Genomic DNA, 57,671 nt, shown 5'->3' on the forward strand with positions numbered 1-57,671 from the left:
AATTCTTCTGTATAGTTTTGAAAGAGCAATCTTTCAACTGAATATCTGGTGGCGATGCCTGAATGGATCCACCTGTTCCCATTCCGAACACAGTAGTTAAGCATTCAGAGGCCGAAAGTACTTGCCTGGAGACGGGCTGGGAGGATAGGAAGCTGCCAGTTAAGCGAAGGATACCTAGTAATGGGTATCCTCTTTGTTTTATGCTAACTTAAATAGCTATATTTACCTCCACCGCTTGCGGGGGAGGTGGCAGCCGAAGGCTGACGGAAGGGGGAAAGCAAGGCTACTCTTTTGCCCCTTCCACCACCTTCGGTGGTCCCCCTCCCCCGTTTCACGGTGGAGGTCATTTTTCAAGGAAGGTTACTTCGACAATGTCAAGCCATACCCATGCCCCTCACTTACTGGCGAGTGAAAATTTTAGTGTCAGGTGATTGCCGAGTTGCAGGCTGAGGGAAGCAGTAACCTCACTTACTGGCGAGAGAAAAAAATCCATGTCAAAGCATTGACAGGTAGGGGCAAACCCTCTATAATAATTACCTGTGAGTGACGTACTACCTGATTCAGTTTAGATCTACCAGCTTTCCTAGATGCTCACATGGTTCACTAGCTCAGTTGGTAGAGCACCTGACTTTTAATCAGGTTGTCCCGGGTTCGACCCCCGGGTGAGCCACCAAATATGGCCCGGTAGTTTAGTTGGTTAGAACGCCGCCCTGTCACGGCGGAGGTCAGGGGTTCAAGTCCCCTTCGGGTCGCCATTATGCCTCGGTAGCTCAGTTGGTAGAGCAGGGGACTGAAAATCCCCGTGTCAGTGGTTCGATTCCGCTCTGAGGCACCACTTTTTAAAGATAATCCGCTTAGGCGGATTTTTTTTATTATGAAAACCCAAGAATTCAAGTCCGAAGGACGCAGATTGATTGGCTGTTTTCGTTTAAGGGCGGAGCGACACGAAGTTAGTCCCTTTAGGGATGCAAAACTTTGTTTTGCACGAAGTTTGTATGTGTATTTATTTAGGAAAGCAGAGGTAAGGCAAGAGTGGAAGCATTGTTATCTTCTTTTGGGGTGGTGTTCCTGGCCGAGATGGGGGATAAGACCCAGCTTTTGGTGATGGCCTTTGCGGCTAAGTATCACTGGCGACCTGTACTTGGGGGAATGTTTTTGGGCATACTGGCTGTTCATTCCCTGGCGGTGGCAGCTGGGAATGTGGTGGGCAGTTACCTGAGCCCGGAGCTGATGCAGGGGGTGGCAGGAGCAGCTTTCCTCTTATTTGGCTTCTGGACTCTGCGGGCTGAGGATGAGGATGAAGAAGCTCACGACTCTGTGCACAGCCCCCTATGGACCGTGGCAGCAGCTTTCTTTGTGGGGGAGATGGGGGACAAGACCCAGTTTGCCGCTATGACCATGGCGGCGGCCTATCCCAGCTGGCAGATGGTACTTCTGGGGGCTGTGCTGGGCATGGTGCTGGCTGATCTCATGGGGGTTATCTGTGGGGCTATTCTCCATAAGAAGCTTCCTGCCAAGAAGTTGCAGATTCTGTCTGGCGGCATCTTCCTTTTCTTTGGTGCAGCAACCCTGTTTCAGTTAGCATGGACAACCTTTTGAAATTTTAATCGAATTTTAATTTACTTTTTTGAAAAAATGCACGATAATATAAATGTAAGGAGAATGTTATCTTAATCAACTATTTGAAATGGGGTTGAAAAGGATGAAGAAGTTCAGGCATATCTTTGGCATGATGAGTATGATGGCGCTGATGCTGGTGATGTTGACAGCTTCGGCTTTTGCTGCAACTAACTGGGATAGTGCTGTAGTGACGGCAGAGGGGACTGGCGTAGCTCCTGCCAATGCCTACAACTCTGTACAAGCCCGCATGCTGGCCCGCAGGGCAGCTATCGTGGATGCTTATCGCCAGTTGGCTGAGCAAATCAAAGGCGTCAATGTGGATGCTGATACCACGGTGGAAAACATGATGGTCACCAGCGATGTGGTACGCACTCATGTGAGTGCCCTGGTGCAGGGTGCCCGCATTGTGGAGGAGAAGACTCTGTCTGAGGGCGGCTACAGCGTAACCCTGCAGGTTCCTATGTTTGGCGTTTCCAACTCACTGGCCAGCGCAGTGATCGAGCGTCCCCAGGCGAAGGTGGCCTTCCCCGATGTGGTGGGGGGGGTAGAGCCTTCTGTGCCCCGTCCTGCCACTGACTATGGTTATCCTTCCCTGCCGTCCACGACTGCACCTTCTACCCAGCCCATTTATGGCCAAGGCAGTTCTGCTTCTGCCGCTCCTTCCGGCCGCGCCATTGGCGGCTATACGGGGCTGATTGTTGACTGCCGTGGTTTGGGGCTGAAGCCCGTCATGAGCCCGGTGATCAAGAACGCTGAGGGCACTCCCATCTATGGTTACAAGAATCTCGATTATGATAAGGTCATTTCCAATGGCATGGCTGGCTATACTACTGATATTGCCAGGGCTTCCCGTGCTGGCAGCAATCCGTTGGTTGTGCGTGCAGTGAGCCTTGATAACCACAATGGCAATCCTGTCCTTTCCGTGGCAGATGCCAATCGCGTTCTCATTGAGAACGGTGCCACCGGCTTCCTTGATACTGCCAGCGTTGTCTTCCTGCGCTGAGTTTATTTCACTAAATATGAGAGCATCCTGCGGGGTGCTCTTTTTGTGTTGAGGATAATTTTCTCTCAGGTCTTGCGAAGTTGACTGACGTTTAGTACAATATTGATACAACAAGAGAGAATAAGAACTCCCTTACTTCTAAATGAGCGATTAGAAACTATAGAACAGGAGCGTGCAAGCATGTTTTTGGAAGAACGTCAGGAAATCATACTGCAGATGCTGGCTCAGGATGGCAAGGTCCGGGTCAGGGAACTCAGCGAGAAATTCAAGGTCACTGAGGATTGTATCCGCAAAGACCTTGGCTCCCTTGAGAAGCAGGGCAAGCTGAAGCGCACCTACGGCGGCGCTGTGCGTCTGCGCGAGAACAGCCACATGGTGGAGGTGAGCAAGCACCGCCACACAGATGTAGAGGCCAAGCAGCGCATTGCCCAGGCGGCTGTGCGTCTGATTCATGAGCATGATATGGTGTTCCTGGACATTTCCACCAGCAATCTGGCTATTGCAGAGCTTCTGGTGAAGTCCGAGCGTGATATCACCGTGGTCACCAATATGATTGACATTCTGGTGGTACTGGCCCGCAATCCCAAGATTCGCGTGGTGTTCGCCGGCGGCAAGATCAACAAGAGCCGCGATGGCTTCTGGGGTGGCATGACTCTGGATTTCATCTCCCGCCTGAAGCCGGATATTGCCTTTGTGGGCGCCGTAGGGGTGGATGTGAAGGAGAACAGCGTTTCCACTTACGATATTGACGACGGCATCAACAAGGCCGCCATCATCCGTCACAGCAAGAAGGCTTATGTGGTGGCAGAGGCCCGCAAGCTCTCCACTGATGGCAATTACAACTACACCACCTTGGACACCCTCTCAGGCCTGATAACTGACTCTCTGCCGGATAAGGATATTCAGGAGGCTGCTGATTCCTATGGCGTGGAGATTATCCTGCCGTGAAAATACCAGCTTTCTTAAGCTGGAGGGAATTTCATAGCGTTACTATGAAGGGACTGAAGGTATTTTTCTTTTACCTGGCAGTCCTTTCCCTTTTTCGGCTTATCTTTATGGCAGGGCTTCATGAATATTTGGGAGAAGACTCAGGAATCAGTGATATTTATGTGGCTCTTTTGCGTGGCACAAGGCTCAGCATGCAGACGGCAGGGGGGCTGACTTTGGTCAGTCTGGTGCCTGCTCTCGCTGCCCATTATCTCCTGCCCTTTTGGAAGAAGGCAGAGTGGGGGCTGTGGCTCTCTCTGAACGGCCTGTTGCTTACGGCCCTGTCCATTCTCTTTGTGGCGGTGTTCCCCTATTACCGCCTGTTCCACGCCAACTACAATCAGATGGTCTTCAACGGGGTCAATGATGATATAGAGGCCCTGTTCTGGACCTTCGTGCAGCAGTATAATCTGCCCGTGCGGCTGACAGGGGCGCTGCTGCTGGCCTATGCCCTCTACCGTGTCTTGAAGTGGCTGCTGGAGACCAGGGAAGAACTGATTCAGCCGCAAGGCTGGCCCCTGCCTCTGCGGTATCTTCTGCGGACGGCTTATTTGGGGCTGTTGTATTTGGTGAGTCTCTTGGGCATCTTTGGCGGCAGCCTGGGGTGGCAGACGGCAGTGGACTGGGAAAACGCCGGTGTCACCAAGGATGAGTTTTTGAACGAAGCCATCCTGGACAGCCCTCAGGCCATCTATCGGGCTTATGAGTTGAATCGCAGGATGCTGGCCTGCAACGGACTGAACTTCACTACGGAGGATATCCGCCTGCTGGCGGCGTATATTTCGGGGCGGCCTGCAGATTCTGACAATCTGGACGACTATTTGCATAGAAAAGCTCAAGGCGCAACGGTGGCCAAACCACGGCAGGTGTTCGTCATTCTGTCCGAGAGCCTGGCCAACTGGCCCTTGCTGCCGGAGTATGACTATCTGCCCGTTGCCCCGGATTTGCGGGCTTTGATGAAGCAGGAGGACGCGGACTACTGCCCTGCTTTCCTGCCCAATGGTGCCAGCACCGTTTCGGCAGTGACGGGGGTGGTGACAGGCTTTGCTGATGCCAATCTCTACCTCACCACCATGCCAGAGTCTTTTGCTGATCCTTATCCCACGGCGGCGGCGCCTCAGATGGAGAAAATGGGCTACGAGACAAATTTCTGGTATGCAGGCCCTGCCACTTGGGAGAGAATTGGTGCCTTTACCAAGGCCCAGGGGTTCAGCCATTTTTACAGCCGGGGGGATTTCGGTGAAGTACCCGGCAGCGTTTGGGGCTGTGAGGACGAGTGCCTTTATGCCAAGGTGCTGGAGGGAGTGGCCAGCGACAAGCCCTCCTTCCATGTGATTCTCAACGCTTCCAACCATTCCCCTTACGATGTGGATGTGGAGGCCAAGGGCTTTCCCAAGGAAAAGGTGAGAGAGGCCCTGCCGGAGAATCTGAGTCAGGATGAGGAGCTTTTGCGGGAGCTGGGCCACTATTGGTACGCTCAGCGTGAATTGGCAAAGTTTGTCAAAGAGGTAAAAGAGAAATTCCCGGACAGCCTTTTCATCATCGTGGGTGACCACGGGGACAGATACAATCTGGAAAAACAGCCAAAGACATACGAGCGTTATGGGATTCCTTTCATTGTGGTGGGCAAAGGAATACACAAGGGCACCCTGTTGAAGGATTCCGCAGGCAGCCAGATAGACATCATGCCCACTATCTATGAATTGATTGCCCCAGGGGGCTTTGAGTATATGGCGTTAGGTTCAAGTCTCACTACCACCAATAACAGGGGAGTGAATTACGGCTTCTTCATAACCAGAAACGCCATCGGCAAAGCTGATACCGTGCCTTTGGTGCCAGAGCCGCTGGTGGATAGCCAGCCACAGATAGACGACCAGGCCATGCAGGATTACTGCAACGCCATCAGGGCGATATCTTGGTACAGGCCGAAATATGGGGCAATACTTGACGAGGAAAAATTAAAGGACAGATAAAAAATAGCTTTCGCACGTTTGGTAATGTGCGAAAGCTATTTTTTAGATTTCAAATATATCCTTGACAGGAATTTCCAAGTCACTATACAGGCTTATCTTCAAGCTCAGCTGTTGCTGGGCTTTTTCGTCTTCGTCCATGTAGCTCCATTCTTCCTCGGTGAAGTTGTGGTAGACGTTGTCGAGTTCGTACTTGCCGTCTTTGAGGAGGTATGTTTCGATTGACTCGTCTTTGGGGTTGATAATCCAGTATTCCCTAACACCGAATCTTTCGTAAGTCTGCTTTTTGATGGCGATGTCGCGCTTGCGGGTGCTGGTGGATAGGACTTCCACTACGAAGTCAGGGGCACCCTTGATACCGCGATGGGTAATTTTGTTTGGGTCGCAGACCACAATCAGATCGGGGATAAAGTAGTTGTCTTCATCGAAATCAACGCCGATTTCGGTGAACAGCTTGCAACGTTTGCCTTTGAGAAAGTTGAAGATGATAGCAGAAAGGTTTCTTTGTATGGCGATGTGTTTGGTATTGGCAGGACTCATATCATAGACAGTACCGTTTATGAGTTCGCTTTTCTGGTAATCCGCTAAGGCTCGCATTTTAGTCACCTCTTAACTTCTTTGAGTGAAACTGTCAGAATTATCCTTGCCTATATCATATCCTAATTGAATATATCCAGTCAAGGTGCCTGTATTGGCGGTGCGGGGGGCATATCGGTCATGTCCTCTGTCAGCTTTCTCTGTCCCAGCATGGTGGTGAGATTATCCCTGTTATAGGCGTAGCTGCGGCTGGCGAAGTCCTGGTAGGGTTCGTAGCGGTCGGAGGGGGCGTTCAGGAGGCCGCTGACGGTGTCGTAGAGCATGTCATTGGTGAAATATTCATTCTGGTGTTCCCTGAGGGCCTGGGTGCGGCCCGGCAGGGCCTGCTGGTAGGCGGGGGAGAGGTAGATGAACATGGGGATGCGCACCATGTCGAAGCTGAACACATCCGGGTTGTGGGAAATCTCCAGATTTTCCCCGTGGTCGGAGAAGTAGACCATGGCCTGCAGGTTCAGGTTCTTCTGGGCATAGGCGAAGACCTGGGAAAGGATGTGGTCAGTGTAGAGGATGCTGTTGGCATAGGACTCAGTGGAAGTCACGGTGGACTGACCTTCTGCGGTCTGGAATTTGCTGAAGGCAGAAGGATAGCGGTTGTTGTAGTAGATATGGCTGCCCATGACATGGAGCACCACGAAATTGTTCTTGGTGGGGTCCAGCTGGGAAAGGTACGGCAGCAGCGCCTCATCGTACTTGTCCGTGAAGGTGTAGGAGTCATCTGTCCATTCGGCATGGTCGGCAGTCTTGGCCACCAAAGTGATGGCGCTGTCGTACTGACCGTAGCGGCCCTGATTGCTGAACCACCAGGTTTCATAGCCAGCCTTTTTAGCTACGTCGATGATGGAAGCAGAATTGAAGAACTCCTTGCCGTTGTACTGGCTCTGCTCTGTGAGGGCCCGCTGCAATACGGGCACCGTCTGGGACCAGGAGGCGTAGACATTGCGGAAGAGCAGGAAATTGTCATTCTCTGCCATGGAGGAAAGCCAGGGGGTGTCTTCGTAGGGGAAGGCGGGGGTGTAGGCTTTCATATAGTTGCGGGAGGCAGATTCGCCGATGACGAAAATCACGGTGCCGGGGGCTTTGGCAGCCAGGGTCATGCTCTGGTCGATGGAAAGGCTGTTCAGCCTTTCGTCATGGCCCAGCCCGTATTCCTGGGTCTGCTTCACATAGGTGTCCACATCAAACCAGAGGCTGGCGATGGAGGATTGGGGCAGGTAGATGGACAGAACCCACATGGCACCGATCACCAAAAAGGCCAATGCCCCCATGCGGCCTGCGGTGGTATCATCCTCCAGTTCCCTTGCCAGCCGCAGATGGCATTTGTAGCAGAAGTAAAGAAAGGCAAAGAGGGCGGCGAGGATGGCGAGAGCCGGCAGCACGCCGATATTGGACTGGATATAGTCCAGGCTCTCATGGTAGTTGGTGAGATAGAGGGCCATCAGGGAAGCGGGGGACAGGCAGTGCCAGACTGTGCAGTAGTAGATATACTGAATCAGGGGCACCACGATGCCCACGAAATTCAGCAGGGACATGAAAACGGCAATGGTCTTGTGCCAGCCCAGCCGGAAAAGAGAACTCTCCAGGGAGGTCAGCAGGACAAAGAGGGCGGTGCCAATCAGGAAGTCGAAGCAGATCATGGACATATACCAGCCCTGATTGTAAGTCCAGGTGTAGAGCAGGGGGAAAGCCGAGCACCATAAGAGCCCTGTCAATAGATTGGGCAGGGCGGCTTTGGAGAACAGGGGAATGCGGCTGCCGTACTGCATCAGAATCAGGACGGCTATGACGGGAATCAGTATGGGCATAAAATATTGGGCGCCCATATCCTGGCCAATGTCGATGTAGAAGGCGATGAGGCAGAGGAAATAGGCTCCGGCGGCCAGGGACCAGCGGATGAAATTGTCCTGGCCGGTGGTGGTAATCTGCATAATATATCTTCCTTTTTGTAGAGTTATTTTCATAGGAAATAATCCAGATTTTATTGTACTGTAAAAGTGTGAGAAGTCAAGCCATAGAAGCTGATTCAGGCAGCTGGGGCAGGGATTTTTGGTAACATTGGGCATTGCTATCCGGGGCGTTCTCTGCTACAATATATTCCTGTTGAGATTTGTTAGAAACACAATATATAGTGAAAGGTAGGGAGACGGGACACGCATATAGTATGGGGCAGGGAGGCCCTGTGCTGATGGGGCGTGCCCTTCGCAGCAGCATGAACCTAAAGACAGTGACCAAGCGTTCCGGGCTTATCGTTGATTATGACAGGTCAAAGATTCGCAATGCCATTGCCGGTGCCAACAGGGATTCTGTCCAGCAGATGAGCGAAAAAGATATCGACGCTGTGACGGAGCAGGTAGAGCGCGTCGTAGCGGACCTCGATTCCATCGGTGTGGAGGAAATCCAGGACGTGGTGGAGCAGGAACTCATGAAGTTCGACTTCTATGAGGTAGCCAAGAAGTATATCACCTACCGCCAGAAGCATACTGAGCGCCGCAAGGCTCAGAAACACCTGATGGAAAGCTATCGGGATATTTTCTTTGCCGATGCGGTGGATTCTGATTTGAAGCGCGACAACGCCAACATCAATACCGACGCTTCCATGGGCATCATGCTGAAGCTGGGTGCCGAGGGTGCCAAGCACTTTGTGGACAACTATGTGCTGGATGAGGAGTTCCGCGAGGCAGACAAGGAGAACTGGATTCATATCCATGACAAGGACTTTTCCCTTATTACCTTCAACTGCTGCCAGATTGACCTGCTGAAGCTCTTCAAGGGGGGCTTCTCCACGGGTCACGGCTTCCTGCGTGAGCCCAACTCCATCCGTGCCTATGCAAGCCTTGCCTGCATTGCCATCCAGAGCAACCAGAACGATATGTTCGGCGGACAGAGCATCAACTGCTTTGACTTTGCCATGGCAGAGGGCGTGAAGAAGTCCTTCCGCAAGGCCCTGCTGGATGAGGCCTATCGTGCCCTGCGCTACCGTTGCGGTCTGGTGGGCAGGGAGACGGAGAAGGAGTTCAAGCGGCTGCTGAAGGAGAAGCTGGACTTTGAAGTTTGCTCTTATGAGGAGAGCCGGGAGGCCAATGCTGCCCATTACGATGCAGCTTTGAATGAGCTGGGGCGTGCTCTCAATGAGACTGTATCTGCCATGGTGAGCCTGCCTGCCGGGGAGCTTGATGTGGAAGTCATCTATCAGTTGTCCTGCGAGGATGTGGTGGAGGAGACCCATCAGGCCATGGAGGCGCTGATCCACAACTTCAACACCCTGCACAGCCGTGCTGGTGCCCAGGTGCCCTTCTCCTCTATCAACTACGGTATGGATACCACCCCTGAGGGCCGTCTGGTGACCCGGGAGGTGCTGAACGCCATCTGGGCGGGGCTGGGCAACGGGGAGACCCCGATTTTCCCCATTTCCGTGTTCCAGCTCAAGGCCGGGGTGAACTATAACCCCGATGACCGCAACTACGACCTCTTCATGAAGGCCTGCAAGGTCAGCGCCAAGCGCCTGTTCCCAAACTTCGTGAATCTTGACGCACCCTACAACCTCCAGTATTACAAGGAGGGGGACTATAACTCTTATGTGGCAACCATGGGCTGCCGCACCCGGGTCATGAGCAACGTCAATGGCCCGGAGGAGTCCGGCAGCCGCGGCAACTTTGCCTTTACCACCATCAACCTGCCCAAGATGGCGCTGGAAGCCAAGGGTGATATGGAGAAGTTCTGGGAGCTTCTGGACAAGTACATCCAGGTCAGCCATGATTACCTGCTGGCCCGCCTCAGCGTCATTCAGCAGAAGCATGTCTATAACTACCCCTTCCTCATGGGGCAGGGGGTCTGGATGGGCAGTGAGAACCTGCGCCCTGAGGACAGCATCAAGGAAGTGCTGAAGCACGCCTCCTATTCTATTGGCTTCTGCGGTCTGGCTGAGTGCCTGGTGGCCCTTACAGGCAACCACCACGGCGAAAGTGCCGCAGCTCAGGAACTGGGGCTGAAAATCGTGGGACACATCAGGGAGAAGACTGATGCGTACAGCAAGGCAGAGCACATGAACTGGACCTGCTTCGGTACCCCTGCCGAGTCCACTGCTGGACAGTTCCAGCGTTCCAACCGCAAGAACTATGGCGTCATCAAGGGAGTTACTGACAGGCCCTATATGACCAACTCCAGCCATGTGCCGGTGTACTATCCCATCAAGGCTATCGACAAGATCAAGATTGAGGCGCCCTACCATGCCCTGGAGAATGCAGGCCATATCGCCTACATTGAAATGGACGGCGACCCCACCAAGAATGTCAAGGCTTTCGAGGCTGTGGTGCGGGCCATGCACGACAATGATATGGGATATTTCTCTATCAACCACCCTGTTGACCGTGACCCTGTCTGCGGCTATACGGGGATTATTGAAAATGAGTGTCCCCATTGCCATCGCAAGGAAGTGGAGACAGGCAGCTTTACCATCAAGCGTATGAAAAAGTAAGAAAAAATACAGTAAACAACGCCTACGACATAGGCAGCGAGACCTGGAACCGGGTAAAGTGACATCAGAAGCACAGGCAGGTAACTGAACAGAGAACAAGCCGCCTTTCCAAAGAGGAGAGGCGGCTTTTGACATTTGTCCTTTCCTTGACACCAGCCGCCCATTTGCTACAATTGAAGCAAAGCGAATGTTCCACCGTGGCAGGAGGGAGTGAGGGACATGGCAGAAGAAATCAGGAAGCTGCCCATTGGGGTGCAGAGTTTTGAGGTTATGCGCCAGGAGCAGTTCCTGTATGTGGACAAGACCCGTTATATCTATGAGCTGGCCCATACCGGGCGGCAATATTTCCTCAGTCGTCCCCGGCGCTTTGGCAAGAGCTTGTTTCTTTCTACTTTGAAAGCATATTGGCAGGGCAGGAAGGAGCTCTTTGAAGGGCTGGAGATTGTAGAGCTGGAGAAGGACAGCGAGGGGGCTTTTGAGCCGTATCCTGTGTTCTACTTTGACTTCAACGGGCAGAATTATCAGGCGGCGGCTTTGGAAGATGTGCTGGATAAGATGCTTGGCCGTTGGGAAGAGCAATACGACTGCAAAGGGCAGGGGACGCTCAGCGGACGATTCGAGGATCTCTTGCTTGCCGCCAGGGAAAAGACCGGCAAGAAATGCGTGGTGCTGGTAGACGAATATGACAAGCCCTTATTAGAAGTTTTAGAGAACAACGAACTGGAGGAGCATAACAAGGCAGTCTTCAAAGGCTTCTTCGGCACATTGAAAAGCTATGATGAATATCTGCGGTTCGTCTTTATCACCGGTGTCACCAAGTTCAGCAAGGTCAGCATCTTCAGTGATTTGAACCAATTGAACGATATTTCCCTCAGCGCAGAGTATGCGGGCATCTGTGGCATTACTGAGGTGGAGATGGAGGAAAATTTTGCGCTGGAGATAGAGGGCATGGCGGGGAAACTGGGGATTGCCAGGGAAGAATGCCTGGTTGAGCTTAGGAAAATGTACGATGGCTACCGTTTCCACCCTGATGCCACAGGGGTATACAATCCCTTCAGCCTGCTCAAGGCTTTTTGGGGGAAGGAACTCGGGTACTACTGGTTCGGTACGGGCACCCCTACATTCCTTGTACGCAGGATGAGAGATATGCACTTCGATGTGCGGCAGCTTGAGACGGGGGCGATTCACGCCACCGTGGGTGCTCTCAGCGACTATCGGGCAGAGAACCCGGACATTGTACCGCTACTTTACCAGACCGGTTATCTTACCCTTTTTGGCTACGACGCCCGCAGAAGGCGCTATACATTGGGCTTTCCAAATGAGGAAGTCAAATACGGCTTCCTGGAAAGCCTGCTGCCTGTCTACACTCCGGCAGCTGTCCCGGGACGGGGGACGGATTTTTTTGCCTTGGATGACAGTCTGGAGGCGGGGGATGCCGAAAGAGTGGGAGAAATCCTCACAGCCCTTTTTGCCAGTATCCCCTACACCACAGATGATGCGCCTTTTGAGCACTATTTCCAGTCGGTGCTCTATATAGTCTTCACTCTCCTGGGCCAGCATACCCACTGCGAAGTCCACAGTAGCCGGGGGCGGGCGGACTGCATATTGGAGACGGATAGGTTTGTTTACATCTTTGAATTCAAAGTGGACAAGAGCGCCAAGGAGGCACTAGCGCAGATAGAGGAAAAGGGCTATGCCGCGCCCTACGGGGCAGACAAGCGGCAGCTTTTCAAGATTGGCGTGAACTTCGACTCGGAGAGCAGAAGCCTCTCGGAGTGGCTGGTGGGATAATGCTTGCATGGTAGGAAGGAGTGAGGGGCATGGCAGAAGAAATCAGGAAGCTGCCCATCGGGGTGCAGAGTTTTGAGAAAATGAGAGAGGGCGGTTTCATCTATGTGGACAAGACCCGCTATGTGCATGAGCTGGTCATGTATAGTGGCCAGTATTTCCTCAGCCGTCCCCGGCGCTTTGGCAAGAGTCTGTTTCTTTCCACTTTGAAAGCCTACTGGGAGGGCAGGAAGGAACTCTTTGAAGGGCTGGAGATTGCGGAACTGGAGAAGGGACAGGAGGGGGCCTTTGAGCCTTATCCTGTGTTCTACTTCGATTTCAACGGGCAGAATTATCAGGCTAGGGCTTTGGAGGATGTGCTTGATAGCATGTTGTCGGATTGGGAGAGGGTATATGGCTGCGAGAAAAAGGGGGCGCCTAGCGACAGGTTCAAGATTCTTCTGAAGGCCGCCAGGGAAAAGACCGGCAAGAAGTGCGTGGTGCTGGTGGATGAGTATGACAAGCCATTGCTTGAGGTGTTGGAAAATGATTCACTGGAGGAACACAACAAGGCAGTCTTCAAGGGCTTCTTCGGTACTTTGAAAACCTATGATGAATATCTCCAGTTTGTCTTTATCACTGGCGTCACCAAGTTCAGCAAGGTCAGCATCTTCAGCGATTTGAACCAGTTGAACGATATTTCCCTCAGCGAGAAGTATGCAGGCATCTGTGGCATAACGGAGGCTGAAATGGAAAATAATTTTATGCCGGAGATAGAAAGCATGTCAGGGAAGCTGAGTGTTTCTAAGGAAGAGTGTCTGGTCCGGCTCAGGAAAATGTATGACGGCTACCATTTCCACCCTGAGAAACAGGGGGTATACAATCCTTTCAGCCTGATTAAGGCTTTTTTCGAGAATGAATTGGGATTTTACTGGTTTGCCACGGGCACACCAACTTTTTTGGTGCGGCGACTGAAGAATATGCACTTTGATGTGCGGCAGCTGGCCGATCAGGAGCTCTATGCTGAGGCCTGTGACATCACTGATTATAGGGCGGATAATCCGGATATAGTACCCCTCCTGTATCAGACGGGATATCTCACCATTGTGGGGGCTGACAGCGCAGTAGGGCCATATATTTTGGGGTTCCCAAATGAAGAGGTGAAATTGGGCTTTTTGAAGAGCCTGTTCCCCGAATATGCGCCTGAGGCCGTCAGAGGCAGCGGCAAAGATGTCCTGGCCCTGCGCCGCCGTGTCCTGCAGGGGGATACAGAGGGCATGTGTGATGTCTTCACCGCTCTCTTTGCCAGCATTCCCTACACTACCAAAGACGCTCCTTTCGAGCATTATTTCCAGACGGTTGTCTATCTTGTCTTCACCCTGCTGGGCCAGTACGTCCACGCTGAAGTCCACAGCAGCAGGGGGCGGGCGGACTGTGTGCTGGAGACGGATAGGTTTGTTTACATCTTTGAATTCAAAGTGGACAAGAGCGCCAAGGAGGCACTAGCGCAGATAGAGGAAAAGGGCTATGCCGCGCCCTACGGGGCAGACAAGCGGCAGCTTTTCAAGATTGGCGTGAGTTTCGACTCGGCGAGCAGAAGCCTCTCGGAGTGGCTGGTGGGATGAGGTTGGCATTGAGTTTGGGCGAGGGCTGGAAACAGCCCTATTTTTTTTGCCTGCGGCAGGAAAAAAGCCTATTTTTGTCGAATTTTGGCAAGCATGGAAGAATTTCGTCTTTTAGCTCCGCTAAAACGGGATTTTCTGCTTTAGGAAAAGCTGGTATCTGTCGATAAACTGTTTAGGAATTGAATAGCTGAGGAAACTGTCCTCCCCCCGGAGACGCAACAAGATGGCGAAAGTCACTTGTCTCCGGGGGGGGGACAGTCGCATTTTAGAGGGTTGAAACGGGGGAATTATCTTATGGAAATCTTAAAAGGTTTTTCGTTTGATCTTCAGAGGTTTGCTGACGCGGTGGATTTGAGAGGAAATGTTAAAGTTATCGCAAGTGATGGTGAAGAGCATGAAAGGTCAATTACTCAACTAAACAGCGATTATACTATCGCCACTGACGGTACTTTAATCGTGAGTGGCAGTTGGGATAAATATAGAAACGGTAGAACGAAGGCAGGCGATATACCTGCTGTTTGGTATAGACGCGCAATTAACTTGACGCTAGTACAAGCGGTTACGCCGGGGATAATTATAGGTGGTTATCCTTCGCAAGTTACGGACAATGCAGATAGCCCTACGACTATCTTTATAAATAGCATTGAGACCACTCTTGAGAAGGGCTGCCAACTAAATATAAACGGAAGCAGCCAAGTAACTGGACTGACCAAGAATTTAACGCTTAAAACGGAGAGTGCTAATCTTGAATTTGCTACCAGTGGTGCGCTGGGAGGTAAGGTAGTCTATAACAGCGATGAGGTAGGGTTTGCTTCGGCATTTGCAGGAACTGTCAGTGTTTCTGACGGCAAATTCAACATTACAGGGTTGGCTGCTGAGGGTGAGTCAGTTACAATAAAACAAGGTGACTATACAGCGACGCTGACAGTCATTTCCGGTGGTTGCGTAAAGCGGACAAGCACTGAAACGAGTGAAGTAACCTACTGGAAAGCACTTGAGGAAACGGTATTTACTTATGAAGGTGGCAATAGTGGTGTTGGAGCGATGCCAATTAACACCAATGAGACAACCACTGGCACAAAGTATTTCAACGCTTTAGGTATCTCTTCAGAAAGTAAGTCGGAGGATACAGTAGCGACCCTCAACGCCGACAAAAATCCTAAGACCTTAGAAGTGACCGACAAGCTGACAGGTGGCGTTAATGCTACGGGCGATACGGTGACTGTTAAAGACAGTGGTACGGAGACTGTCTATACTCTGGCTGATGGCGTGACGGTGACAGCCAAGAGTGCCACCTTCACCACCACCGGCGGTACAGTTTCCGATGTGGATGGCACCCTGACGGTCACGGCAGGAACCCTTGCGACCACTGACGGAGATAGCAGTGCCGCCTATAACCTGACCAATAGTACAGGTGTCTCCTTCGGCGGCAATGGCTCTGACGGCAACGCCCTTGTCACTGCCCTGAAAACCGGCGGTGAAACGGGAGATACTGTCAAGGTCACCGGCCTGGCCACTGTCACCAGCAAAGATGGCAACGCCGAAATCACCGGCCTGGCTGCAGTGGGTGAGAAAGCCGTCATCACGGACGGCACAAGCAATCCTGTGCTTGGCACAGTAACCTATGAAGTTATTGCCAAGAAGGCGGATAACACCGCTGTTGTAAGGAAGACTGTGGGCACAGAAGTATCCTACTGGACTGTAACGGAAGATACGGCCATTACGGATAGTTCCTGCGGAACCGCCCTGGAGGCTGCTGCCATTGTAACGGCAGATTACAAAGCCACCACCGACTTCCTCGCCAACGGTCTGCCACTGTCCGACGCAGGCACCTACAAAGCCGCCACCCTCAAGGTAGAGGGAACGACCCGTACTTTGGAGGTGAAGTCTGCAATCACGGTAGGCGTAGTGGCTACGGGTGACACGGTAACCGTGAAAGATGGAGACACGACTACTGCCTATACTCTGGCAGATGACGTGACCCTGACCGCCAGCGGTGCCACCTTCACCACCACCGGCGGCACTGTTTCCGACGTGACAGGCACCCTGACGGTCACGGCAGGAACCCTTGCGACCAATGACGGAGATAACACCGCCGCCTATAACCTGACCAATAGTACAGGTGTCTCCTTCGGTGGCAATGGCTCTGACGGCACTGCCAATGTCACTGCCCTGAAAACCGGCGGTGAAACGGGAGATACTGTCAAGGTCACCGGCCTGGCCACTGTCACCAGCAAAGATGGCAACGCCGAAATCACCGGGCTGGATGCAGTGGGCGAGAAAGCAGTGATCAAAGACAATACGAATACTGCCGGCAACGCCACCATCACCTACGAGGTTGTCTGTGACGCCACTTCTGCGCCCGAAATCGGCAAAATCGTGGTCAGGAGGACTGACGGGAGCGGTGATACCAGCTACTATGAAGCAACTGCAGATACGGTGTTTACCGATGACTATGATGGTGAACTCTTTGCTGCTGTCCCCCTTGATACCCACAAGTATTCTGAAGACAAAGACTTCCTCTACAACGGTATCCCTGTCGCAAAGGGCACTGAGCACAAAGATGTGGCAGCTACCCTCACCAATGACGGCGGCAAGACCTTGCAGGTGAATAGTGATGTAGAAATGGGTGTAAATGCCAAAGGTGATACCGTAAACATCAAGGATGCGGGAACCAAGACGGCCTATACCCTCGATGACAACAGCCATATCACGGCATATGGTGCTTCCTACACAGCTACCGCAGGCGTGGTGTCCAAGGCTAAAGACACCCTGACCCTGACCACCAAGGATGACAGCCTGAAAGCAAAAGGCAATGCCAAGGTCGATGCCAGCGCTCTGACTGCCGCTGGCGCCACCGGCACCATCACCTATGAGGCAGATACAGCCCTCAAAGGAAACGAAGTCATTCTTGGCACGAATGGGCAGAGCATGAGCCTTACCGAGGAGCAGAACGCCACCGCCACCGTCTATGATGGCAGCAAAAAGACACTCAGCGGCGTGGACGGTGGGGCAGCAATCAGCACAGCCAGCCTGACTGCCAATGAACTTTCCTCCATCAGCACCGCTGCAGGCGGCACCTTCACACTCAACGGCATTGGCTTTGCCGCAAACGAAGCTGTGCAGTTGACCAACATAAGCGGCACAGAAAGTGGCACCCTGACCGTAGACAAGTCCATCACCACCAAGACGAAAGACAAGAATTACCAGGTGGAAGGCATCCTTTACAAGTCAGTCTCCGCAGAAGTGGAACTTGCCAAGGACAAGGCCACCCTGGACAAAGATGAGACTGTAACCGTAGATAACCATGACCAAGTCACCAATAAGGCCGATGTTCGCATGGAGGTATCCTCCGCAGGTGCGGTGAAACTTGCCAAAGGCATGGAATTCACCATGGGTGACACCACCTATACCGTAGACTCAGCTATTACCGAGGGCTATGTGGGCACCGAAGAAAAACCCATACCCAAAGAAGGCTATGTTGTCACCGTTACCACGAAGGATGGCGCAAAGCGCTATATCCTGTCAGAAGAAGAACTGTCAGCTGGTGTAAGCGTAACAGATAAACAGTCAGAGCAGGGCGAAGTGTGGGCTGATGCCGACGAGGACCTTCTCCTGCCCTCCATCCCCCTCACTGTCAACGCTTCAAGCGAGAGTGCCGCTTATAACAATGCAGGTTTTGTCACCACCAAGACTGAAGATACTGTGGCTACGGTGACGAAGAAGGACGATGGCACCTATACTGTAGCCGTGACGGGCAAAGTGCTGCTGGGAGTGGAGATAGACGGCGTAAAAGCCACCCTCACCGATAGCGGCAGCGGCACCGAATACAAAACCGGCAATGGCACCTTCCAGCTCAACGGCACCGGCACCCTGGAAAACGGCCTCCTCACCTTTGACAAGGCCAGAAGCTCCGTCACCATCAATGGCTATACCTACACCTTTGACAAAGTCAATGACAAAATCTCCCTCGACACCACCGGCAAGCTCACCGGCCTGACCGAGGGAGAGAAAGTCACAGTGACCAAGGGCAGCGATACCTTCACCTACGAAGTTTCCGGCGGAGTGCTACTGCTGACCAAGAATTCCTCTGGCACTATTTCTACCGAAACAAATCTGCTGGCAGAGGGAGAAAAAGACGGCTTCATCATCGGGGCAGGCAATATGTACGCCGATAACAGGGCCACGGAATCCGGCAAGGCACAGTCCGATACCGGCCTGGAAGTCAACACGGAAGGCGTGGGCAATGTCACCGACGGCCTGCTGATAGACAGGAACGGCCAGGCCACTCTGTCAGAGAGCAAGGCCATTGCCACCGTCACCATCAATCCCGATGACAGCCTGACATACACTGCCAAGGAGAACCGTGGCCAGAGCATCAAGGTCACCTCAGCCAGCAACAAAGAGTGGGACATCAAAGGCAGCAACAGGAAGGATGTCATCGAATACGCCGGGCGCGGCGATGCCGTCATATCCGCCGGAGAGGGCAATGACAGCATCAGCCTCACAGGCTCCGGGGAAGTCCTCCTGAAAGGCGTCAGCGGCAGGAACAGCATCATCCACACCGGCACCGGCGATGCCACCCTGCAGGGCGGCACCGGCAACGACACCATCACCTCCACCCATGCTGATGACACGATCACCGGTGGCGAGGGCAAGGACACCTTCATCCTCACCAACGTGGAAACCCACGTCTCCGACTTCACCTACGGCCAGGACAAGGCCATCATCACCAGCAGCGCAGGTGCCCTTGACCCCTACAAGGTCAAAGTGGCCACCGATGGCAACATCAGCTACACAGGCACAGGCGCCACCGGCGGCTCCCTGAACGTCAGCGGGCAGGGCTACGGCGACTATTACGCCGCCACCCTGGCAGACGTCAATGGGCACAACAAGCTGAATGTGGGCTGGACAGGAGCGCAGGGCGGCATGATAGATGCCAGTTCCCTGACAGACAAATTCCTTTTGCTGGGCAACAGAGAAGGCAGCAGCGACAGCCTGATAGGCGGCCAGTCCAGGGACACCATAGTGGCAGGTAACGGGGCAAGCTCCCTCTGGGGCGGTGCAGGCCGTGACCTCATCGAGAGCAATGACGAAGCCAGCCACACCATCTTCTTCCTGGCAGGTGACGGCAACGACACCGTGACAGGCTTCACCGCCTACGGCGAAGACAACGCCGACACCCTGAACTTCCTGGGCCAGGGCGTAACCTCCGTGAAGCACACCGACAAGGGCATCCAGCTCTACCACGGCTCCGACAAGATGACCCTCACCGGCAACTACGACGCCAACACCATGATCCAGTGGGAAAACGGCAACGACCACGGCATCGCCAAGATCGGCAAGACAGGGGAAGACAACAAATTCACCTACAACGAAGAAGTGACCAGCTACCTTGGCAGCAGCGGCAAAGACACCATTACCATCGGTGACGATGATGACACCGCAGAAATCTGGCTGGATGGCAGCCACGGCGCGAACTACGACAGCGTAGAAATTCTCGATGCCAGCAGCAGTAACGGCACCGTCATCCTGGCAGGTGGCGAAGGCAAGCAGACCATCACCGGCGGCAAGGGCAACAGCTCCCTCTGGGGCGGCACCGGCAGCGCCACCGACGTCATGAATGGTGGCAGCGGAGAAGATGTTTTCTACTACGGCAAGGATGAGGGCAATGACATCGTCAACAACGCCTCGGCAGATGACAAAGTCATGCTTTACAACCTGAGTCTCGGTGACCTGAAAGCAGCCGATATAGGCAGCAACAAGGTAACCATCACTCAGCAGAACGGCCAGACCCTCACCATAAACGGCAGGGCCGGAGAATTCACCCTCTCCGACGGCAGCACCTGGGCAGCCGACTACAGCACCAAGACCTGGAACCGGGTGAAGTAACACTAAGGCACAGACAGATAATTGAATAAAAAGAAGGGACTATTGCATGTGATAAAGCACTCAATGCAATAGTCCCTTCTTATTTTGGGGCACAAAAATGGCGGAGAGGGTGGGATTCGAACCCACGGTGCCTTGCGACATCACCGGTTTTCAAGACCGGCTCCTTAAACCACTCGGACACCTCTCCGCAATATTCATATTGTAGCAGGTAGGCGCAGGTTTGTCAAATTGTCCTTTTACTTGACAGATGTCATACGTCTTAGTAAAGTAGAAGTGACAATCGTAATATTGAAGATATGCAATCTGCCTGAGGAAGGGCAGTATTTAGAGGATTTAGGGGGGATTCTATGGGAAGTTTGTTCAAGAGGCTTCAGGAAATCGGCAAGGCGCTGATGCTGCCCATTGCTGTGCTGCCGGCGGCAGCTCTTTTGCTGCGTCTGGGAGCACCTGATGTTTTGGACATTCCTTTCATCACCAAAGGCGGTGGGGCGGTCTTTGACAACCTGCCCCTGATTTTCTCCATCGGCATTGCTGTGGGTGTAGCCAGGGATAACAGCGGGGCTGCTGGCCTTTCTGGCGGTATTGGCTATCTGGTGCTGGTGGGGGCCATGGGGGCGATTGATGCCGAACTCAATATGGGAGTTCTGGCGGGAATCATTTCCGGTCTTGAGGCAGGTTATCTCTATAACCGTTTCCACAAAATAAGGCTGCCAGAATTTCTGGGTTTTTTCGGCGGTGCCCGCTTTGTGCCGATTGTAACTGCAGCCGCTTCCATTTTGCTGGCCTTGTGTTTTGGGACGGTCTGGGGGTCCTGTCAGGCAGTGATACAAGGCGTAGGTGAATGGATTATTGGCGCTGGGGCTGTAGGAACCTTTGTCTACGGCGTCTTGAACAGGCTGCTTATTCCCATGGGCCTGCACCATATCCTCAACAGCTTTATCTGGTTTGTTTTTGGGGAATATACCACGCCGGCTGGCGTGGTGGCCACCGGTGATCTTAACCGCTTCTTTTCCGGGGATCCCCATGCAGGTATGTTCATGGCGGGCTTTTTCATCATGATGATGTTTGGCATGCCGGCGGTGGCTCTGGCTATGTACTATGCAGCTCCTGCGGACAGGAGACCCCAGATTGCAGGGGCGCTGGCATCAGTGGCTTTTACGTCTTTCCTGACGGGCATTACGGAACCCATCGAATTCATGTTCATGTTTATTTCCCCGTTGCTGTTCGGCATTCATGCGGTGCTTACGGGGCTGGCCATGGCTGTGACCTATAGCTTGGGTATCCTGCACGGTTTTGGCTTTTCGGCAGGCTTCATAGATTATATCCTCAATTATGGCCTGGCTACCAGACCGCTCTTTATCCTGCCCCTCGGTCTGGTCTTTGGGGTGGTGTATTATGTCACTTTCAGCTGGGCAATCAGGCATTACGACCTGCCCACTATCGGGCGCTATGAGGAGGAAGAAGGGGAAGTCTTGCAGGAGCCTGCCAAGGCAGAGGTGGCTGAGACAGAGGAGCGGCGCCATGCCAGGCAGGTAGTTGCTGCGCTGGGAGGCTTTGAGAATCTCCTGACCATAGGCAACTGTGCTACCAGGCTCAGGCTGGAGGTGGCTGATCCTGCGGCGGTGGACGAAAAGGCCTTGAAGGCACTGGGGGCCAGAGGAGTTTTTCGGGCAGGTAAAAATCTTCAGGTGGTAATTGGCACTCAGGTGGAATTCCTGGCAGGAGAAATGCGGAGTTTGAAGAATAGCTAAATAAGGTGTTGAGCAAAAGGCAGGAGGAGAGTCAATGTTAGCAATAGTGAATGGCAGGCTTATCCTGCCGGATGAGCGCGTAGGGGGCCATTTTGAGGCTATTTCCGGGCTGGCCCTGCTGATAGAGGACGGGCGCATCAAGGATGTGGTGTCTGAGGTGCGGCTGCGGGCAGATTATGCCAAGTACCAGACCTGGGATGCTGGCGGGCGCTATGTATCTCCGGGCTTTATCAATATCCATATCCACGGCTGCTTTGGGGCAGATACCATGGACAAGAAGCCCGAGGCCATCAAGACCATGTGCCAGAATCTTCCTGCCCATGGCGTGACGTCCTTCCTGCCTACTACCATAACTGCTTCCATTGAAGACATACAGGCGGCTCTGGACAGGGTGAGGGAATTCATGAAGAATCCCTGGCTGGCCCGGGGGGCAGAGGTGCTGGGGGCCAATATGGAAGGGCCCTTCATAAGTCCTGCCCACAGGGGAAGCCATCAGGTAAGGCATGTTGTCCCCGCTCGTTTCTCCCTGGTGGAGCCTTATGCTGATGTGGTGAAATATATCACGGTTGCCCCTGAGGAAATGGACGGCTTCAGCTTCGTGGATAAATGCCGGGAGGCAGGCATTATCGTCTCTATCGGTCACAGCGGTGCCATATATGAGGAAGCGGTGGATTTCTTTCAGCAGGGAGTGTCTCATGCTACCCATCTCTACAATGCCATGAGCCCCCTGCATCACAGGGAGCCGGGGGTAGTGGGGGCGGTGCTGGATGCGGATAACGTGGTGGCGGAACTCATCACTGATGATGTCCACTGCCATCCCGCCGCCCAAAGGCTGGCCTGCCGTCTGAAGGGGGACAAGCTGGTGCTCATTACCGATTCCTGCCGGGCCTGCGGCCTGGGGGACGGTGTCTCCGAGCTGGGAGGACAGCAGATTTACGTGGAGGGCGGTCTTGCCACTCTGGCTGACGGCACCATTGCCGCCAGTGTAGCTTCCATGAATGAGGTGGTGCGGAACTTTGCCCGCAATACAGGTCTCAGTCTTCCCCGTGTGGTGGAACTGGTGACCAAGGTTCCTGCCCAGGAACTGGACTGCCTTTGGCAGCGGGGCATATTGGAGCCGGAGCGCCTGGCCAATATCACGGTGTTTGATGATGATGTGAATATCTTTGCCACCTTCGTGAGAGGGCAGCTTTGTTACGGCAGTTAAATAAGCAAATAAAATGGGAGCAGGGAAACCTGCTCCTGTTTACGTTATATTTACGCTGGTAACGCCTGATATGTTTCGCAGCACCTCGATGATTTCGGCGGTCGGAATACCCTTGTAGTTGAAGACGTCCAGCTCTATATAAAGCTGCTTTGTCTCTTCGCTTTCCACTTCATCTTCGTCTGCTTTTACTTTTATGCCTTTGACCTTGAACTGCATTTTATCAACGCATTTGTTGATCAGCATGAGCTGTCCAGGTTTGTCTATGGTGTGGATGACGAGGGAGAGTCGCTTTTCGTGGTCTACCCAGTCGTCCAGTCGGGAGAGCCTGCCCAGGGCGATGAACACCAGCAGTCCCGTGAAGATGGCACCCACGTAGAAGCCGCCTCCAATGGCCAGCCCTACTCCTGCCACCACCCAGAGACAGGCGGCGGTGGTGAGGCCTGTGACGGTGAGGCCTTCCTTCATGATGGCCCCGGCCCCCAGGAAACCGATGCCGCTGACTACCTGAGCTGCCAGGCGGGCCGGGTCTGCATTGGTCTTGCCTTCCACCTGCTGGTACATATCCTGGGACAGCACCATGATGAGGCAGGAGCCCAGGCAGACCAGCATGTTGGTCCTGAGTCCCGCCGACTTCCGCCGTGACTGCCGCTCATAGCCAATCACGCCGCCCATGACACAGGACAGAAGAAGTCGGAAGCAAAGTTCCCAGTCCGAAATCATAGCTTCACCCCCTGAGATTTTTTCATAAGGCCATTGTTCAAATTTTGCCGCAGGCAAAATCTTCCAATTAGCCTTTCAACGAGGCGAGAGATATATGCTCGTTGCTTGTTATGACATTAGCCACCCCAAAAACTATAGAGGTGGAGGACATCTTCTTCCGAGTTATACATTATGAGAATATTTCCACATAGATGCAAAATATCCTGCTATGGGAAAATAAAAAAGCCTCCCAATTAAGGAAGACTTTTCCAAGAGAATTACTTGCTCATCTCGTCCCATTTCTCTTCGAGTTCGCGGACGATGCGGGCATGTTCTTTTTCGGTAAGGGTAACTTTGGCTCTGTAGATGAAAGCAGCTGCTGCAATCAGTACCAGGGGAGCTGCGAACATTACCAGCTGGAAGTTGGCGAGGCCCTCAGTAGTGATGCTGTCAGCCGTGGCGCCGGCGGTCATGCCGACCCATACAGCGGTGAGGCCTACGACGCCGCTGGTGATGGCGCCGGCGAGCTTGTCAATGAGGGGGCGCACGCAGAGCACCAGGGCTTCATCACGGTGGCCCAGCTTCAGCTGGCCGTACTCAACAGTATCCGTGATGGTCATGAGCACTACCAGGAAGATCAGGGGCTGGGGCAGGCTGAAGATGCCGGCACCCAGCAGTGCCATGCTGACGTTCTTGCCGGAGAGGGCGTAGCAGACGATGCCTGCCAGCATTACAACAATGGAGGCAAAGAACAGCTTGCGGCGGCTGAATTTGGTGGTGAGAATGGGGAAGAGGGCCACAGCAGCCAGGCCGATGACTACATTGATGACACCCAAAATGGAGAATTCAGAATTATCACCGATAACATAAGTGAAGTAGTAGAGGTTGAAGTTGTTGATAAGGTTCTGGCCCAGGCCAAAGACCAGGTAAGCGATAGCTACCCAGAGAAGCTGGTCATTCTTCAGGAGGATTTTGAAGACATCTTTGAAGGAAGTCTGGGTCTTGTTCTCACGGAGAGTGGATTTCTGCTCTTTGGTGAAGAGGCCGAGGATGATGGCGCCCAGAGTGGCAATGCCGCCGCCGATGCAGGCAAAGGCAAACCAGCCGGTGGGATCGCCTGCGCCGCCGTTGGCATCATGGGAGAAGTACATGACCACGGGGATGACCATGATGGTCACCAGCTGGCCGCCGAACACAGAGCCGATACGGGCAAAGGTAGCGGTGACTTCACGCTCGTGGGAATCAAAGGAAATGGCGGGGATCATAGACCAGATAGCCACGTCCTTGGCGGAATAGAACACATCCATGACAAAGTAGATGATGGCAAAGAGGACAAGGTAGGTGATGGGGGAGCTGACAGCCAGGCCGCCCATGTCAGTGAAGAGGAAAGCCAGGGTCAGGGCTGCCACGAAAGCGCCTACGATAACCCAAGGCTTAAATTTGCCCCATCTTGTTTCTGTTTTGTCAATGATGTTGCCGATGAAGGGATCAATGAAGAGCTCACCAATGCGCAGCACCAGGATAATGGTGGTGACAATGCCGATCATATAGGCATCACGGCTGGGATTGTCAGAATGGAAAAGATTGCTGGTGACAAAGATCATGAAGTAGGTGCCCAGCATGGCGTAAAAAACATCGTGGCCAAAGGTGCCGCAGGCATAAGCCACGCGGGGCCAGAAGTTGCTTGTCTTCTCGTTCACGGTAGATTCCTCCAAAACTGCGGTATTTTCCATGCTCATCAGTTTTTCACCCTTTCAATGTAGGCAAGAATCGCATCGGCGATTTTATCCAGAGGCTCACGGCTGGTGTTTACCACCAGGTCGTAGTTGGCGCCGTCACCCCAGGTGCGGCCTGTATAGTAGTCGTAGTAGCGGGCGCGCTTCTCGTTTTCCTTGTCCAGCTCCTTGAGGCTCTTGCCCTCGTAGACCTCCTGGCCGCGCTTCTCGCGGTACTCATCATCGGCGCAGACAAAGATGGAGAAATTATTGGGGTCATTGCGCAGCACATAGTCGCCGCAGCGGCCCAGAATCACGCAGGAGCCGTCCTTGGCCAGCTTCTTGATGGCGGAAGACTCGGACAGGAACATGCCATGGGAGCTTTCTCCCATGTGGGTGCCGAAGGAATGGAAGGGAATGAAGCTCATGGAAAGGGGCTTCACCTGGTTCTCCATCTGCAGCAGTTCCTCTTCGCTGAGGTCGTTGATGCCCAGCTTGGCGGCGGCGATATGGACAATCTGCCTGTCATATAGCTTCACGCCGAGCTTGTCCGCCAGTATCTGCGCCAGCTCCCGTCCACCGGCGCCATACTGGCGGCTGATGGTGAGCACTAGATTCTCCTTCATGATGATACCTCCTACTTTCGTAAACGTTTTCATTCCTGTCCTAAAATAAAAGGGAAAATCTTTCCCGAATGGACAGGCTTAGAGATTGTGTACAGTGAAAATATATTTTCGTGGAAATCATTCGTGTTTAGTACAGTAAACGATTTCTTTACTCTTATTATACACGATTTCTTCCGATATGCAATATGCTTCGAAAAGAAAATAAATTCTGATAAATATTTCAGCATATTCCTAAGTATATAGCTCCATCGTAATAATAACCCTATATATAGTATAAATAAAATTTTCTCTCTTTTTCAATTAAGATAAATATTTGACATCTGTACACAGTTACAGATTTATGATATAATAAAAGCGCCGCGAAGTAGCATCTCAGCAAGTTTTGAAAAACATACTGTGGGGGGATTCGGTATGGCAATCAAGAACATTGAAATGGACCGTCGTGACAGCGCAAGTTATCGCAAGATGTTGAAACGAGGAGGTTTCCTATCAGCAAGCTACCTGTCCGTCAGCGGCTTTGACGTGGCTTCACTCAAGAAGCTGGCCCTAGCAGGAGAGCTTGATGCCGTTCGCTGTGCTATTGGCAAATCTACCCGCTGGTATTATCGGGAGAATCAGGCAGAAAACGCGCACCTGCGCGGCCTGGCTTAAAGGAATCATTTATTGCGGCATACTCGAAGACCGGTTCGCCGGTCTTTTTTTTATCCTCTTGCAAAGGTTAACAGGAAGGAAATGCAGAATATTTACGACAGATAGTGCAATTAGTGGAGGAATCCGTTATGGGGACATTTTTTGTGATGGTATTGGTCTTTGCCGTGGTGCAGCTGCTCTGGTCTGCCTGGTCGGCACGGCGCCTGTGGAGAGGCTGGCGGCTGTGGCTGGCCTGCCTTTGCTTTGGCGCGCTGGATATGGGGCTCGTATGGTTTATTCTGCGCCATCAGCCCAATTACCATGATGTGGGCAAATATCTGATTTGGGCTATGGTGCTGCTGCTGGTGGTCCAGTCCATCTTCAACATGCTGGTGACGGCGGCCTGGCTTATCAGGTTCCTCTTGCGGCGGGTGCATAGGGTGCCCTTTGACTCCAGGCGGCGGGAACTCATGAAAAAGTCTTTCTTATATCCTCTGCTGGCTGGTGGTCTTTCTGCCTACGGGGGACTGGTGGAAAGCCGCCATCAGGTGCTCCGGGAGGTGGAGATTCCCGTGAAAGGGCTGACGGCACCCTCAGGCTACCGCATCTTGCAGCTCAGTGATGTGCATCTGGGAGAATTCTTCAATCTGGAAGACTTTGCCAGGCTGCTGCAGCAGGCAGAGAGCCAGGGAGCAGACCTGCTGGCGGTGACGGGAGATCTCTTTGATGATGAAAGGATCAACGCGGAAGCAGTGAAGCTGCTGGACAGCTTTGTACCTGCTTTCCCCGATGGCATTTACTTTGTCTTTGGCAACCATGAGCACTTTCGGGGCGTGGGACAGATCAAGAGCTATCTGTCCGGCACCCGCATCAATGTGCTGGAAAACGAGGCCCGCCAGGTGCCAGGCAGGGAATTGTGGCTGGCGGGGGTGGACTATCCCATGCGCAGGGACCATTTTGAGAAGGACAGACGGGAAATGCACCGTCAGGCCATGGCCAATGTGCCTGAGGGAGTGACCACGGTGCTGTTGGGGCATCATCCTGAGTGCATAGACGACGGGGCAGCGTCCGGTGTGGCCCTGACCCTGACAGGACACACCCACGGCGGTCAGTTCGGCATCCTGGGCAAGCCCATCTTTCCTTTCTTCCGCTATAATCGGGGGCTGGTGAAGACAGGGGACAGCTATGGTTATGTCCACTCGGGCAACGGCAGCTGGTTCCCCTGCCGCATAGGGTGCCCGCCGGAGATTGTGACTTTCACTTTGCTAGCAAAGTAGGAGGGCGGCTATGGAACGTGATGCCCATTATTATGAGGAAAAGGCGGAAGAGTTCAGCCTGGCAGGGGATGCCGAGGGAGTGGCGGCGGCCCTCTATCAGGCAGCTGTCCATGACAAGTACCTGCGCAGCCAGCGGCAGCATTACTCGGGCTATCTCTTTGCCCTGCACTATCTGGAGGAAATAGGGGCGGAGGATTTGCGGGCGGCTCATCTGGCCTATGGGGAGCTGTATAGTGAGGAAGAAGCTTTGCCGGCTGCTTCGAACTATCAACACAAGAGAATCCGTATAGGTTTTCTGGCGCCCCGATTTGTAGAGAGTTCAGTCATGCGTTTTGCCGAGCCGTTGCTGCTGGGATTGGACAGGGAACAGTTTGAAGTTTTTGCTTTTGCTATTGAGGAAGAGGAGGACAGCTTCACCTCATATCTGAAGGAGCAGCTTGATACGCAGGGGGAGCATTACTTCTGCCTGTATGGTCAATCCCTTGAGGAAGGAGCCTGGGCTATTCGCAATCAGGAAATAGACATACTCTTTGACCTGGGGGGCCATAGCGAAGGCGGACAGACCCTGATGCTTATGGCGAAGAAACCTGCACCGATACAGCTTTCTGGGCTGGGTTACTTCGATACCTTGGGCTTGCCTGAAGGTATGGTTGATGGCTTGCTGGCTGATGAAGTGCTGGTGCCTGGCGGAGAGGAGGCGCAATTCACGGAGCCTATCTTCCGCCTGCCTCAGGCTGTGGCTTTCCAGCCCACTGAGGCCATGAGAAATTTCCGGGAGGGACTGCTGGCCAGAAGGGCGCAGAGGCCAGTGACCTTTGGCGTGGTGCAGAATGTGCTGAAGGTGACAGATGGGGCGTTGCGAGCCTGGGGGCGGATCTTGCAGGAGCTGCCGGACAGCCGGTTGATTATCAAGGACGTATTGCCCCAGTCGGAAAGGTTGGAACGGCTCAGGAGAAGAGCGGAAGACCTGGGGCTGCCCATGGAGCGTGTGAAATTGCAAGGGGGCAGCCTCAGTTATTGGCAAATTTACGAAGAGATTGATATAGTGTTGGATACCTTTCCCTATCCCGGAGGCTTTATGACGGCCCTGGCCCTGTATTTCGGGGTGCCGGTGATTACGCTAAGAGGTTGCAGCTATGGGGCAAGGTTTGGGGCTTCGATACTTAAGGCGGCCGGCAGGGAAGAGTGGATTGCTGGCAGCGTGGAAGAGTATGTGGGGAAGGCGTTGGAGCTTGGTGGCGATGCCGTGAAATTGCGGCAGGAGCAGGAAAGACTGTTTGAAGAAATTGTTGATTCATCGTTGCTGGATGTCAGCACATATGTTAGAAAGCTGGCTGATGAGTTATCATACCTCCACCGCTTGCGGGGGAGGTGGCAGCCGTAGGCTGACGGAAGGGGGAATCGAAGCAGTAACGTTATCTTCGCCCCTTCCACCGTCTTCGACGGTCCCCCTTCCCCGTTTCACGGGGCAGGTAAGGCCTGTAAGTTCAGTTTGTCTGCTATTTGAGAGGTTAACTATATGAGGGACGTATTGGAATTCCTCCCCGCAGGAGGAATTAGGCAAAAAGTTGATATTTTGACAGTCGACACTTCCCGCCTGTTGCCGAAGTTGCGCAAGCTCTGCCCCTATGCCCGGATAACTGCCGTAACCCGCATGGAGGAGGTGCCGGAGCTGCCGCCTTTGCAAGGTCTGGGCGTTGACTGGCACGTTCTGGATCACCGTAAGGAGCAGCTTCCTTTTCCGGAGGAAGCCTTTGACTATGTGCTGGCGGAAGAGGCGTTGACCACCTGCTACGAACCTTACCTGGAACTGATGGCTCTGGGCAAGCTGGTGAAGGGTACGGGGGAACTTTTCACCCGGTTCTATAATGTGCGCTATCAAGGCGTCTTGGAAGCTTTGCGGCAGGGTGAGTTCAATTATCGGGCGGAGCACCTCTGGGCCAAGGCGGAGGTGGTGCGGTTGATGGATGATACCTTGTTCAAGGAGGTTGTCTTTGCCCCGGGGGAGCAGGACGGTGGGGAGGAAGACGAGCAGGCCTGGGCAGAACTGGGCTTTGATGACTTCAGCCGTGACCTGGCCACTTCGGTCTGGCTGGTGAGGGTCTGCCGCTCCACTGCTGCCGTGGCGAATCTCAAGAGCCTTTACAGCCCGGAACTGCGCCGGAGGCTGGCGTTCCTGCTGCACAGGCTGGAGTATGATATTGATTTGGAAGCAAGTTTTAGGGAATTGCAGGAGCTGTGCAGGAAGGAGCAGATTTTCCCGGACTACCTGGAAGATTTCATAGGAGAAGCCTGCGCTCACCAAAAAAAAGTTTTTTCTTTCCTGTCAAGCAGGAATTTTTTAAATAATCTATAATATAGAGATAGAACCCAGTAAAATTTCATAATCCGGAGGGGAGGCGGACATTAAGAGGATCAGGTATATTTGGGATATTATGGGAACCAATAGAATGGGGTGTATTGTATGGTAACTTTTTTGGTAGCTCTACTGGCACTGATACTTGGTTTTTTCATTTACGGCAAGATCGTGGATACCTTCTTCGGTCCCACGGACAAGCCTACTCCTGCTGTGGTGCATAATGACGGGGTTGACTACATCCCCCTGCCCACCTGGAAAGTCTTCATGATTCAGCTCCTGAACATCGCAGGCCTTGGCCCTATCTTCGGTGCCCTGGGCGGTGCTATGTGGGGGCCCAGTGTTTATCTTTGGATTGTGTTCGGTACCATTTTTGCCGGCGGCGTCCATGACTACCTTTCAGGTATGATTTCTTTGCGTGAGGATGGCAAGAGCATTTCCGAGGTGGTAGGACATCACATGGGTAGCACCATGCTGATGATCATGCGCGTCTTCGCTGTGGTGCTGCTGGTATTGGTAGGTACAGTGTTCGCAACGGGCCCGGCGGGCTTGCTGTCCAAGCTCACTGGCGTGGCCGTGACCTATGTGCTGCCTTGTGTGTTCCTCTATTACTTCCTGGCCACCCTTTTGCCGGTGGACAAGATCATCGCCCGTTTCTATCCTTTGTTCGGCGCCTGCCTTATCGTCATGGCGCTGGGCATTATGGCAGCTATGCTTTTGGGTGTGGGCGGTCATCATATGCCGGAACTGACTCTGGAAAACCTGCATCCACTGGGAGCAGAAAAAATGCCCATCTGGCCGCTGATGTTCATCACTGTGGCCTGCGGCGCTATTTCAGGTTTCCATTCTACCCAGTCTCCTATCATGTCCCGCTGCCTGAAGGATGAGCGTCTGGGGCGTCCTGTGTTCTACGGCGCCATGGTGGCTGAGGGCATCATTGCCCTGATCTGGGCTACGGCCGGCATTACCTTCTATGAGAGCACCGGGGGGCTGGCTGCAGCCATGAAGGCTGGCGGCGCCGGCACCGTGGTATATGATATCTGCGTGGGCTTCATGGGCACTGGCCTGGGGGCAACTCTCGCCATGCTGGGTGTCATTGCCTGCCCCATTACCTCTGGTGATACGGCTTTCCGCAGCGCCCGCCTTACCTTGGCTGACTGGATTGGCATGGAGCAGAAATTCCCTGCCAAGCGCCTGATGCTGGCTGTGCCTATCCTGGCTATCGGCGGCATCCTCTCCCAGATGGACTTCAACATTATCTGGCGTTATTTCTCCTGGACCAACCAGACCCTCGCCATGATCGTCCTCTGGACCGGCGCCGTGTATCTCTACCGCACGAAGCCCGGCAGCAAGGCATATCTGATACCTGCTATTCCCGCTACTTTCATGGCAGCGGTGACCAGCACCTACATCCTGCAGGCACCTGAGGGCTTCCAGCTGGCAAGCTCCATCACCTATCCGATAGGTATCGTGTTTGCAGTGGTATGCGTGTTCTTGTTTGCTAAGTCAACACTGATGAAAAAGTAGCGGCGGTTACTTTCTTTGGTGCAAAGAAAGTAACCAAAGAAACTGCGGCCTCGATTTCGTCCGTAAAATCGGAAGGCCGCTGAACGCCCATCCATGGGCTGAGGTTTGAATTATTGGGGCTATTTTATCCGGCCATTTTCGTACGGAAGTGGCCGGATTTTTTAAGAATATTAGGGGGGATCATTATGCGCAGCTTTATGGACAAGGATTTCCTGCTGCAGACGGAAACGGCCAAATCTCTCTATCATAGATATGCGGAGCCTTTGCCCATAGTGGATTATCACAGCCATCTGTCCGCCAGGGATATTGCTGAGGACAGGCAGTACAACAATCTCACCGAGGCGTGGATTGACACGGACCCATACAAGTGGCGCCTCATGCGTACTGCTGGCATCGAGGAGAGGTACATCACGGGCAAGGATACAGATCCCTATGAGCGCTTCCTGAAGTTTGCGGAAATCCTGCCCAGGGCTGCGGGAAACCCGGTCTTTCATTGGTCGCACATGGAGCTGAAGAAATTCTTTGGCTTCCAGGGGCTGCTTTCTGCTGAGACTGCCAAAAAAGTCTGGGATATGTGCAATGAGAAATTCTCCGGACCAGGATATTCTGTGCGGGGACTCCTGACCCAGGCCGGGGTGGAGGTGCTTTGCACCACCAATGACCCCACGGAGGATTTGCGCTGGCACAAGAAACTGGCCGAAGATCCTGACTGCTCTATGCAGATACTGCCCACTATGCGGCTTGACTATGTATTGCGCATAGACCATCCACAGTGGTGCAATTATATACGGCATGAGTTGGCTGTGTCTGCGGAGGTCGAGGCTGAAGATGTGGCTACCATGCAGGATATCCGTGATATTCTCAAGAAGCGCATCAACTACTTTGAGAAACTGGGCTGCCGGGCAGCTGATATCGTGCTTGATCACATGTACTATGCTCCTGCCGAAGAGTATGAGCTTGATGATATCGTGGGCAGGACTTTGGGAGAACGAGGCAACCCCGATTACCACAAAGCAGAGCAGTATAAGACAGCCATGCTCATGTTCCTGGCCAAAGAATGCACCAAGCGCGGCTGGGTCATGCAGATACGCTTTTCTGCTCTCCGCAGCGTCAACTCCAGAATGACGGAAAAGCTGGGCATTGAAGCCGGCTGTGATGGCATGGGGGACTTCTCCTGCGCCCAGGTGCTGGCAAACTTCCTGAATGCCCTTGATGAGCGCTGCACCTTGCCCCGCATGGTCATATACTCCCTCAATCCTGCCGACCAGGCAGTGATTGGTTCTATTCTGGGAGCCTTCCAGGAAAGCGTGGAGAACCAGGAAGGGGAGGGAATCAGGGGGCGCTTGCAGCAAGGCACGGCCTGCTGGTTCAATGATGCCAAGCGGGGTCTGGAGCGTCAGCTTATCACTGTCAGTTCCCTGTCTCTACTGGGAGAGGACATCGGCATGCTGGCAGATGCCCGCACACCTTTCTCTCTGTCCAGACATGAGTATTACCGCCGCATCCTCTGCAATTTCATAGGAAATATGGTGGAGAATGGAGAATACCTGGCAGATACGGGGAGGCTGGGACTCATGGTCAGGGATGTCTGTTATGCCAACGCTCTGCGCTACTTTGGCTTCAGGGTCTGAGTAGTTTGCAGCAATAGAAAGGAGCAATTTATATGCCAAAGAAAAGCAGCGAAGAAAAAGATGTCAAAGGGGTGGAGTCCAACGAGAAGGCCTTGAAATTCCAGTCCTTCCTGGTGGACAACAACATCAACGTCTTTAGCACGGAATCACTGGAAGATGAGTATGAGACGGTGCTCTTCCGTTCCCGTATCGAGGTGCGGGGACAGATGCTGCCCATGGTCATCATCATCGACAAGAGCGTCTTCACCATCATCCGCACCCAGATTGTCACGGGCATTGAGGATGCCCAGGCTGACAAGCTCAAAACCTATCTCAATGATCTGAACAGGGAATTCAAGATCTTCAAATACTATCTGCGTGAGGATGGCAATGTCTATCTTGATATCTGCCTGCCCTTTGTGGATGAGAGCTTTGACAGTCAGATGGTGCAGCTCATGCTCTCCATCCTGGTGAAACATCTGGAGGCAGTCTACGGCGATGTCATGGCCTTTGTCTGGGCCAAGGATGACAAGGCAGAGAAGAAAAAGAAGTAAGAACAGATTTTGCAAGCCTTCCTGTGTCAGGGAAGGCTTGTTTCCTAAAGAGGGGAGGGATGGCCTTTGGATGAGGAAAAGATGGACAGGGATCTGGAGGGACTTGCGGTCTTCCGTCCCCTGCAAAAAGTAACCGGGGTCAAGGCCCAGCAGGAATTCCGCCTGAAACCAACCCAGACTATCTTGCTCAGTTTTGTATTGATGATTGGCATAGGCACCATTTTGCTTATGCTGCCCATAAGCTCTGCCAGGGAGACGAGCCTGCCCTTCATTGATGCCCTTTTTGTGTCCACCTCTGCCTCCTGCGTCACGGGATTGACGGTGGTGGATGTGAAAAATGACCTGAGTTTCTTTGGCAAATGCGTGATGATCATGCTGATACAGGTGGGAGGCCTGGGAATCATGACACTGGGCACCATGGCCGTCCATGCCATGGGCTACCGTTTCCGCCTGAGGGAAAGCCTGACCTTGCAGGAGTCACTGGGCCAGAGCGGCCGGTCGGGGCTTTTTGAGCTGATACGACGCATGATAAAGTATACACTGGCAGTGGAGGGGTTCTTTGCCCTGCTATTGACGGTGCATTTTATCCCGGAGTTTGGCTTCGATGCCATAGGCTATGGCATCTTTCATGCGGTTTCTGCCTTCTGCAATGCCGGGTTTGACCTCTTTGGGAATTATGACAGCCTGTGCAAGCGGCAGGATGATATTTTCCTGCTGACGGGTATTGGCTTGTCCATTATCCTGGGAGGCATTGGCTTCACGGTCATGCATGATGTCATGCACCGCAGGAAATGGCACAGGTTTTCCCTGCATACCAAGATAGTGCTGGCTGTCAACAGCGTCCTGATTGTTGGAGGCACCTTGCTTATCTTCGGGGTGGAAAGCCGCTATGACGGCGTATTGGTGGGCATGCCCCTGGCAGAGCAGCTGGCCAATTCTGCCTTTATGTCAGTTTCTTGCCGCACGGCGGGGTTCAACAGTTTTGATATCGCTGCGTCCACCCAGGTCACCAAGTTTGCCATGATCATCCTCATGTTCATTGGGGCATCGCCCCTGTCTACTGGGGGCGGCATCAAGTGCACCACCATCTTTGTCCTGCTGCGCTCCGTATGGGCGATTTTCCGCGGTGAGAACGAGGTCACTGTCTTTGGCAGGACTATCAGCACCAGAGCGCGGAACCAGGCCTTTGCTATTTTCACTGTGGGCACCCTCTGGGTAGTGACCATGGTAATCCTGCTGGCAGTGGTTGACGGAGAAACAAATGACCTGGGGAGGGTGATTTTTGAGACAGTTTCTGCCTTTGGCACCGTGGGCATGGGCATTGGCATTACGTCGGAGTGGGATGAATGGGGCAAGGTTCTGCTGTGCCTGACCATGCTGCTGGGCAGGGTGGGCATCATGACCTTCCTGCTGTCCCTGATACAGCAGAGGCAGTCCATCGTCAAGTATCCGAAGGAAGAGATTATGCTGGGCTAGATTGAAGGAAGTGCTGAAATTATGGGAAGCAGGAAGCAGTTTGCTGTATTGGGACTGGGCCGCTTTGGCCTCAGCGCTGCCAGGACTTTGGAAGAGATGGGGGCTGAGGTCCTGGGGGTGGATATGGATGTGAACCTGACAGAGAGCCTGACGGGCATTTTGTCCCAGGTGGTGAGTTTTGACATCCGTGATGCCAGGGGGCTTGACCAGGTGGGCATAGGCAATTTCGATGCAGTGATCATTGCCTTGAAAAATCTGGAAGCCAGCCTTATGGCTACTATGCTCTGCAAGGAGAGGGGGGTTCCCGAAATCGTGGTGAAGGCCATTGATGAGCGCCATGCAGAAATGGCCCGCAGGCTGGGAGCTACCCAGGTGGTCTTTTCGGAGCGCGATATGGCACGCCGCACGGTCATGCATCTGGTGAGCAAGAATGCGGTGGACTATATCGATCTGGCGGGCAGCGTCAAGATCATCAGCATCATCGTGCCGGAGTCCCTGGTGGGTAAAAGCCTCATCGAGTCAGACCTGCGGGGGCGCTACAATATCGTGGTCATCGCCATACGCCATGGGTCAGAGACCATGGTCGCCCCTGCTCCCTCCTATTGCTTTGCCGAAGGAGATAATCTCTTCATCATCGGTACTGAGCAATCTTTGGCAGAGTTTGAGCGTGATTTATGAGCAGGCAGTGAGGAACTATCACGAAATAAATTAAACATCTTGCTTGTCTAAATTTCCGCTGTCTGCGTTTTCGTCGTTCGGCGTAGCCCGCTACGCCTCACTCCTCAGCCTTGACAGCAAAAATTTATCCTACGCAATCTGCATAATTTATTTCGTTCCAGTTCCTACGGTGAGCCTTCCTGCATACATAATACATTGAAAGTTCGAAAAATTCCCTTGACTTTTGCCCGCCGATGAAGTATCATTGAATCAAGCCCAAAGAGGTGAGGTGTTCCACCTCAAGTGGCAGCCGACATGCAAATCTAATCGGGAGGGGAGTCCGATGGGCTAGTTAGGCCATAGGGCAATTGCAAGATGAGTGAAGTGAATAATGACTGCGTATGGTAACCGCCTGAGGTGACGAGAAAGCCTGGGCGGTTATTTCATTGCCTGAAAATGCTTTCTGAAAAGAATCTCAAAGCAAGGCTGAAAGCTATCGTTTTTCAAGTAGTTTTGTGGTATCATAACATGGTTAAGCATTGTTATTTTGCAAGAAGGAAAGGGTCGATAAATGGCGAAAGAGCTTTTGCGCCTTGAGCGCGTCAACAAGGCCTTTGATGGCCGGCAGATTCTGGAGGACCTGGATCTGACTATCCATGAAAATGAATTCCTGACACTTTTGGGGCCTTCGGGCTGCGGCAAGACGACTATCCTGCGTCTGATTGGCGGCTTTGAGATGCCTGACAGCGGGAAAATCTGGTTTGACGGCCAGGATATCACGAACCTGCAGCCGGAGAAGCGCCAGGTGAATACTGTTTTCCAGAAGTATTCCCTCTTTTCCCACATGGATGTGGCGGAGAACATCGCCTTCGGCCTGAAGCTGAAGGGCAAGAGCTCAAGCTACATCAAGGATAAAATAAAATACGCTTTGAAGCTGGTGAATCTGGACGGCTATGAACATGCCCGGGTCACCCAGATGTCCGGGGGACAGCAGCAGCGCATTGCCATCGCCCGGGCTATCGTCAACGAGCCGAAAGTCCTATTGCTGGACGAGCCTCTTTCTGCTCTTGACCTGAAGCTCAGGCAGAACATGCAGCGCGAGCTGGTGAAAATCAAGCGCGAGCTGGGCATCACCTTCGTCTTTGTCACCCATGACCAGGAGGAAGCCCTTTCCATGTCCGATACGGTAGTGGTCATGAACCAGGGCTGGATCCAGCAGATCGGCACCCCGGAGAATGTGTATAATGAGCCGGAGAATGCCTTTGTGGCAGACTTCATCGGCGACAGCAACATCATCGATGGCATCATGGTGCGGGACAAGCTGGTGCATCTCTTGGGCAGGGACATTCCCTGCATCAATACGGGCTTCGGGGAGAACGTGCCGGTAGATGTGCAGATCCGCCCGGAGGATATCCAAATCTGCGCCCCGGGGGAAGGCCAGTTCAACGGCAACATCCGCCAGGTGGTTTTCAAGGGCACTGTCTACGATATCACCATCGAGGCCGGCGGCTTTGAGTGGCTGGTGCAGACCATCACGGGCCATGAGCAGGGCAGCGAGGTGGGCATCCGCCTGGCCCCTGCCAATATCCAGATCATGGCCAAGCCTGCGTCTGAGGATGAGGAGGCTGTGAGCGATGAATGAGCGCATTGCGGCCAAGCTTGCCACCCACCGCTTCCTGGCTCTGCCCTTCGCCCTCTGGGCGGTGCTCTTTATTGTGCTGCCCTTGTTTTTCGTGCTCTTTACGGGGCTGACAAACGGGGCTGGCAATTTTACCCTGGAAAATATCTCTACGGTGCTGCAAAGCGAGTACCTGAAGGCTCTGGGCCTTTCTGTGGAACTTGCTCTCGTCAGCACCTTTATCTGCCTTTTGCTGGCTTATCCTCTCTGCCTTATCCTGAGGGAGAAGAAAGAGAGCCGGGGGCTTTTGGTGTTCCTGCTTTTCCTCCTGCCCCTGTGGATGAACTCACTGCTTACCACCATGGCCTGGCAGACCATCATGGAGAAGCACGGCCTTATCAATATGTTTTTGGCTTATCTGGGGCTGCCTGAGGTGCACCTCATCAATACTTCTGCTGCCATCATCATCGGCATGGTGTATAATTTCCTGCCCTATATGGTGCTGCCCCTCTATGTGAGCATCAGCCGCATAGATTCCAGCATCATCGAGGCGGCAAGGGATTTGGGGGCAGGGCCTCTCCAGACACTGCGCCATGTGCTCCTGCCCCTGTCCCTGCCGGGGATTGTCAGTGGCTCCACTATGGTCTTCATTCCCGCCCTCACCACTTTCGTCATCAGCGCCCTCCTGGGCGGCAACAAGGTGCTGCTGGTGGGCAACATCATCGAGCAGGAGTTCACGGCTGCCTATGACTGGCAGTTGGGCAGCGCTCTCTCCATGGTGCTCATGGTCTTCATTATCCTCAACATCCTGCTGGAGGCCTTCACCGACAGCGGGGAACAGGGAAAGAAGGGGAGGTCATGATGGAGAAACTGAAGAACGGTTATCTGGGAGCCATTGTGCTCTTTCTTTATGCGCCTATCCTGGTGCTGATTGCCCAGTCCTTCAATGCCAGCCGTTACCGGGGCCAGTGGACGGGCTTTACCTGGCAGTGGTATGAGCGTCTCATTGAGAATGAAGAAATCATTGCGGCTTTCACCAATACCCTGACCATTGGCGTGACCTCCGCTATCCTTGCCACTTTGCTGGCTTTGGTCACGGCTCTGGGCATGAGGCAGATGGGCCTCAGGGGCAGGATGCTTTTCAGAGGCATTGCCAACGTGCCCCTTTTGAATGCGGATATCGTCACGGGCATTTCCCTGATGCTGCTGTTTTTGGGGCTGGGGCTCAGGCTGGGCTATGATACTATCCTGCTGGCCCATATCGTCATCAGCCTGCCCTATGCCATGCTCTGCATCCTGCCCCAAGTGCTTTCAATGGACGATGTGTGCTATGAGGCGGCCAGGGACCTGGGAGCGCCGCCGGTGACGGCTTTCCGCAAGGTGATCCTGCCGGAGCTGGTGCCGGGCATCGTGGCGGCCTTCCTCCTGTCCTTTGCCATGAGTGCCGATGATTTCATCGTCACTTACTTCACCAAGGGGGCAGGCATCGAGACCCTGACTACGGAAATCTATGCAGAATTGAAGCTGGGGGTACACCCTGAGATGTATGCCCTTTCTACCTTGTTCTTCTGCGGCGTGCTGGTCTTTGCAGCCCTCCTGATGCTGAACTACAAGGTCATCCGTCGTTACCGCGAAGCTGGCAGAGAGGAGGAAGCCGCATGAAGCATCTGCGCTATCTTTTGACCATGTTGCTTCTCCTTATGTCATTTGCCCTGGCTGGTTGCGATATGTTTGCCCAGGAGGAGGAAGAGGGGGAAGATATCCTCTACGTCTACAGCTGGGGGGATTATCTCAGTGAGGAGGTGCTGGAGCAGTTTGAAGAGGAGACGGGCATACATGTGGTGCTGGACGAATACGACACCAACGAGAGCATGTATCCCCGCATCGCCGAGGGAGCAGAGGCCTATGATATCCTGTGCCCTTCGGACTACATGATCAACAAGCTGATACACAATGAGCTGCTGCAGCCCCTGGATTTCGGGAAGCTGCCCAATGCCAGGAAATACATTGGCAAGGATTTCTTCGACCAGTCCAAGGCTTTTGACTGGGAAGGCAAGTACACAGTGCCTTATTGCTGGGGTACCGTGGGAATCATGTACAACACCAGCCTGGTGGATGAGCCTGTGGACAGCTGGGCCATTCTCTGGAATGAGAAATACAGGGATAATATCCTCATGCAGGATTCTGCCCGGGATGCCATCATGATTCCCCTCAAGCTGATGGGCAAATCCATGAATACCATGAGCGAGGCTAATCTCGTAAAGGCAAGGGATATGCTCATAGACCAGAAACCTCTGGTGCAGGCTTATGGCGTGGACGATATACGTGACAAGCTGAGCTCCGGTGAGGCGGCTCTGGGGGTCATCTTCTCCGGTGAGGCCATCAACCTTATGGAGGCTAACCCTGACCTGAAATTCCAGCCCGCTCCCAAGGAGGGCACCAATGTCTGGATTGATGGCTGGGTGATTCCCAGGAACGCTCGCCACGTAGAAAATGCCCATAAATTCATCGACTTCATGTGCCGTCCGGATATAGCCGCGGATAATTTCCGTCGGCTGGGCTACTCCACTCCCAATATTGCTGTGCGGGAGCTGGTGGAGGATGAACTGGAGGACAAGGCAGAGATAGCTTTCCCTCCCGAGGAAGTCTACAAAGGACAGGAATCCTACAGCTACCTGGGGGAGGAACTGGACAAGATATATACCAAGCTGTGGCTGCAGGTTAAGGTGTCGTAGACGCAATCAATTTAACATGACTTATAAATCCCGCCTTGACTTTGAGGCGGGATTATTTTATACTTGCATCATGATAGTTAGCAAACTAACTAATTCTGGCAAGTGAGGAAGTGAGCATGTGAAGCGGGAAATGATACCTACCTGGGAAGAGCTGCAGAAGCACAGGGAACTGGTGGAGGAGATAAATCCCTCGGCGGTCATCGCCATGCTGCGCATCAAGCAGGCGGCGGAGGAAATCCAGCAGGGAATCCTGGATATCCTGCAGAGCGAGTACCATCTTTCCGAAGGAAAGTTCTGCGTGCTGGTGGTGCTGCACCAACACGGGGAGGGCATTGCCCCTTCGGTGCTGGCGGAGAAGGTAGGGGTGACCCGGGCCACCATCAGCAGCATGCTCCAGCGCATGGAGCGGGATGGGCTGGTGGCGGTGAAAGCTGACAAGGCAGATGCCCGCAGCAAGAAGGTGAAGCTCACCCGCGCAGGCAATGATTTCATGCAGGAGATTTTGCCGCCGCATTATCTGAGGGTTTCCAAGCTGATGGAAAAGCTCAGCGAGGAGGAGCAGAAGGAAGTCATCAGGCTGCTGCACAAGCTGACGGATTGACAGGAAAGGGCCGCGAGGCCTTTGTACGGGAAGATAGTTAGCATTCTAATTAAATAAGGAGAAGAGAGAATGAACAGCAATGAAAAAGCCAAGCGGGTGGGCATAGTCTTTATCCTGCTGCTGATTATCGGGGGCGTGGCCCTGATGTATACGGGCAATGATGCCATTGTCCAGGGCATGAGCAAGAAGGAGGGCATCCTCACTGCCGAGCAGGTGAAGATGTCCTTTGACTCTGTCAGCGGGCGCCTCATCAGGGAAGGTGTCAAGGAAGGGGACATGGTGAAGAAGGGGGACATCATCATGGAGCTTGACCCCACAGACACGGACCTGGCCATTGAAAAACTCAAGGCCCAGATTGCCCAGATGGAGGCCCAGATAAACTCCACCTCCGGTACCATGGGCATCAACTTCAACCGGGCCAATACTGCCGAGACCCAGAGCTTCCGCCAGATCGACCAGCAGAAGGCGGCAGTTTCCAGCGCCCAGGCAACTCTGAAGAACGCAGAAATCAATTACAACCGCACTGCGGCTTTGGTGCAGGCGGGAGCCGTGGCCAGGGCCCAGCTGGACGATGCAACCATGAACCTGCAGGTGGCTCAAGAAGCTGTAGCCCAGCAGCAGCAGGTCCTGCAGAGCCTCCTGGGGGGAGCAGTGGACACGGGCAGCACTGACAGCCTGAGCCTGCCCACCATTGCCAACGAGCGGGATTCTGCTGCCAACATGGCCAATGACATCGAGGCCCTGCGCCAGCAGAAGGCCCAGCTGGAAGTTCAGCTGAAGGAACTCATGGTATCCAAGGAACGCCTGGTGCTCCGAGCTCCTGAGGATGGCAAGATTCTGAAGGTCCTGGCCAAGGAAGGGGAGATGATTTCTCCCTCCACCCCTGTGGTGCTGCTGGAAAGCAGCCGCAGCTACTATGATATCTACATCAGCGAGGAGCAGGCCCAGCATCTGGCCGAGGGAGATGCGGTGACAGGAGAATCCGTGGCCGGAGAGAAGAAGGTCACTGGCACCGTGCGCCTGCTCACCAAGGCTCCCGGCTTTGCTGACCTCAAGCAGTCACGTGAAAAGGGCCAGTCCGACCTCACGGCTTTCCAGGTGCGCATTTACATCGACCCCCAGGAGGGCATTATCCCGGGGATGACCATTGGGGTGAAAGACAGTGAATTCACTAAGAGATGAGATAAAGTTCCTGTTCTCCGGGCAGGGCATGCCCTATGAAAAGGTGTGCATCATGGTGGCCATGGTCATTTCCGTGGTGCTGTCGGTACTGCTGTCCGGCAACTTCGGCAAAGATGTGGAAGTGGTGGTCATTGACCTGGATAATTCTGCCTATAGTCGGGATTTGACCAACAGGATTGACGCGTCAGAGTACATGCAGGTCACGGCAGTGCTGAATACCCCCGTGGACCCCAAGGAACTCATGTACCGGGATCAGGCATACGCGGTGGTGTATTTCCCCCAGGGGCTGGAAAAGGACCGCTATACGGGAGTGGAGACTAATATCGGTGTGTTCTACGATACCACCAATCCAGCCACTACATCCAATATCAAGGTGGCGCTGAATGAGATTGTCGGCATGGATAATGCCGTGGCCATGGGAGATACAGGCAGCACCAATGACACGCTGATGGGGAGCCTGAGCCTGGCAGACAGGATACTGTTCAACCCCCAGGAATCCACCAGCAATGCCACCACCATGAACTTCCTGTTTTTCTTCGGCGCCATGTTCTTCACCTTCGCCACCATCGGCATGATACCCCGCCTGCGGCTGACGGGGCAGCTGGACAGGACCCTTATGGAGGGGAACCCTTGGGATCTTATCCAGCGGCTCTTGCCCTATGGAGGCTGCCTGGTGGTTTCCTGGGTGGTGGGGCTGGCGGTGCTGCGCCTTTGGGGTGACCTGAATTTTTCCGGGCATCTCGCAAGTTTCCTTTTCCTGGAAATTTTCGTAGTCATGGTCATCGGCATGCTGAGCCTGCTGTTTGGCTGGTCGGCAGCCAACCCGGGCATCGCTTCCTCCCGCATGATACTCTTCATTCCCGGAGGTTTCATCTTGGGCGGCCCCACGGGGCCGGTGACTTCCTTCCAGGACTGGGTAGTGACTATCAGCCATGTGTTTCCTCTGACTTGGGAGTTCCACTTCACCAGGGATATCATTTCCCGGGGAGCGGGACTGCTGGACATCACTCAGGAGATTGGGGCCTTCATGCTCTATATGGCTGCTGTGATCATGCTGTTCTGCTGGAGGTTCTACAGCGCCAAAAAGGCGGCAGGGAAGCGACTGGCCCATGAAGGGGAGCATGAGCAGAAGTTGCAGAAACTGGCGGCAGAGATAGAGGCAAAGTGAATGAAGTCCTGCGTACAGCAGGACTTTTTGACTTTGATGGATAATTATTACATAGATATTAGCAGTGGCAGAAAGGATGGAAGCGTCATGACAGAAAAAGATATAGCAGAAATGGATACCATGGATTTGATAGAGGAAATAAAGAACCGTCCCAAGCAGGAGCGGAATATAGAGTGCAAGCGAATTCTTGTGCCCACGGATGGTTCTGGCCAGGCCTTCAAGGCTGTGCATCAGGCCATAGAGATGGCCAAAGCCACGGGGGCGGAGCTGACGGTGATGATGGCGGTGGATTTGAACCGCAATATCTCCGCCTTTGAGCAGGTGAGTCTCTCCGGCTATATTCCCGCTGAGCTGAAAGTGGCAGCCTTCCAGTTCCTGGCCGACCTGATGCACGTTATTCCCCCTGAGGTTCAGGCTCACACCAGAGTGGAAATAGGCGACCCCGGGGAGTGCATAGCGGACGTGGCGGAGGAAGAGGAAAGCGACCTCATTGTCATGGGCTGCCGCGGCTTCGGCACTATACGCAGTCTCTTGGTAGGTAGCGTGTCAAACTACGTCATGCAGCACGTGGAGTGCCCTGTACTGCTGGTCAAGGGGATGCCCGATGATTGGGATGATGAGGATAATTTCCGGGTGAATAAGGGGAAGGAGTAGTGTTTGAAAATATTTGAGAAAAGTTTTCAATAAAGTATTGACAATGAATATCATTTACTGTACTATAAATACAGGCTTTCGTTAAGGAACCTGAAAGAAATAACGTGATAGATGTGCGCAGGGTAAATTTGTCATAGCAAGGCAGAGGAACGAGGCATAGCGAGCTATGCCGAGCGACGATAACGCAGCTATGGCAGATTTAGACAAGCAGAGCATCAGGTTATTTCTTGAAGGTTACTAAGCTCTCCTAAATACAATACACAGCCAAAAAGCGGCCGTACTGCTCATACGGCCGTTTTTTGGTGTCAGTGTTGTTTTTGGGGAGAGAAAATTATAAAATATAGTAAAAAGTCGTGGTTCCGATGTTCATTTTGCCATTGGGGGTGAGGTTTATGTGCAAGCTGGTACCTTTGAAAGAAGGAAGATGTGTTGCAGAGATTAAGCTGAACCATATTCGGAATATTTGTGACCAAATCGAAAAGTGTCCCAGTATCAGCAGGGTGATGCTGTTCGGTTCTGCATTAGAAGAAAGATGTACAGAAAAATCTGATATTGATATTGCTGTGTTTGGTGACATGTCCAAGGTGGCATATCTTAACTCAAAAGAGTTTAAAGACTTTCGTGGAAGGCTATTTAATTATGACCTGAACCAGGATTATGATGTTCTGTATTTTGAGGATAAGAAGATATACAAGGATGCTATTATGAATGATATTAATAAAGGTATTGAGCTGTACAGGAGGCGGGGAAATGCTGTTGACAAAAGGCATTATCAGAGCTGACCTGGTGGCAGCAAGGCAGGCCATAGAATATTTTCAAGATAAGGGGATTCGTGATATCAAGAATATTGCAGCGTACCATCTCCAACAGGCTGCAGAGAAGCTGATAAAAATTCAGATATACAAAAGTGTTTCTGATGTGAATAATAGTCAGATGTATACGCATAATTTAGATCGTTTGATACTATACGCGGAATCTGGGGGAATTCGGATTCATGTTCCTGATTATATTCGGGAACATAGTGTGCAGATAAGCGATTGGGAGGCTGGTAGCAGGTACGATGTGGGCTTTTCTATCAGGATAGATACATTGAAGAAGGCATATGATGTTATCAGCAGGTGGGAAAAGGAAGTTTAAGGTATATTGCACACAGCAAAAAAGCGGCCGTACTGCTCATACGGCCGCTTTTTGGTGTGTGCAATATATTTATGCTCTGAGGTTATTCCGTCATAGCCATCCTGATTTTGCTGGCTTCTTTCTCTACCTCAGCCAGGCCTTTCTTGATGCCCTTTTCTATGGCGTGGCCGGAGTCGCCCATGCCTGCGTAGTAAGAGGTGGATTTGCCGGTGGTCATGGCGCGCTTCATGTAGATGAAGTCATTCTTGGATTTGGACCAGATGCGGAAGTCCATGGTGACATTGACCTGCTGTCCGGCGGAGAACCAGTCCACTTTGATCTGGGGGACGCTGTTGGTGATGCGGATGTAGACCAGATAATCGGAGCCGAAGTGGTCATTCAGGGTTGCCAGGTCGTTTTTCTTGAGGGTGAGATCGCGCATGCCATTGCCTGCGGTGTATCCATCGTCAACACTGGCAGCCTGACAGTGTTCTTCGCGGTAAACCTGCACATATGCTTCGTTGTCTTCGATGGGCTGGATTTTGTAGATGGACTTGTTGGGAAAGATTTTGTCCAGGGATTCCTTGATGGAAGTGTAGACTCTTTCAGGTTCTGCAGCGTAGCCTGCCGGGGTGTCCAACACCACGGAGATATTAGTAGTCTTGGCATTAAGGGTGCTGAGGTCAATGGCGGCTTCTGCAGCGGGAACATTGCAGCACATGATGACAGCTGCCAGAAGCATAAAGATTTTTTTGAACATGCAAATCATCCTTTCGCGGTATGTGAGATGAGAACTGCAGCGCGGGGAAGACAAATGAAAAAGACCCGGCAGATAATCCGACGGGTCTTTGACTTTGCTTACTCAGCGGCCTGGATTACTTCCTTGCCATCGTAGTAGCCGCACTCGGTGCAGACATGATGGGGGAGCTTGGGCTCGTGGCACTGAGGGCAGGACACGAAGCCAGGGGCCTCCAGCTTCCAGTTGGCACGGCGGCTGTCGCGGCGGGCCTTGGACATTTTTCTCTTTGGAACTGCCATTTTTGGTTCACCTCCGGTTTGATGCAATACCGGAAATTCTCCACAGACAATTTGGTTGATGCTGAATGGAATATTTCTCGGTTACAGTTTTCGACACATGAAGCAATTATAACCGTTTTTGGCCAGTATTGCAAGAAAAATTTATGGGGCAGTGCTAAGGCGTTTACGGGGCAGTGCTAAGGCGTTCGGGTCACAGGCATAGCAACGCTCCACTCGGTATTTTACCAAGGAATCTAAGTTCATCTGCGCCCCTAAGGGCTTGATTCACTAAGATCCTTGGAAAAATCCCGAACGTTACGCTTATGCTATGCCTGTGCCCCGAACTTGCTTATATATCAGTCGTGGCGGATGAAGTCTTCGATGGTTACCTTGCGCTCAGGCAGGCCGGCGTTCAGTGATGAGAGCTTGGGGGCGGTGGTGCCTTTGTCCGTCAGGTGGGGATTGTCCCTGTCCAGGCCGGAGGTGGGGGGATGGATGCCGTCTCCCAGGGGGGCAATCTTCACTTCCAAGGTGTCGCCGTTCTTCACCGGGTCGGTGAAGTCTACGGGCTGACCGTTCACCAGGATGGTGAAGCTCACCCGGCTGGTGGCAGAGGGGGGATTGAAGTTCACGGCCAGCAGTGCATCGCTGACGGTGACGGAGGCCTTGGCGGAGCGCTGGAAGCGTACATCGCAGCCATCATCCAGGATGGTGCCGGTGCTGGCTTTGCGGCCGTTCACTGTCAGTTCCAGGCTGCCGCAGGGGATTTTGCATTCATTTCCTTCATAGTAGATGGTGATGGCGGTGTCTGTGTCCTTGAGTTTCAGCACATCGCCCAGTTTTGGCTCATCATGGGGGATGTAGTCGATGTGGTCTCCCTCATGGATGGGCTGGGAAATGGTGGCGGGGGCATCCTCCAGCAGGATTTCCGGGGCACAGGTGTAGACGCTCTCGGTGCCGTTCAGCTTATAGCTGATGCGGCGTCCCTGGGGTGGGTAGCCTGCGGCCTGCAGGGCCTCTCCCAGGCTCTTGAACTCCCGGTTCTCGATGACGTCACCGTCTTTCAGTTGGCGGTCAGGAGCGGATTCCTCGCCGTTGACCGTGACTTTCTGGCGCAGGTGGTTTTCCCTGCCGTTAATGTAGACAGTGTATTCCTGGCCGCTGGTGACGAGATCCCCCAGATAGATTTCCGGGGTGAAGCCATCCTTGCCAGGGACGATGCCTATGCGGCTGCCATCGTGGATGATGGTGTCCAGCGTTGCGTCTTCTCCGTCCAGCGTGACCTTGGCCAGGCTGCCCATGGTACCGGGGAAGGATTTGCGCTCTCCTCCCAGGCTTACCATGAGGCCCAGGCCGGGACGGCCGTTGTATTTCTTCAGGCTGATGCCGGCGTTCAGCAGGGCATCGGTGATGGTGAGGTCGCGGAAGTTGAAGAGGCTGTATTCCTCATTGTTCACATAGACCGTCAGGAAGTGCAGGGTGTTCTGGGAAGCAATCTGCAGGATGCCCAGGGGGGTCACCGCATCGGGTTTCTGCAGTTCTTCCGGCAGGCCCTCCATGTCCACTACCTTGTCGGGATGGCGCACTGCCACGCGGCTGATGGGCATATCCAAAGCTGATGCCACATATTCCTGCAGATGAGGAGTGAGGGAGCCGCCACCCACCAGCATGACTGCCTGTGGAGCTTCGCTGTTGAGCTCCAGTATCTGCTTGGTGATGGCATTGGCCAGATTCTCCACGTTGGGCAGGATGGGCTCGATGACTTCTTCGGCGGTGAGGTTGTACTCCATGCCCAGGATATCTGTGAAGGTGACATTCTCTCCTATGGCAGCCTGTCTCTTGATGTGTTCTGCCACGTTGAAGTCCAGCAGGAACTTCTGGGAAATTGCCTCGGTGATTTCATCGCCAGCCAGGGGCACCATGCCGTAGGCTGTGACGGAGCCGTTCTTGGTGATGGCCACGTCGGAGGTGCCTGCGCCGATATCCACCAGCACCAGATTGAGATGGCGCATGGTGGGCGGTATCAGCACGTTGATGGCGGCGATAGGCTCCAGGGTCAGGGCGCGCATTTCAAGGGAAACGGCGTGCAGGGCAGACTGCATGGAGTCAATGACCTGGCGGGGCAGGAAGGTGGCGATGACCACGGCCTTGGCCTTCTTGCCCCGCTGGCCGATGAGGCTCTTGAGCTGGATGTCGTCCAGGATGTAGCGCACGGTGCTGTAACCCACGCAGTAGTATCTGGTGGGGTCCTCAAGGGTCTGGCTGTCAGCCAGGAGCTTCTGGGCAGCCTGCACGCCTGCAAAGTCCAGATCCTGTTGCAGCTGGGCGGAGATGACGCCATTCACTACCATCTCTGCTTCGGCGGTCATGGTGTAGAGGGCGCGGCCTGCGGCTGCCACGGCGGCAGTGCGCAGGGGACCGTATTTCTCGTCCAGGGGGCCCTTGACTTTCTCGATGATGGCAGCTACCTGGGGCACATCATGTATCTGCCCGTCCAGCATGGCCCGGGTGATATGCTCCTGGCGGTGGGTGCCCACGATGTGCAGTTTGCCCTCCTTGTCCCGGTCAGCCACCACGCCGATGACACTGCGGGTGCCGATATCCAGGGCGAAGATGCGCTCCACGATTTCTGCAGGCGCTTTCTCTTCCTGAGAGAATCCTGCCGGAGGGGCAGGGACTTTGGCAGGGCTTTCTGCAGCCGCTGCCTGGTTTTCTGCTTTTATGGTTTTGTCTTCAGTGGAGGGGGCTGCTTTGGCAGAAGCCTTTTTGGCAGGGGCCTTCACCTTGGCATTTTCCTTGATTTTAGCCGTGTCCTTGTTATTTCCAGCTTGGCTTTTTATATTTGGCATAGGCGTCTCCTCAACTCATGTTGATATTTTTCATAAGTATCTTACTACATTTTGAAGGAATATGACTACTATTTCGAGAAAAATAGAGTATAATCCTGTTATAAGATAAAAAAACAACGCAGAAATGGACGTGATATTATGACGGGCAATAAAGAAGTTATTACTGGCAGTGATTTCAAGCGTATGGTGACGGGGGCTTACAGCGAATTCTTGCTGGACTATGAGCAGATAAATGCCCTGCCTGGGGCGGGCAGCCTGCCGGGCACACATGTCCTTCATACCATGGGGGCGGCGGTGATGCCGCTGGCAGAGAGCAAGGATGGCAGCATCGGGGGGCTTGCCCGCCGTGTCAGTGCGGCGGCGGTCTTCGGCGCCCGGGGCAATGCGGGCGTAGTGCTGGCCCAGCTTTTCCGCGGTCTGGGCAAGGGGCTTTCAGGCAAGTACAACGCCACCTCTTCAGAGTTTGGCAAGGCCTTCCAGTATGGCATCCTCTACGCCCAGCGCATTATTCCTGAGAATATGGAGCGGCCCATCATCACCGTGGCAAAGGCTGTGGCCAAGGGGGCCTATCATGCAGTGCGCGCCAACATGCCTATCACGGAAATCCTGGAAAAGGCCATTGAGGCAGGGCAGGAGTCTATGGAAGGCATGGAGGCAGATGCAGGTGCCCGCATCATGTTCACTTTCCTCAGGGGCTGCCTGCGTGGTCTTGACGGCAATTTCGTTTCCCCTGCGGTGAGCCTTTCTCTGGGGCTTGAGTCCAGGCAGCCGGGCCTGCCCGATCCCAGAGAGGATCTTGTGCGCCCCTATTGCGTGCGCTTTGCCATCAAGAATGCCAAGATAAACATGAAGGAACTGGAAAAATCTTTCAAGGACTTCTCCAGCTTTGTGCTGACGGAGCGCCAGGGGGACAGGGTGCTGGTGCACCTGCATACGGACCATCCCGGCGAGGTCATCGAGCATGCCGTGGGCTGGGGTCCTTTGAAGGAAGTCCATGTGACCAATATGAGCGAGGGCCATGCCCTCACCATGCACGGCGCCCTGTCGGCTGTGGCAGTGCTGGCTGTGGCTGGCAACAAGATACAGGCCCGTGAGCTGCAGGAGAACGGGGTGCAGCTTATCGTGAGGGGCAGCGAGGAAGAAGGTCCCAGCGTAGCCGAGCTGGTGAGCGCTGCTCATAGCGACCTGGCTGCCAGCTATGTCATGGTGGCCTGGCACAGGGATTTCTGGCTGGCTTATCGTCAGGCCAAACGCCTCCTGGGCAACCGGGTGGAACTGGTGCTGCTGGAAAGCAAGGCACAGCAGGCAGAAGCACTGAAGGCCTTCAATCCCAAGCACAGTGCTGCTGAAAACGCCAAGGCCATGCTGGCGGCGGCCAAAACCAACTGATGCATCTCCTAGGCGTGTTGAAAAACGGAAACTGTCCGCTGTAGCGTGCAGGTGGAGTTTTTCAACACGCCTTAGTTGCATGGGGAGGGCAGTTGTGCTAGAATCAAGAACGGCAAGAGATGACATCACGAAGGTGAGTTATACTTTTCCGTTATAAATGTTTCAATACACTTGGCTGAAGGCTCATGCTCAGATTCATGGAACTGAGACAGGGGACAGCATGGCCAATGATGACGGGATACGTGTACGCCCTTTGCTTGGTGCGCCGATTTTTCGGCCCCTTGCAAAGGGCGTTTTCTTTTGCCTCCGTTATATTTTTATATTTTGAGGAGGTTTTTCGTTTGGAAAAAATCTGCAAGACTATTGTGGACAGCATGGCCTTTCTGGTCATTGGCGTGGCGGTGCTGGGGATAGCTTATCCCCCTGCCCTGACCTGGGTGGGCCCCTATATCCCCTTTATGCTGGGGCTGGTGATGTTCGGCATGGGCATGACCCTGTCGGTGGATGATTTCAAAGGCGTTTTGCAGCACCCGCTGGAAGTGGGCATTGGTGTCTTTGCCCAGTTCCTGCTGATGCCCCTGATTGCCTGGGGGCTGGTGAAAGCCTTCGGCCTGCCGCCGGAACTGGCCATCGGTGTGGTGCTGGTGGGCACCTGCCCCGGCGGCACTGCTTCCAATGTCATCGCCTACCTGGCCAAGGGAGATGTGGCCCTGTCCGTGTCCATGACTATGGTGACTACGCTCCTGGCGCCGTTGGTGACACCTGCCCTCACTTATTTCCTGGCGGGAGCCTGGATTGAGATTTCCATGTACGCCATGATGGTTTCCATTGCCCAGATGGTGCTGGCTCCCGTGCTGCTGGGGCTTTTGGTGCACCACTATTTCGGCGGTATCGTAGAGAAGGTTTCTCCGCTCCTGCCTGTGTTCTCCGTGGCCATGATTGTCACCTTGGTGGGCGGCGTGGTGGCCCTGAGTGCAGGGAAGCTCCTGGAGGTAGGGGCTCTCATGGCGGCAGTGGTTGTCCTGCACAATGGCTGCGGCCTGGCTCTGGGCTATGCTTTGGCCCGCACCTTCAAGCTGGACAGCAGGAAGTCCCGCACGGTGTCCATTGAGGTGGGCATGCAGAATTCCGGCATGGCAGCTTCCCTGGCCCTCTTGTACTTCTCTCCTGCGGCAGCCATTCCCGGTGCCATCTTCAGTGTCTGGCACAATATTTCCGGGTCGCTGCTGGCAAACTTCTTCGCCCGTCGGGAGGATAAGGAAGAAAACGCAGAACGTGTCTTGAGCTTGTAAGGAGTATGAGAGATATGAAGATACTTAGAACCATTGAGGAAATCAAGGAATTTGCTGCAGAGGCTGTCAAGGGGAGCAAATCCATCGGCCTGGTGCCTACCATGGGAGCACTCCATGAGGGGCATCTGACCCTTATGCGGGAGGCCAGGAAAGCCTGCGATATAGTGATAGCTTCCGTCTTTGTGAACCCTACCCAGTTCGGTCCCAATGAGGACTATGAGGCCTATCCGCGGAAGTTCGAGGAGGACTGCAGGAAGCTGGAGGAAGCAGGCATTGATGCGGTGTTTCATCCTGAGCCTGAGGAGATGTATCCCGAGGGGTATACTGCTTATGTGACAGTGGACGGAGATATCACCAACAAGCTTTGCGGTGCCCGCCGTCCCGGCCATTTCCGCGGGGTGGCCACGGTGCTTACCAAGCTCTTCAACCTCTCCCGGGCCACGGATGCCTTCTTCGGCCAGAAGGATGCCCAGCAGGTAGTGGTGGTGCGCCGGTTTGTGGAGGATTTGAACATCCCTGTCAATATTCACATGGTGCCCATTGTGAGGGAAGAGTCCGGTCTGGCCAGAAGTTCCCGCAATATGTACTTGTCTGCTGAGGAAAAAGAGGCGGCGCTGGTATTGTCCCGCAGCCTGAAAAAGGCAGCGGAGGCTTTCGGGTCTGGTGAGAAGAAGGTTGAAGCCTTGAAGGCATTGGTAAGAGAGGAACTCAGCGGGGAGAAACTGGCTGAGATTGATTATGTGGAGCTGTACTCCTTCCCAGGGCTGAAGGAAATGGATAGTGTTGACCAGCCCGCCCTCCTGGCCATTGCGGTGAAGATTGGCAATACCAGGCTGATTGACAATGTGATTTTGCAGTAACTCTGGAAGCCTTTCCCTAGAGGGGAAGGCAGGGTTAACACTAGACGAAAGGTAAGGTAATAATGTTCCTTCATTTGCTTAAATCCAAGATTCACTGTGCCACGGTGACGGAGGCGGATCTCCGCTACATGGGCAGCATCACCATTGACGAAGAACTCATGGAAGCGGCGGGCATCCTGCCTCATGAGCGTGTGCAGGTGGTGGACAACAATAACGGCGCCCGGCTGGAAACATACGTGATTCCCGGTCCCCGCGGTTCCGGGGTCATCTGCCTGAACGGCGCGGCAGCCCGCTGCGTGCAGCCAGGTGATGTGGTGATCATCATGGACTATGCGGTGTTCACTCCCGAAGAAGCCAGAGATTTTGAACCCACCGTGGTGATGGTGGATGAGAAGAATCACATAAGGGAAATACGTGGCAGGGAGAGCCACGGGGAAATACAGGCATGACAAAAAAGGTTTCCGCTCGGTAGGCGGAAACCTTTTTTGATGAAAATTTTCAGTTGCGGGCAGATGGCATCAATGGATGGCATCCGCAAGTTTCTGGGCGCGTTCTTCCTTTTCTTTCTCCGCTGCCTGTTCCTGCCGGGACTGGAAGATGGCGCGGCGCTGCTGCTCGAAGATGCTGGAGACCAGGCGGTCCCGCATACGGGTGGAGAGCTCGTCCAATACGCAGGCCAGCTTCCAGGCGGGGGGAGCTTCCTCTTCTGCATCCTCTTCCTCGATGGGCACTGCACGGACTACTGTCACATGAGTGTCCAGCTTTTCAATGATAGGCAGGTCTGTCAGGAGAATGTGCATCCTGTCGCCAGGGGCTGCCTGGCAGTCAGTGGTGAAGCACAGGCCGCCTCCGCTGATGTCGGTGAGATCTCCTACATGAGTGTCTAGTTCCTGGCCAATGTGGTCAAGAAGCTGCCATTCAAAGGGCTTGTCCAGGCGCACCCTGTAAAATTCCCTGGACTGGACAAAGCCGCCAGCGGCAGGCTTATCCTCAACCCTGCTGCTCTGGCTGGCGCCATTTCTTTTCAAACTTTCTTGCATAACAGAATCCCTTCCAAAACTTAGTTAAACCCTGATTAGATAGAATGGTTCCGATTAATATAGTACCAAAGTCCTAGGCACATGTCAATGAAAAGAAGTCTAAACAGGACAATTTCCCCTGCACTTCTGGGCAGATACAGGAGAAAATGTAGTTTATTTGGAAGTTTTGTGTTATACTATATGATAAATGTGGAAAATTTTTGGCAAGTGTGCCGAATTTTTAAAAAAAGAGAATTTTGGGAGTGATGGAGCGTGGGAATTCAAGAGGAGCAGGAGCTGGCGCCTTTTCGCATCGGCCTTTACGGCAGGCGGGGCAGCGGCAAGACATCACTGATAAATGCCTTGACCGGCAGGCATTCTGCCCTGGTGAGGGCGCTGCACCACAATGATATGGAGAGAGTCTACAAGGTTCTTTCCATCAAGGGGATAGGCCCGATAACCTTCAGTGAGACATCCGGCACTGATGATATGTGGAAGCATGACAATTTCGGCCAGGAGTCTGCCAAGGCTTCCGTCAAGGAAACAGACCTTGCTCTGGTGTTGTTCCGTGAGGCAGATATGCACGGGGAACTCATCTGGTTCAAGCATTTTGAGAAGGCAGGCAAACCAGTGATTCCTGTGATCAGCCGGGTGGATGCCTTGGGGGATGGAGGCAGGGTGCTGGCCCGCATCGTGGAGCAGAAGACTGGCCAGGAACCCCTCTGCGTCAGCGCTATGACTGGTGACGGTCTGCAGGAACTGAGGGAAGAAATCGTCAAGCGCTTTTCCGAGGTCTTTGGCGGCTATGCAATAAAGGGCAATCTGGTGGGAGAAGGGGAACTGGTGCTCCTGGTGAGTTCCCGGGAAATCCGCGGGGCCAAGAACAAGGAAAGCCTGCCGCAGTTCAAGCTTATCTGTGAGCTTTTGGGCAGGAAATGCCTGGTCATGAACTGTATCCCGGAAATGATGGAAGAGACACTTTCCAAGCTTGTGGAGCCGCCGAAGCTGATTATCACCGATGAAGGCTATCTGGACGAGGTGCGGGCTAAGAAGCCTGCAGACAGCATGCTTACATCCTTTGCAGTGCTCAGTGAGGATTGCACGGGAGAAGATGAATCAACAGACTGAGAAATCTGGACAAGAGGTGGACAGGATGATATTTACCAAGCGTCAAGCACGAAGACTAGCCATTATAGGGGTATGCACCTGCCTTTTGAGCGGGACGGCTTTCGTGGATGAAGCCGGGGCGGCAGCCATTGCCCAGGACTCCCAGACGGAGCAGCAAAGAGCCGCTGAGGCCTGGTATTGGCTTTCCTCTGATGACAAGTACAGCAAGTTCTTCGACCCTACATCTGTGGTGGTTGTGAAGGCTGCCAAGAAGGAAAATGGGGAGAAGGTGGCCACAGAAATCCAGGCCTGGATCAAGACAGGCTACAGTTATGGCGGGGCTAAGGAAACTATCGACAGCTATGGCATCAGCGCCGTATTGAAGCCTGAGCAGCTTGCTTACAGCCTGGCTCAGGTCACTATCAATCCACAGAACCGTACTATCCAGTACCTGAAGGAAGATTTCTATAATGCCAAAGGTGAAGTCGTCTGGTCTACTACCGAGGGCCGTGTGAAGGAAATCAATTCCCAGCAGTTTGACGAGGCTTATTACAATGCGGTGGTGGACGAGGTCTTCCGCGTGGGGGAAATGAAACGGGCTGCCGCCGAGGACAGGTGGATTGACCTTTGGAAGGAAGAGGCTGAGGATGGCCAGGTCACCTCTGTCACCGCCGATACTACCACTATGCGGCTCAAGGGGGCCAATCTTATCCTGTGGGAGTGGTATGAGACCAAGGATAAATCAGGCCGGGTGCTGGAGATCAAGTTCGTCAAGAAGGCCGTGAACCTTGCCCAGGGGACGGAGCGCATTGTCAAAGGAGACTATTGGAGTGGCGGCAGTGGCTGGAAGCCTGTGGAGGATGAATATGAGGGAGCCTACAGGGCTATCAGTCCCAATGAGCCAGCCATCAAGGGGCTGACCAGATTGAAGGCCTATGCCAAAGGGTATTCTACCTGGGTGAACAGATATAGCATCAATTGAAGGTAAAACTGGTTAAAGCCTTCCCCTGGAGGGGAAGGCTTTTTAAAGGGAGGTACGTCACATGAAGGAAATCTTTGCAAGGGCCAGTGTCCGTTCCTATGAGGAGCGTCCTGTGGAGCGGGAGAAGATAGAGCAGGTGCTGCGGGCAGCCATGGCGGCACCTACGGCCATGAACCAGCGCCCCTGGGAATTCTATGTGGTGGAAAATAAGGAGGTACTGGCAAAGATGGCCGAGGCCAGCAAATACGCCTGGCCTGCGGGCAAGGCTCCTGCTGCCATCGTCATCTGCTATCGTAAGGAGGGCAGTCCTGCTCCTGAGATGCTGGATATCGACTGTGCCATCTGCACGGAAAATATCTGGCTGGAGTTAACCCACCTGGGTTTGGGGGGCCTTATGCTGGGTATTGCCCCAGTGGAGGAACGCATGAAGGTGGTGGCAGAGGCTCTTGACCTGCCGGAAAGCCTAACCGCCTTTACGGTGATTCCCTTTGGCTACCCCAAGAAGGAAAAGGAGCGCCCGGATCGCTACGAACCGGAACGGGTGCATTGGGTGAAGTGAATTATTAGAAAAAATAAGGCGCCATGCAAATTCCGGCATGGTGCCTTATTTTTGAGCTTGTCTCATGACGGAAGATCAGCATAGGAAGGATTCTTACCAAAATCAGTGCGTAAGTATTTTATTTTGCACGCGATTTTCTCTTAAGGAATCTCGCGATTTCGTCGATAAATATATAAGGATGTTTCGCATTGGCCTGTAATTCGGCAGGAGTGGTGAGGCAGGGCCTATATCTGAGGATGGATAAGGCTGTCTTCCCATGTGCTGCAAAGTGTTGTGGGGCTGTGCTCTGTCAGGCATGGTGCTATTGGCAGATAAAATAATCGTAATCCATCTGAAAATCTAAATTTAGTATAGCGGATATTTTTTCCGTGTAATGGATTGGTGTATAGAAAGGATGGGGCGAAAATGGCTACAGCGACTACGAATCAAGTTTTGAATATTTTGTATAATCAGCTTGAAGGCAAACAAAATTTGCTGACCAACTTAAAAAGTGCGTACGGCGATGCCTTGGGGGAATATCTGTACAATACATTTGCGGCACAGGTCGCGGCATGGGAACAGGCTAACGGCGATGTGACCTATAACCCTTACACCGGGGTTATCTATATCGGCGCGAATTTTACGGGCCTTTCAGCCAGTGAGCCTTCCAAAGTAGATGTGGGGCAGCTTTGCAAAAATGCGAGGAATACATGCCATGAAACCTGGCTGAATGTCTTTACTACCGTTTCTGATGCAATTTCAGAGCTTGATGCACAGTCTGTCTATACAGCTGAACAGCTGACTTTGCTGGCTAATGTGAAAGCAGCTATCAATGATGCATGGGAAGATTGGACAAACAACTGGTTCACAACCGTGGATGCAACAAGCTATGATGCCAGTGTTAACGCCATAGGCAAACTTACCTTTGTTCCCGCTGATGGCGTGACCATCAAGTCCAATGCCGGTGGCTCCCAAATTTCGCCAACGGGAGCTTTTGAGGGAGCATATACCGTGTATGGCGGCACAGGAAAGGATACATTCTTCTATAGCAAAGATTCCAGCGAAGGTCATACATCTACGGTAACCCTTGAAAACTGGACATCAGATGATTTGCTGTATCTTGATAACGTGTCTATAAATGGACTTGCTCAGGTGCAGGGAGAGAATGTAACTCTGACTTTAGGAAACGGCAATGGCAGTAACACCCTGATTCTGAAAGGTATGGCTGAAAAAGCTATACGGGTTCAACATGCGATCAACAGCAAAATATACGAGGTAGTTTATGGCAGTGGCGAAAAAGGCAGTCACGCCGTCGTAGGAGCGAATGAAACTTCATTCACTCTGCCAGAACTGACAGGCACCGATTATAATATTGGTGCGCCTAACATCGATGCCACTGGCAACAGCCAGGCAGGGCTAAAAATCACCGGCAATGCGCAGGATAATGAAATCTGGGCTGGCTCCGGCGGTAACTATATCGATGCTGGCCACGGCAGCGATACCATCCACGGCGGCGCAGGGAAGGAT

General features: G+C 53.4%; 46 protein-coding genes, 4 tRNA genes and 1 rRNA gene (1 of these 51 running past the window's edge). 41 read left to right on the forward strand and 10 right to left on the reverse strand.

What is annotated here, in order from left to right:
• Positions 1 to 44: 44 nt before the first annotated feature.
• The 8 genes from rrf (at position 45) to BLW59_RS11515 (ending at position 5,583) form a co-directional block, all read left to right on the forward strand.
• A 5S ribosomal RNA gene (gene rrf / locus BLW59_RS11480) occupies positions 45 to 161 on the forward strand.
• Between the two features lie 436 nt (positions 162 to 597).
• Positions 598 to 673: transfer RNA gene (locus BLW59_RS11485), tRNA-Lys, on the forward strand.
• 5 nt (positions 674 to 678) lie between these two features.
• A tRNA-Asp gene (locus tag BLW59_RS11490) sits at positions 679 to 755 on the forward strand.
• Positions 756 to 759: 4 nt separating this feature from the next.
• A tRNA-Phe gene (locus BLW59_RS11495) sits at positions 760 to 835 on the forward strand.
• Positions 836 to 1,032: 197 nt separating this feature from the next.
• Positions 1,033 to 1,599, forward strand: coding sequence for a TMEM165/GDT1 family protein (locus tag BLW59_RS11500; RefSeq protein WP_074697903.1), 567 nt, complete (start codon positions 1,033 to 1,035; stop codon positions 1,597 to 1,599).
• 103 nt (positions 1,600 to 1,702) lie between these two features.
• Positions 1,703 to 2,623: an LPP20 family lipoprotein gene (locus BLW59_RS11505; protein WP_074697929.1), complete on the forward strand. Its 921-nt coding sequence runs from the start codon at positions 1,703 to 1,705 to the stop codon at positions 2,621 to 2,623.
• 180 nt (positions 2,624 to 2,803) lie between these two features.
• On the forward strand, positions 2,804 to 3,571 hold the full coding sequence (locus BLW59_RS11510) for a DeoR/GlpR family DNA-binding transcription regulator (RefSeq protein WP_029546056.1): 768 nt from the start codon (positions 2,804 to 2,806) through the stop codon (positions 3,569 to 3,571).
• 44 nt (positions 3,572 to 3,615) lie between these two features.
• Positions 3,616 to 5,583, forward strand: coding sequence for an LTA synthase family protein (locus tag BLW59_RS11515; protein WP_081348508.1), 1,968 nt, complete (start codon positions 3,616 to 3,618; stop codon positions 5,581 to 5,583).
• Between the two features lie 42 nt (positions 5,584 to 5,625).
• Here the strand turns inward: BLW59_RS11515 and BLW59_RS11520 are convergent, their stop codons facing one another.
• A complete protein-coding gene (locus tag BLW59_RS11520) occupies positions 5,626 to 6,177 on the reverse strand; it encodes a Uma2 family endonuclease (RefSeq protein WP_037377083.1) in 552 nt (183 codons plus the stop codon).
• An 80-nt stretch (positions 6,178 to 6,257) separates the two neighbouring features.
• On the reverse strand, positions 6,258 to 8,102 hold the full coding sequence (locus BLW59_RS11525) for a phosphoethanolamine transferase (protein ID WP_074697905.1): 1,845 nt from the start codon (positions 8,100 to 8,102) through the stop codon (positions 6,258 to 6,260).
• Between the two features lie 281 nt (positions 8,103 to 8,383).
• Between BLW59_RS11525 and BLW59_RS11530 the strand changes: the two genes are divergently transcribed.
• The 4 genes from BLW59_RS11530 (at position 8,384) to BLW59_RS11545 (ending at position 19,932) form a co-directional block, all read left to right on the forward strand.
• Positions 8,384 to 10,648 carry an anaerobic ribonucleoside triphosphate reductase gene (locus BLW59_RS11530; RefSeq protein WP_074697930.1) on the forward strand — a complete coding sequence of 755 codons (2,265 nt, stop codon included), beginning with the start codon at positions 8,384 to 8,386 and terminating at the stop codon, positions 10,646 to 10,648.
• A 219-nt stretch (positions 10,649 to 10,867) separates the two neighbouring features.
• Entirely contained in the window at positions 10,868 to 12,439 is a 1,572-nt protein-coding gene (locus BLW59_RS11535) for an ATP-binding protein (RefSeq protein ID WP_074697906.1), read from the forward strand.
• A 29-nt stretch (positions 12,440 to 12,468) separates the two neighbouring features.
• Complete coding sequence (locus BLW59_RS11540; protein ID WP_074697907.1) at positions 12,469 to 14,040, forward strand: ATP-binding protein; 1,572 nt, start codon at positions 12,469 to 12,471, stop codon at positions 14,038 to 14,040.
• A 1,044-nt stretch (positions 14,041 to 15,084) separates the two neighbouring features.
• The gene (locus BLW59_RS11545) at positions 15,085 to 19,932 is read left to right on the forward strand and encodes a hypothetical protein (protein ID WP_074697908.1); all 4,848 of its coding nucleotides are present in this window, start codon (positions 15,085 to 15,087) and stop codon (positions 19,930 to 19,932) included.
• A 98-nt stretch (positions 19,933 to 20,030) separates the two neighbouring features.
• On the opposite strand, the gene BLW59_RS11550 is transcribed toward BLW59_RS11545, so the two are convergent.
• Positions 20,031 to 20,119: transfer RNA gene (locus BLW59_RS11550), tRNA-Ser, on the reverse strand.
• A 160-nt stretch (positions 20,120 to 20,279) separates the two neighbouring features.
• Here BLW59_RS11550 and nagE point away from each other — a divergent pair.
• On the forward strand, positions 20,280 to 21,683 hold the full coding sequence (nagE, locus tag BLW59_RS11555) for an N-acetylglucosamine-specific PTS transporter subunit IIBC (protein ID WP_074697909.1): 1,404 nt from the start codon (positions 20,280 to 20,282) through the stop codon (positions 21,681 to 21,683).
• Between the two features lie 34 nt (positions 21,684 to 21,717).
• Positions 21,718 to 22,890, forward strand: a complete 1,173-nt coding sequence (gene nagA / locus BLW59_RS11560; RefSeq protein WP_074697910.1) for an N-acetylglucosamine-6-phosphate deacetylase — start codon at positions 21,718 to 21,720, stop codon at positions 22,888 to 22,890.
• Between the two features lie 39 nt (positions 22,891 to 22,929).
• Here the strand turns inward: nagA and BLW59_RS11565 are convergent, their stop codons facing one another.
• The 3 genes from BLW59_RS11565 to BLW59_RS11575 form a co-directional block, all read right to left on the reverse strand.
• A complete protein-coding gene (locus tag BLW59_RS11565) occupies positions 22,930 to 23,610 on the reverse strand; it encodes an MgtC/SapB family protein (protein ID WP_139283654.1) in 681 nt (226 codons plus the stop codon).
• Between the two features lie 257 nt (positions 23,611 to 23,867).
• Complete coding sequence (locus tag BLW59_RS11570; RefSeq protein WP_175463420.1) at positions 23,868 to 25,322, reverse strand: glycoside-pentoside-hexuronide (GPH):cation symporter; 1,455 nt, start codon at positions 25,320 to 25,322, stop codon at positions 23,868 to 23,870.
• Positions 25,323 to 25,327: 5 nt separating this feature from the next.
• The gene (locus BLW59_RS11575; RefSeq protein ID WP_175463419.1) at positions 25,328 to 25,930 is read right to left on the reverse strand and encodes an AAA family ATPase; all 603 of its coding nucleotides are present in this window, start codon (positions 25,928 to 25,930) and stop codon (positions 25,328 to 25,330) included.
• Between the two features lie 411 nt (positions 25,931 to 26,341).
• On the opposite strand from BLW59_RS11575, the gene BLW59_RS11580 reads away from it, so the two are divergent.
• From BLW59_RS11580 to BLW59_RS11670, 19 genes are all read left to right on the forward strand, one after another.
• Positions 26,342 to 26,581 carry a hypothetical protein gene (locus tag BLW59_RS11580; protein WP_029541310.1) on the forward strand — a complete coding sequence of 80 codons (240 nt, stop codon included), beginning with the start codon at positions 26,342 to 26,344 and terminating at the stop codon, positions 26,579 to 26,581.
• Between the two features lie 128 nt (positions 26,582 to 26,709).
• Complete coding sequence (locus BLW59_RS11585) at positions 26,710 to 27,837, forward strand: metallophosphoesterase (RefSeq protein ID WP_074697911.1); 1,128 nt, start codon at positions 26,710 to 26,712, stop codon at positions 27,835 to 27,837.
• Between the two features lie 10 nt (positions 27,838 to 27,847).
• Positions 27,848 to 29,221 carry a hypothetical protein gene (locus tag BLW59_RS11590; RefSeq protein ID WP_074697912.1) on the forward strand — a complete coding sequence of 458 codons (1,374 nt, stop codon included), beginning with the start codon at positions 27,848 to 27,850 and terminating at the stop codon, positions 29,219 to 29,221.
• Between the two features lie 135 nt (positions 29,222 to 29,356).
• Entirely contained in the window at positions 29,357 to 30,193 is an 837-nt protein-coding gene (locus tag BLW59_RS11595) for a class I SAM-dependent methyltransferase (protein ID WP_074697913.1), read from the forward strand.
• 108 nt (positions 30,194 to 30,301) lie between these two features.
• Positions 30,302 to 31,720, forward strand: coding sequence for a carbon starvation protein A (locus BLW59_RS11600; RefSeq protein WP_074697914.1), 1,419 nt, complete (start codon positions 30,302 to 30,304; stop codon positions 31,718 to 31,720).
• 185 nt (positions 31,721 to 31,905) lie between these two features.
• Complete coding sequence (gene uxaC / locus BLW59_RS11605; RefSeq protein WP_074697915.1) at positions 31,906 to 33,351, forward strand: glucuronate isomerase; 1,446 nt, start codon at positions 31,906 to 31,908, stop codon at positions 33,349 to 33,351.
• Between the two features lie 32 nt (positions 33,352 to 33,383).
• Positions 33,384 to 33,884, forward strand: a complete 501-nt coding sequence (locus tag BLW59_RS11610) for a hypothetical protein (RefSeq protein ID WP_029541299.1) — start codon at positions 33,384 to 33,386, stop codon at positions 33,882 to 33,884.
• A gap of 66 nt (positions 33,885 to 33,950) precedes the next feature.
• Entirely contained in the window at positions 33,951 to 35,360 is a 1,410-nt protein-coding gene (locus BLW59_RS11615) for a potassium transporter TrkG (RefSeq protein WP_081348509.1), read from the forward strand.
• Between the two features lie 21 nt (positions 35,361 to 35,381).
• Positions 35,382 to 36,038 carry a potassium channel family protein gene (locus BLW59_RS11620; protein ID WP_074697916.1) on the forward strand — a complete coding sequence of 219 codons (657 nt, stop codon included), beginning with the start codon at positions 35,382 to 35,384 and terminating at the stop codon, positions 36,036 to 36,038.
• 550 nt (positions 36,039 to 36,588) lie between these two features.
• Positions 36,589 to 37,659 carry an ABC transporter ATP-binding protein gene (locus tag BLW59_RS11625; RefSeq protein WP_029541294.1) on the forward strand — a complete coding sequence of 357 codons (1,071 nt, stop codon included), beginning with the start codon at positions 36,589 to 36,591 and terminating at the stop codon, positions 37,657 to 37,659.
• Positions 37,652 to 38,497, forward strand: coding sequence for an ABC transporter permease (locus tag BLW59_RS11630; RefSeq protein ID WP_074697917.1), 846 nt, complete (start codon positions 37,652 to 37,654; stop codon positions 38,495 to 38,497). Before BLW59_RS11625 ends, BLW59_RS11630 begins: the two co-directional genes overlap by 8 nt.
• The gene (locus BLW59_RS11635; RefSeq protein WP_318253485.1) at positions 38,494 to 39,297 is read left to right on the forward strand and encodes an ABC transporter permease; all 804 of its coding nucleotides are present in this window, start codon (positions 38,494 to 38,496) and stop codon (positions 39,295 to 39,297) included. The genes BLW59_RS11630 and BLW59_RS11635 overlap by 4 nt, the downstream gene beginning before the upstream one ends.
• Complete coding sequence (locus tag BLW59_RS11640; RefSeq protein ID WP_074697918.1) at positions 39,294 to 40,370, forward strand: ABC transporter substrate-binding protein; 1,077 nt, start codon at positions 39,294 to 39,296, stop codon at positions 40,368 to 40,370. The genes BLW59_RS11635 and BLW59_RS11640 overlap by 4 nt, the downstream gene beginning before the upstream one ends.
• Before the next feature lie 118 nt (positions 40,371 to 40,488).
• Entirely contained in the window at positions 40,489 to 40,971 is a 483-nt protein-coding gene (locus BLW59_RS11645) for a MarR family winged helix-turn-helix transcriptional regulator (protein WP_074697919.1), read from the forward strand.
• Positions 40,972 to 41,040: 69 nt separating this feature from the next.
• Entirely contained in the window at positions 41,041 to 42,153 is a 1,113-nt protein-coding gene (locus tag BLW59_RS11650) for an HlyD family secretion protein (RefSeq protein WP_074697920.1), read from the forward strand.
• Complete coding sequence (locus tag BLW59_RS11655; protein ID WP_074697921.1) at positions 42,134 to 43,321, forward strand: ABC transporter permease; 1,188 nt, start codon at positions 42,134 to 42,136, stop codon at positions 43,319 to 43,321. Before BLW59_RS11650 ends, BLW59_RS11655 begins: the two co-directional genes overlap by 20 nt.
• Positions 43,322 to 43,975 carry a universal stress protein gene (locus BLW59_RS11660; protein WP_318258537.1) on the forward strand — a complete coding sequence of 218 codons (654 nt, stop codon included), beginning with the start codon at positions 43,322 to 43,324 and terminating at the stop codon, positions 43,973 to 43,975.
• Positions 43,976 to 44,367: 392 nt separating this feature from the next.
• Complete coding sequence (locus BLW59_RS11665; RefSeq protein ID WP_074697922.1) at positions 44,368 to 44,757, forward strand: nucleotidyltransferase domain-containing protein; 390 nt, start codon at positions 44,368 to 44,370, stop codon at positions 44,755 to 44,757.
• Positions 44,726 to 45,112 (forward strand): HEPN domain-containing protein, encoded by a 387-nt coding sequence (locus tag BLW59_RS11670; RefSeq protein ID WP_074697923.1) that lies wholly within the window; start codon positions 44,726 to 44,728, stop codon positions 45,110 to 45,112. Before BLW59_RS11665 ends, BLW59_RS11670 begins: the two co-directional genes overlap by 32 nt.
• Positions 45,113 to 45,194: 82 nt before the next feature.
• Here the strand turns inward: BLW59_RS11670 and BLW59_RS11675 are convergent, their stop codons facing one another.
• From BLW59_RS11675 to BLW59_RS11685, 3 genes are all read right to left on the reverse strand, one after another.
• Positions 45,195 to 45,851 carry a hypothetical protein gene (locus BLW59_RS11675; protein WP_074697924.1) on the reverse strand — a complete coding sequence of 219 codons (657 nt, stop codon included), beginning with the start codon at positions 45,849 to 45,851 and terminating at the stop codon, positions 45,195 to 45,197.
• A gap of 98 nt (positions 45,852 to 45,949) precedes the next feature.
• Positions 45,950 to 46,129, reverse strand: coding sequence for a 50S ribosomal protein L32 (gene rpmF / locus BLW59_RS11680; RefSeq protein ID WP_029541274.1), 180 nt, complete (start codon positions 46,127 to 46,129; stop codon positions 45,950 to 45,952).
• 335 nt (positions 46,130 to 46,464) lie between these two features.
• Complete coding sequence (locus tag BLW59_RS11685; RefSeq protein WP_081348512.1) at positions 46,465 to 48,957, reverse strand: cell division FtsA domain-containing protein; 2,493 nt, start codon at positions 48,955 to 48,957, stop codon at positions 46,465 to 46,467.
• 138 nt (positions 48,958 to 49,095) lie between these two features.
• Between BLW59_RS11685 and BLW59_RS11690 the strand changes: the two genes are divergently transcribed.
• The 4 genes from BLW59_RS11690 to panD all read left to right on the forward strand — a co-directional run bounded on the left by BLW59_RS11690 (position 49,096) and on the right by panD (position 52,947).
• Positions 49,096 to 50,346 (forward strand): DAK2 domain-containing protein, encoded by a 1,251-nt coding sequence (locus tag BLW59_RS11690; RefSeq protein ID WP_074697925.1) that lies wholly within the window; start codon positions 49,096 to 49,098, stop codon positions 50,344 to 50,346.
• A gap of 374 nt (positions 50,347 to 50,720) precedes the next feature.
• Entirely contained in the window at positions 50,721 to 51,638 is a 918-nt protein-coding gene (locus tag BLW59_RS11695) for a bile acid:sodium symporter family protein (protein ID WP_074697935.1), read from the forward strand.
• Between the two features lie 14 nt (positions 51,639 to 51,652).
• Positions 51,653 to 52,498, forward strand: coding sequence for a pantoate--beta-alanine ligase (gene panC / locus BLW59_RS11700; RefSeq protein ID WP_074697926.1), 846 nt, complete (start codon positions 51,653 to 51,655; stop codon positions 52,496 to 52,498).
• 62 nt (positions 52,499 to 52,560) lie between these two features.
• The gene (panD, locus tag BLW59_RS11705; RefSeq protein WP_029541265.1) at positions 52,561 to 52,947 is read left to right on the forward strand and encodes an aspartate 1-decarboxylase; all 387 of its coding nucleotides are present in this window, start codon (positions 52,561 to 52,563) and stop codon (positions 52,945 to 52,947) included.
• A gap of 69 nt (positions 52,948 to 53,016) precedes the next feature.
• Here panD and BLW59_RS11710 read toward each other — a convergent pair whose 3' ends face one another.
• On the reverse strand, positions 53,017 to 53,538 hold the full coding sequence (locus tag BLW59_RS11710; RefSeq protein ID WP_029541263.1) for a PilZ domain-containing protein: 522 nt from the start codon (positions 53,536 to 53,538) through the stop codon (positions 53,017 to 53,019).
• A gap of 252 nt (positions 53,539 to 53,790) precedes the next feature.
• On the opposite strand from BLW59_RS11710, the gene BLW59_RS11715 reads away from it, so the two are divergent.
• From BLW59_RS11715 to BLW59_RS11730, 4 genes are all read left to right on the forward strand, one after another.
• Positions 53,791 to 54,645: a GTPase gene (locus tag BLW59_RS11715; RefSeq protein ID WP_074697927.1), complete on the forward strand. Its 855-nt coding sequence runs from the start codon at positions 53,791 to 53,793 to the stop codon at positions 54,643 to 54,645.
• Between the two features lie 85 nt (positions 54,646 to 54,730).
• Entirely contained in the window at positions 54,731 to 55,606 is an 876-nt protein-coding gene (locus BLW59_RS11720; protein ID WP_318258538.1) for a hypothetical protein, read from the forward strand.
• Positions 55,607 to 55,667: 61 nt separating this feature from the next.
• On the forward strand, positions 55,668 to 56,165 hold the full coding sequence (locus tag BLW59_RS11725) for a nitroreductase family protein (protein ID WP_074697928.1): 498 nt from the start codon (positions 55,668 to 55,670) through the stop codon (positions 56,163 to 56,165).
• 405 nt (positions 56,166 to 56,570) lie between these two features.
• Positions 56,571 to 57,671: part of a hypothetical protein coding region (locus BLW59_RS11730; protein ID WP_139283655.1), annotated on the forward strand (this coding region is incomplete at its 3' end). The annotated region continues 575 nt past the right edge of the window; the window shows 1,101 of its 1,676 annotated nt.

Source organism: Selenomonas sp. KH1T6, from assembly GCF_900108415.1.
Taxonomy (GTDB): Bacteria; Bacillota; Negativicutes; order Selenomonadales; family Selenomonadaceae; genus Selenomonas_B; species Selenomonas_B ruminantium_A.

What these genes read in the sequence shown, in the direction of transcription:
- BLW59_RS11505 (WP_074697929.1), top strand. Translation starts at nt 1,703, where the DNA reads ATGAAGAAGTTCAGGCATATCTTTGGCATGATGAGTATGATGGCGCTG.
- BLW59_RS11510 (WP_029546056.1), top strand. Translation starts at nt 2,804, where the DNA reads ATGTTTTTGGAAGAACGTCAGGAAATCATACTGCAGATGCTGGCTCAG.
- BLW59_RS11515 (WP_081348508.1), top strand. Translation starts at nt 3,616, where the DNA reads ATGAAGGGACTGAAGGTATTTTTCTTTTACCTGGCAGTCCTTTCCCTT.
- BLW59_RS11520 (WP_037377083.1), bottom strand. Translation starts at nt 6,177, where the DNA reads ATGCGAGCCTTAGCGGATTACCAGAAAAGCGAACTCATAAACGGTACT.
- BLW59_RS11525 (WP_074697905.1), bottom strand. Translation starts at nt 8,102, where the DNA reads ATGCAGATTACCACCACCGGCCAGGACAATTTCATCCGCTGGTCCCTG.
- BLW59_RS11530 (WP_074697930.1), top strand. Translation starts at nt 8,384, where the DNA reads ATGAACCTAAAGACAGTGACCAAGCGTTCCGGGCTTATCGTTGATTAT.
- BLW59_RS11535 (WP_074697906.1), top strand. Translation starts at nt 10,868, where the DNA reads ATGGCAGAAGAAATCAGGAAGCTGCCCATTGGGGTGCAGAGTTTTGAG.
- BLW59_RS11540 (WP_074697907.1), top strand. Translation starts at nt 12,469, where the DNA reads ATGGCAGAAGAAATCAGGAAGCTGCCCATCGGGGTGCAGAGTTTTGAG.
- BLW59_RS11545 (WP_074697908.1), top strand. Translation starts at nt 15,085, where the DNA reads ATGCCAATTAACACCAATGAGACAACCACTGGCACAAAGTATTTCAAC.
- nagE (WP_074697909.1), top strand. Translation starts at nt 20,280, where the DNA reads ATGGGAAGTTTGTTCAAGAGGCTTCAGGAAATCGGCAAGGCGCTGATG.
- nagA (WP_074697910.1), top strand. Translation starts at nt 21,718, where the DNA reads ATGTTAGCAATAGTGAATGGCAGGCTTATCCTGCCGGATGAGCGCGTA.
- BLW59_RS11565 (WP_139283654.1), bottom strand. Translation starts at nt 23,610, where the DNA reads ATGATTTCGGACTGGGAACTTTGCTTCCGACTTCTTCTGTCCTGTGTC.
- BLW59_RS11570 (WP_175463420.1), bottom strand. Translation starts at nt 25,322, where the DNA reads ATGGAAAATACCGCAGTTTTGGAGGAATCTACCGTGAACGAGAAGACA.
- BLW59_RS11575 (WP_175463419.1), bottom strand. Translation starts at nt 25,930, where the DNA reads ATGAAGGAGAATCTAGTGCTCACCATCAGCCGCCAGTATGGCGCCGGT.
- BLW59_RS11580 (WP_029541310.1), top strand. Translation starts at nt 26,342, where the DNA reads ATGGCAATCAAGAACATTGAAATGGACCGTCGTGACAGCGCAAGTTAT.
- BLW59_RS11585 (WP_074697911.1), top strand. Translation starts at nt 26,710, where the DNA reads ATGGGGACATTTTTTGTGATGGTATTGGTCTTTGCCGTGGTGCAGCTG.
- BLW59_RS11590 (WP_074697912.1), top strand. Translation starts at nt 27,848, where the DNA reads ATGGAACGTGATGCCCATTATTATGAGGAAAAGGCGGAAGAGTTCAGC.
- BLW59_RS11595 (WP_074697913.1), top strand. Translation starts at nt 29,357, where the DNA reads ATGAGGGACGTATTGGAATTCCTCCCCGCAGGAGGAATTAGGCAAAAA.
- BLW59_RS11600 (WP_074697914.1), top strand. Translation starts at nt 30,302, where the DNA reads ATGGTAACTTTTTTGGTAGCTCTACTGGCACTGATACTTGGTTTTTTC.
- uxaC (WP_074697915.1), top strand. Translation starts at nt 31,906, where the DNA reads ATGCGCAGCTTTATGGACAAGGATTTCCTGCTGCAGACGGAAACGGCC.
- BLW59_RS11610 (WP_029541299.1), top strand. Translation starts at nt 33,384, where the DNA reads ATGCCAAAGAAAAGCAGCGAAGAAAAAGATGTCAAAGGGGTGGAGTCC.
- BLW59_RS11620 (WP_074697916.1), top strand. Translation starts at nt 35,382, where the DNA reads ATGGGAAGCAGGAAGCAGTTTGCTGTATTGGGACTGGGCCGCTTTGGC.
- BLW59_RS11625 (WP_029541294.1), top strand. Translation starts at nt 36,589, where the DNA reads ATGGCGAAAGAGCTTTTGCGCCTTGAGCGCGTCAACAAGGCCTTTGAT.
- BLW59_RS11630 (WP_074697917.1), top strand. Translation starts at nt 37,652, where the DNA reads ATGAATGAGCGCATTGCGGCCAAGCTTGCCACCCACCGCTTCCTGGCT.
- BLW59_RS11635 (WP_318253485.1), top strand. Translation starts at nt 38,494, where the DNA reads ATGATGGAGAAACTGAAGAACGGTTATCTGGGAGCCATTGTGCTCTTT.
- BLW59_RS11640 (WP_074697918.1), top strand. Translation starts at nt 39,294, where the DNA reads ATGAAGCATCTGCGCTATCTTTTGACCATGTTGCTTCTCCTTATGTCA.
- BLW59_RS11650 (WP_074697920.1), top strand. Translation starts at nt 41,041, where the DNA reads ATGAACAGCAATGAAAAAGCCAAGCGGGTGGGCATAGTCTTTATCCTG.
- BLW59_RS11660 (WP_318258537.1), top strand. Translation starts at nt 43,322, where the DNA reads ATGAAGTCCTGCGTACAGCAGGACTTTTTGACTTTGATGGATAATTAT.
- BLW59_RS11665 (WP_074697922.1), top strand. Translation starts at nt 44,368, where the DNA reads ATGTGCAAGCTGGTACCTTTGAAAGAAGGAAGATGTGTTGCAGAGATT.
- BLW59_RS11670 (WP_074697923.1), top strand. Translation starts at nt 44,726, where the DNA reads ATGCTGTTGACAAAAGGCATTATCAGAGCTGACCTGGTGGCAGCAAGG.
- BLW59_RS11675 (WP_074697924.1), bottom strand. Translation starts at nt 45,851, where the DNA reads ATGTTCAAAAAAATCTTTATGCTTCTGGCAGCTGTCATCATGTGCTGC.
- rpmF (WP_029541274.1), bottom strand. Translation starts at nt 46,129, where the DNA reads ATGGCAGTTCCAAAGAGAAAAATGTCCAAGGCCCGCCGCGACAGCCGC.
- BLW59_RS11685 (WP_081348512.1), bottom strand. Translation starts at nt 48,957, where the DNA reads ATGCCAAATATAAAAAGCCAAGCTGGAAATAACAAGGACACGGCTAAA.
- BLW59_RS11690 (WP_074697925.1), top strand. Translation starts at nt 49,096, where the DNA reads ATGACGGGCAATAAAGAAGTTATTACTGGCAGTGATTTCAAGCGTATG.
- BLW59_RS11695 (WP_074697935.1), top strand. Translation starts at nt 50,721, where the DNA reads ATGGCCTTTCTGGTCATTGGCGTGGCGGTGCTGGGGATAGCTTATCCC.
- panC (WP_074697926.1), top strand. Translation starts at nt 51,653, where the DNA reads ATGAAGATACTTAGAACCATTGAGGAAATCAAGGAATTTGCTGCAGAG.
- panD (WP_029541265.1), top strand. Translation starts at nt 52,561, where the DNA reads ATGTTCCTTCATTTGCTTAAATCCAAGATTCACTGTGCCACGGTGACG.
- BLW59_RS11710 (WP_029541263.1), bottom strand. Translation starts at nt 53,538, where the DNA reads ATGCAAGAAAGTTTGAAAAGAAATGGCGCCAGCCAGAGCAGCAGGGTT.
- BLW59_RS11725 (WP_074697928.1), top strand. Translation starts at nt 55,668, where the DNA reads ATGAAGGAAATCTTTGCAAGGGCCAGTGTCCGTTCCTATGAGGAGCGT.